The organism is Variovorax sp. UC122_21 (assembly GCF_044056785.1).
Classification (GTDB): domain Bacteria; phylum Pseudomonadota; class Gammaproteobacteria; order Burkholderiales; family Burkholderiaceae_C; genus Variovorax.
Window position 1 is genome coordinate 1 of sequence record NZ_CP172004.1, and the last position, 54,826, is coordinate 54,826.

Genomic DNA, 54,826 nt, shown 5'->3' on the forward strand with positions numbered 1-54,826 from the left:
TGTACAGCGTCCACAAATTATGCAAAACAAAATGGACGGTGTCCACATCAATTTGCAAGAAGACGCTTCCGGCCCCCGGCGGCTCGCCCCGATGCCCGCGCGCACCGTGCGTCGATGGGTGGCGCCATGGCGCGCAGCGTGCATCATGGCCGGCTCATGGAAATCGAATTCAAGTTCCACATCCCCGCCGACCGCCTGAAGGCCGTCGACGCCGCGCTGCGTCGCGGTGCCGTGGTGCGCACGCGGCTGCAGGCGCGCTATTTCGACACCGCCGACGAGCGGCTGGCCGCGCAGGGCATCGTGCTGCGGCTGCGCAAGGAGGGCCGGCGCTGGGTGCAGACGGTGAAGGCCACGGGCGACAACGCGCTGCACCGGCTCGAACACAACGTCGGCCTCGGCACCGCGGGCGCCTCGCCCGACATCGATCCGCGGCGCCACGAGGGCACGCCGGTCGGCGAGCGGCTGGCGCGGGCGCTCGCGGGCGAGGATGGGCAGCTCCTGGCGCTGGTCGAGCGCCAGTCCACCGACATCGTGCGGCTCACGCGCGACGTGCGCAGCACCGGGCCGGGCGGCGTCGTGGCCGAGCTGGCGCTCGATGTCGGCAAGGTGGTGGCGCATGCCGGCACGCCCGAACAGCGCGCATCGCCGGTCTGCGAACTCGAGCTCGAACTCAAGCGCGGCAGCGTGCCGGGCCTGGTCGCGCTGGCGCAGCGCTGGTCGCAGCAGCACGGGCTGTGGTTCAGCACCATCTCGAAGGCCGAGCGCGGCGCGCGCCTGCTCGCGGGGCTCGAGGTGGTGCCCGCCGTCAAGGCCGAGCCGCCGCGCTTCGCGAGCGCGCCCGATGGCCGCGCGATCCAGCGCGCCGTGGTCGCGAACTGCCTTGCGCAGATCCTGCCGAATGCCACCGAAGTGGCGGCGGGCAGCGACGACGAGGAGCAGGTCCATCAACTGCGCATCGGCATCCGGCGGCTGCGCACTGCCCTGCGCGAACTCGAAGGGCTCGATCCCACGGGCGCCTTCGACCGCGCGGGCTGGGAGCCGGCGCTGGTCGACTGCTTCCGCGCGCTCGGCGCGCTGCGCGACCGCGAGCAGGTGGCGAAGATCGCGCAGCCGAAGCTGCGCGAGGCCGGGGCGCCCGAGGTGGATCCGCTGGCCGGCGATGCGGCTGGTGCGGGCGCCTCCCAGCCTTCACCCGGCGAGGCCGTGCGCGCGCCGGCATTCCAGGCGGTGCTGGTGGCCCTGATCGGCTTCACCGCCACCGAGGCCCCGGCGCCCGAACCGGCCGCGGAGGGCGCGCCGCCCGTCACGCCGCTGGACTCCGACGACGCCCGTCGCTTCCTGCGCAAGCGCCTGCAACGCCTGCACGAGCAGGCCCTGCGCGACGGCGGCCGCTTCGAATCGCTGGACACCGACAGCCAGCACCGCGTGCGCAAGCGCCTCAAGCGCCTGCGCTACCTCGCCGAATTCGCGGCGCCGCTGTTCGAGGCCAAGGACGACAAGAAGGGCGACGACAAGAGCGCCGCCGAACGCTACCTGAAGCGCCTGCGTCCCGCGCAGGACGCATTGGGCGAATACAACGACGAGGCCGTCGCGATGGCCCTGTACCGCGAAGCCACCGCGCACGATGCGCGCGCCTGGTTCGCGGTGGGCTGGTTCAGCGCGCGGCACGCGGCGGGCGCGGCGGCCTGTCGGGAGGCGCTGGAAAGGATCGAGGGGGCGCCGCGGTTCTGGAAGAAGGGCCGCGGCAAGTCATGACGCGGGGCGCGCGAGCGAGCGCGTCCGATGTCAGTGGTGGTGGCCGTGCGCCCCATGCACATGCCGATGCTCGATCTCCACCGGCAGCGCCTCGCGCACGTCCGTCACGGTCAGGCTGAAGCGCAGCGCCTTGCCGGCCCACGGATGGTTGCCGTCGAGCAGCACGACCGGGCCCTTGATCTTCATCACGGTGAACACGTGCTCGCGGCCGTCGTCGAGGCGACCCTGCAGCTGGCCGCCCACCTTCACGCCCGGCGGAAAGTCGGTCTTGGGAATGCTGCGCACCAGCGTCTCGTCGCGCTGGCCGAAGGCATCCTCGGGCGCGAGGTTCAGGGTGGTCTGGTAGCCCTTCTCCTGGCCGTCGAGCGCTTCCTCGATCTTGGGCAGCGTGTTCTCGTAGCCGCCATGCAGGTAGGCCATGGGCTCGGGGCTGGCTTCGATCAGCTTGCCCTGGGCGTCGGCGACTTTGTACTTGAGGGTGACGACGGTGTCTTTTGCGATTTTCATCGGGCCATTTTCCGTGCAAACCGATGGGCCGTCGCAGCTAGGTCTTCCACGAACGGAAGGCCTCCGGAAGGGTTTCCTCGGTGCTCAGCTTCTCCATCACCATCGCGATGAAGGCCGACACCGCGAGCGGCAGGTGCTTGCGGCTCGGGTACAGCACGGTCAGCCCCTGCCCCGTGCGCTGGTAGCGCGGCAGCACCGGCACCAGCCGGCCGGCCGCCACGTCGAGCCGGCCCATCGAGGGCGGCAGCAGCGCGATGCCCAGGCCGGCCACGGCCGCCCGGCGCAGCGCCTGCGCGGTGTTGCCGCTGAAGCGGCCGGCGACCTGCACCTCCTCCTCGCCGTCCGGCCCGGTCAGCCGCCAGGTCGCGCGGCCGCTGGGATGCGGCGCGGTCACGCAGTCGTGCTGCGCCAGGTCCTGCAGCGTGGCTGGGGCGCCGTGCGCGGCGATGTAGGCGGGGCTCGCCACCAGGCCGTCGGTGCGCGGGCCCAGCAGCTTGCGGCCGACGTAGCCCGAATCGGGCTGCGCGCCGCCACGGAAGGCGACGTCGATCTGCTCGGCGATCAGGTCGGCCCGGGCGTCGCTCAGCACGAAGTCGACCCGTACCCGTGGATGCGCGGCCAGGAAGTCGGCGACCCATTCCATCGGGAAGAAGTCGAAGAAGTCGGCGGTCGCCGCCACGCGCACGAGGCCGCTGGGCTCGCGGCTGCCGGTGACCAGTTCCTGCCCGGCCTCGACCAGCCCGTCGACCGCGCCCGCGCAGCGCTCGTGGAAGGCCCGGCCCGCGCTGGTCAGCGTCAGCTTGCGGGTCGAGCGCTGCATCAGCCGCGTGCCCAACTGCGCCTCGAGCTGCTGGATGCGCCGGCTCACGGTGTTGGGCGGCATCCCGAGGCGCCGGGCGGCTTCCGCAAAGCTGCCATGGCGCACCACCTGCACGAACATGGCGATGTCGTTGAGGTCGAGCATGGGATTCGATTCCTTCCAAAAATGGACGAGTGCAATCCGACTCTACCGTCTAGTCAATCAATGGGTGGCGCCCTAACCTTCGATCCATCGGGCCAGCCGGCCCGTCCGTCCATCCATCGACCCCGAATCCCAGGAGCTTTCATGTCCACCACCCAACCCCTCATCGGCATCGTCATCGGCTCGACCCGCAAAGGCCGCTTCGGCGAGAAGCCCGCGCACTGGATCCACGAGATCGCGAAGCAGCGCACCGACCTCGCCTTCGAGCTGGTCGACCTGCGCGACCATCCGCTGCCCTTCTTCGACGAAGCCGGCGCGCCGGCCTGGGGCCCGGTGAAGAACGAGGCCGCGCAGCGCTGGCAGGCGAAGCTGGCCACCTTCGACGGCCTCGTCGTGGTCACGCCCGAGTACAACCACGGCCCGAGCGCGGTGCTGAAGAACGCGATCGACTGGGCCTACAAGGAGTTCGTGCGCAAGCCGATCGGCTTCGTGGGCTACGGCGGCGTGGGCGCGGCGCGCGCGATCGAGCAGCTGCGGCTGATCGCGGTCGAGATGCAGATGGCGCCGGTGCGCAACGCGGTGCACATCGGCATGGTCGAGTTCCTCGGCATCTGGCAGCAGGGCAAGAACTTCGAGGACTTCCCGCACCTCGCGCAGGCCGCGGGCGGCATGCTCGACGACCTGGCCTGGTGGACCAAGGCGCTGAAGACCGCGAGGGAGGCCGCATGAGCACCGACGTCGCGACCAGGACCCGCGCCATCGTCTATCGCACGCGCGGCATGAAGCACGGCCCGATCGCACGGCTCGTGAGCCCGGGCGACCTCGGCGAATTCCTCAAGCCCTTCGTCTTCCTCGACCTGTTCGGCTTCGACACCGAAGGCGGCCACCGCGGATTCGGCATGCATCCGCACTCGGGCATCGCCACGCTGACCTGGCTGATCGAGGGCGATACGCTCTACGAGGACACGACCGGCGAACAGGGCGTGCTGCGCGGCGGCGGCGTCGAGTGGATGCGCGCGGGCAATGGCGTGTGGCACACGGGCGCGCCGGCGCCGGGCGTGCAGCGCGTGCGCGGCTTCCAGCTCTGGGTGGCGCTGCCCGCATCGGAAGAGAACGCGCCCGCGCAGAGCATCTACCTCGCGCCCTCGCAGGTGCCGCGCGAAGGCCCGGCGCGCGTGCTGCTCGGCAGCCACGGCGCGGCGCGCAGCGCGATCCCGGCGCCCGCGCCGATCAACTACCTCGCGGTGCAACTGAAGGACGGCGAGCACTGGCGCTACACGCCGCCGGCCGGCCACACGGTGGGCTGGCTCGCGGTGGAGAGCGGCCGGCTCGACGCGGGCGACCAAGCCGGCGGCCCGATCGGCGACGGCGAACTCGCGGTCTTCGAGGAATCGGGCGAGGCCATCGAGCTGGTGGCGCAGGGCGACACCTCCTTCGTGCTGGGCTCGGCGGTCAAGCATCCGCACGAGCTGGTGATGGGCCACTACTCGGTGCACACCAGCCGCGCGACGCTGGACCAGGGCGAGGCCGAGATCCGGCGCATCGGCGCGAAGCTGCGGCAGGAGGGGCGGCTCGGCCGAGCCGCGTAGCGCAGGAAGTGCGGCTCGGCCGAGCCGCATAGAGCCTCGTAATCGAGCATGCGCGCGGCGGGTGGCTGCGCCAGAATCGTTCGCTTCCAGAACGATTCAGCCAGCCGCCCCCCATGAACATCGTCGATTCCTTCGCCGACGTCGCCCGCTTCGTCGACATCCGGCGCGACATCCACGCCCATCCCGAACTCGGCTTCGAGGAACACCGCACCTCCGAGAAAGTGGCCGGCCTGCTCGCCGAATGGGGCATCGAGGTGCACCGCGGCATCGCGGGCACCGGCCTGGTCGGCGTGCTGCGCAAGGGCACGGGCGCGCGCACCATCGGCCTGCGCGCCGACATGGATGCGCTGCCGCTGCACGAGGCCAACGAGTTCGCCCACAAGTCGCGCCACGCGGGCCGCATGCATGCCTGCGGCCACGACGGCCACACCACCATGCTGCTGGCCGCCGCCTGGCACCTGTCGCAACAGGGCCCGGACGACTTCGACGGCACGGTGCACTTCATCTTCCAGCCCGCGGAGGAGATGGGCAAGGCCGGTGCCAAGAAGATGATCGACGAGGGCCTGTTCGAGCGCTTCCCGTGCGACGCGGTGTTCGGCCTGCACAACTTCCCCGTCGGCGACGTGGGCCGCTTCGCGCTCAACGAGGGCGCGCTCATGGCCTCGAGCAACACCTACCGCATCACGCTGCACGGGCGCGGCACGCATGCCTCGATGCCGCACACCGGCATCGACCCGGTGGCGGCGGTGGTCAACCTCGCGCAGCAGCTGCAGACCATCGTCGCGCGCACCATCCCGAGCACCGAGCGCGCGCTGCTCGCGGTCACGCAACTGCGCGGCTCGGACGCGCCCAACATCATTCCCGACGAAGCCACGGTCGGCGGCACCATCCGCACCTTCTCGATCGAGGCCATCGACCTGCTCGAAGCCCGGCTGCGCGAGGTGGCCGCGGGCGTGGCGGCGGCGCACGGCTGCACGGCCGAGGTGTTCTTCAACCGCTCCTCGCCACCGACGGTGAACCATCCGGCCGAGGCGCGCTTCGCGGCCGGCGTGATGCGCGAGGTGGTGGGCGACGACATGGTCACCACCGATTTCCCGGCGGTGATGGGCGCCGAGGACTTCGCCCACATGCTGCTGGCGCGGCCCGGCTGCTATGCCTTCCTCGGCAATGGCGATGGCGACCACCGGCTCGACGGCCACGGGCCCGGGCCTTGCATCATCCACAACAGCTCGTTCGACTTCAACGACGAGATCATCCCGATCGGCGCGAGCTACTTCGTGCGGCTGGCGCAGCGCTGGCTCGCGCCGGGGCGCTGAAGCGACCCCGCGGATTTCTTCTTTTCTCCAACCCGACGAAAGCGGCCCCACCGATGACCACCCCGTTCGCCCGACGCTCGCTCCTGGCCCTTGCTTTCGCGGCTGTCGCGCTGCCCGCGATGGCGCAGCAGCGCGTGATCCACATCGTCGTGCCCTTCGGCACCGGCGCGGTGCAGGACACCGTGGCGCGCGCCTTCAACAACGAGCTCGGCGCGGCGCTCAATGCCAGCGCCATCGTCGAGAACCGCGCGGGCGCGGGCGGCACCGTGGGCGCGGCGATCGCGGCCAAGGCGCCGGCCGACGGCAACACGCTGGTGCTCGCGGCCGCGAGCCACAACATCGCGGGCTTCCTCTACAGCAAGCTGCCCTACGACCCGCTCAAGGACTTCGTGGGCGTGGCCAACATCGGCAACGCGGGCTACGTGCTCGCGGTGGCCAGCGGCATGAACGTGTCGACCACGGCCGACTTCATCAAGGAGGTCAAGGCCAACCCCGGCAAATACAACTACGCCTCGGCCGGCAACGGCAGCGCCACGCACCTCGCGATGGCCTCGTTCCTCGCCAAGGCCGGGCTGCAGATGACGCACATCCCGACCAAGTCCACCGGCGAGGCGGTCAACGAGGTGCTCGCGGGCCGGGTGCAGGCGGTGATCTCGTCGAGCATCGGCGTGATGGGCTTCCAGAGCGATCCGCGCATGAAGCTGCTGGCCTCGACCGGCCAGTCGCGCAGCCCCTTCCTGCCGAAGCTGCCGACCGTGGCCGAGAGCGGCCTGCCCGGCTATGCCTTCGATTCGTGGATCGGCCTGCTCGCGCCGGCCGCCACGCCCAAGGCCGAGGTCGAGCGGCTCAACGCGGCCGTCAACAAGGTGATCGCCGACCCGGCGATCCAGGAACGCTTCACGCGGCTGGGCGTGGAGCCGCGCAGCCAGAGCGCCGAGGAATTCCAGAAGCTGCTGCGCGCCGACTGGGATGCGATGGGGGCGGTGGTGAAGGCCTCGGGAGCGAAGGTCGATTGAGGTCGAATACAAGCTTTGGCAGATAAAAGGTAAATACAAGCCAAAACCTGTAAATTGACAAAACAAGGGAGGGCCTTTATCTTGAAGACAAGATGGACTACCCCCTTCGTTTTGCCGACCAGCTCCGGGCGCACCTCCAGGCGCTGCGGAAGAAACGCGGCCTGACGCAGGCGCAGGCCGGCGCCCTCGTCGGCGTCAGCCAGGCCCGGATCGCCGAGATCGAGGCGAATCCGGGGGCCGTCGGCTTCGAACAGTTGATGAAATTGCTGGCGGCGCTGGGCGCGTCGATCTCGCTGCGCGACGAGGACGAGGTTCCGGCGAATGCGGAACTTCCCGATGGCGACCCGCGCCCGAACGACCGCAACGCGCCGCGCGCCTATGGCCGGGTGCCGTCGCCGGCCGCACCGGTCGTCCAGGAAAAAGGCATGGAACCGCCGGCCGCCCCGTCGCCCCCCGAACCGCAAGCGCCGCGCCCCCGCCGCGGCTGGCCCCGTGCCCGCCGCCCGCGAGCGCTTCGCCGCCGCGCCGAGGAAGGGCTCCTGGTGAGGCGCGCGCTCAAGGCCTGGATGAACGGCGAGCTCGTCGGCACCTGGTCGGTCGATCGCGAATCCCACACCTTCCGCTACGAGCCCGCGTGGCTCGCGTCGCCGCGGCGCCGCTCGCTGTCGCTCTCGCTGCCGATCACCACGGCGCTCGAAGTCCAGGGCGAGGCGGTGCGCAACTACTTCGACAACCTGCTGCCCGACAACGAGCGCATCCGCATGCGCCTGGGCCAGCGCTTCGGGCTCAGGAGCACGAAGGTCTTCGACCTGCTCGAAGCCATCGGCCGCGACTGCGTGGGTGCGGTGCAGCTGCTGCCCGATGGCGCGATGCCCGAGGGCTGGGACCGCGTGGACTGCGAGCCGCTCGCCGACGAGCAGGTGGCCGAGCTGCTGCGCGCCGTGCCGACCGAATCGACGCCCGAGCGGCTGCGCGACCGCGACCTGTTCCGGATCTCGCTGGCCGGCGCGCAGGAAAAGACTGCGCTGACCCGCGTCGACGGCCGCTGGTGCCGCCCGCACGGCGCCACGCCGACCACCCACATCCTCAAGCTGCCGCTGGGGCTGATCGGTGGCTCGCGGCGCGTCGATGCCTCGGACTCGATCCACAACGAATGGCTCTGCGCGCGGATCGTCGGCGCGCTGGGCCTGCCGGTCGCGCCGACCGCCATCGAGACCTTCGGCGACCAGCAGGTGCTGGCGGTCGAGCGCTTCGACCGCGAGTGGATGGCGGGTGCGAACGGCGAGCGCTGGATCGCGCGCCTGCCGCAGGAAGACTTCTGCCAGGCGATGGCGCTGCCGCCCGAGCGCAAGTACGAGCAGCACGGCGGCCCCGGCATGACCCGCTGCCTGCAACTGCTGCAGGGCAGCCGCAACCGGGACGACGGCACGCTGTTCCTGCTCGCGCAGCTCGCCTTCTTCCTGCTGGCGGCCACCGACGGGCATGCCAAGAACTTCTCGCTCCACCTGCAGCGCGGCGATGCCTACGAGATGACGCCGCTCTACGACGTGCTGTCGATGTGGCCCTACTTCGGCAACGGCGCGAGCCAGTTCCAGCCGCGCCGGGCCGAGCTGGCGATGGCCGTGCGCTCGAAGAACGCGCACTACGCGCTGCACACCATCCAGGCCCGCCACTGGTGGGGGCTCGCGATGCGCAACGGCGGCGACCACACCTGGCGCGCGATGCTCGCGATGGTCGAAACGCTCGACGAGGCGCTGGCCGAGGTCGAGGCCGCGCTGCCCGCGGACTTTCCCGCGCGGACCTGGGAGGCGGTTTCGCGCCGGCATGCGCGCCGAGGCGCGGCGCTTCCTCTCGGGCGTGGCGCCCGCCGCGACGCCCTGACCGGGTGTCGTCCTCCAGCCGGATGCGCTCGCCGCGTGCCGGCGTGTAGGACGCCCGTGCATTGACTTCGGCCTTGCCCGGGCGATGCTGGGAACGGGTTCCGGCTCGTAGGCCGGACCGCAGGAAGGAAGGCTTTCATGGAACAGACAACGACAACAGGCATGCCCTCGCGCCAGGGCGGAACGCACAAGCTCTGGGTGGCGATCGGCGTGCTCGCGGTGGCGGTGGCCGCGCTCGGCGGCGCGCTGTGGCAGAAGCATCAGGGCGGCACGGCGGCGGCACCGCCCGTGGCCCTGGCCACGGGCCCGGCGCCCGACGACTTCAAGCCCGATGCGGCGCCGCCGGCGCTTCAGCCCTTGCCGTCCGGCCCGACCGTCAACGCGACGGCGCCCGCGCCAGCCATGAGCGCCGCGCCGCAACCCGTGCCCGCCGCGGGCCCCGCGCCGATGGCCGCCGCGCCCGAACCCGTGGCCGCCCCGCCCTGCGCGGTCTGCGGCCATGTGGAGACGGTGCGTGCCGTGCAGCGCACCCAGCGCCCGAGCGGCGTCGGCATGGTGGCCGGCGGCGTGGTCGGCGGGCTGGTGGGCAACCAGATCGGCCATGGCGGCGGCCGCACGGCCGCGACCGTGCTTGGCGCCGTCGGCGGCGGCTACGCCGGCAACGAGATCGAGAAGCGCACCCACACGGTCACCGTCTACCAGGTCGGCGTGCGCATGGACAACGGCACCCTGCGCAGCGTCGAGACGCGCAGCGCGCCGCCGATCGGCAAGGCCGTGAGGCTCAAGGGCCACACGCTGAGCCCGGCCGACGGCCACAAGTAAGCGTTCCTCACCCAACCCGCACCGCGCCCGGCAGGCCCTGCCGGGCACATGCTCGTTTACGAGAATATTGACGGTATATCCTTAATATATTTAAATCCGCTCCGTCCCAGCCCCGCCCATCCGGGCCCATCCAAGGAGCGAATTCGTGAGCAACCCCCGCTGGCAAGGCATCTTTCCCGCCGTCACCACCAAGTTCCATGCCGACGAGCGCATCGATGCCGAAGGCACCGCGCGCCACATCGATTTCCAGATCCGCAACGGCATCCACGGCCTCGTCACCTGCGGCTCGCTCGGCGAAGCCAGCACGCTGTCGCTCGAGGAGAAGCTGCAGGTCGCGCAGATCGCGCTCGAGGCCGCCGACGGCCGCATCCCGGTGCTGGCCAACGTGTCCGAGACCAGCACCCGCGACGCGCTGCGCTACGTCGAGGGCGGCAACAAGCTCGGCGTGGCCGGCTACATGGTCATGCCCTCGGTGATCTACGTGGCCGACGCGCGCGAAGCCATGCTCAACGTGCGCACCATCGCCAACGCGGCGCAGAAGCCGGTGATGGTCTACGACAACCCGGTGGCCTACCGCGTCGACCTCAAGCCCGAGCACATGGTCGAGCTGGCCGACTGCGAATGGATCGCGGCCATCAAGGAGAGCACCGACAACATCCGCCGCATCACCGACCTGCGCAACACGGTCGGTGACCGCTACCAGCTGTTCCTCGGCGTGGACGATCTCGCCTACGAGGGCCTGGCGCTGGGCTGCGACGGCCTGCTGGCCGGCGTGGGCTGCGCGTTCCCGCGCGAGACCGTGGCGCTGTACGACCTGATGAAGGCCGGCCAGTTCGCCGAGGCGCTCAAGCTCTACCAGTGGATGACGCCGATGCTGCACCTCGACGTCTCGACCAAGCTGGTCCAGAACCTCAAGCTCATCGACCACCTCGTGGGCGTGGGCACCGAGCACGTGCGCCGTCCGCGCCTGCCGCTGGTGGGCGCCGAGCGCGAGGCCATCGAGGCCATCGTGAAGAAGGCGCTCGCGACCCGCCCGGCCAAGTACCAGTCGGTCGCCTAAGCCCTTCGTTTGCTGCGTTTCCCCCGAGGGCGGCGCCCTCGTTTCCCTCGTACCCTCCGTGTCCCCTTATCCAGGAAGAAGCATGAAGACACCATCGAAGATGATTCCGCTGCTCGGCCTCGTGGCGCTGGCCCTCGCAACCCAGGCGAAGGCGCAGGAGCAGGTGGTCAAGATCGGCCATACCGGGCCGCTCTCCGGCCCCAATGCGTTCGCGGGCAAGGACAACGAGAACGGCGTGCGCCTCGCGATCGAGGAGCTCAACGCCAAGAAACTCGTGGTCGGCGGCAAGACGCTCAAGTTCGAACTGAAGTCGGAGGACGATGCCTGCGACGCCAAGAGCGGCGTGGCCGTGGCGCAGAAGTTCGTCGACGACAACGTCAAGTTCGTCATGGGCCCGTACTGCTCGGGCGTGGCCATCCCGGCCTCGCGCGTCTACAGCGACGGCGGCGTGCTGCTGTCGACCGTGGGCACCAACCCGAAGGTCACGCAGGGCGGCTACAAGAACCTCTACCGCATCATCGCGAGCGACAACCAGATCGGCGGCAGCATGGCCGTCTACGCGGCCAAGGTGCTCAAGGTCACCAAGGTCGGCGTGATCGACGACCGCACCGCCTTCGGCCAGGGGCTCGCCGAGGAGTTCACCAAGGAAGCGACGAAGCAGGGTCTCACCGTGGTCGGCCAGGAGTTCACCACCGACAAGGCGGTCGACTTCACCGCCATCCTGACCAACATGAAGGCCAAGCAGCCCGAGGCGATCTTTTTCGGCGGCTACGCACCGCAGGGCGCGCCGATGACGCGGCAGATGAAGCAGCTCGGCATCAACGCCAAGCTGCTCGGCGGCGACACGTTGTGCAGCCCCGCGATGGGCAAGCTCGGCGGCGACGCGGTCAACGACGCGGTGTTCTGCGCCCAGGGCGGCTCGATCCTCGAGAAAGCGGTCAGCGGTCCGGCCTTCAAGGAGAAGTTCAAGAAGCGCTTCGGCGCCGACGCCGATGCCTACGCGGCTTCGTACTACGACCAGGTGATGTTCATCGGCGAGTCGATGGCCAAGGCCAACTCGATCGATCCCGACAAGGTCGGCGCCGAGCTCTACAAGACCACCTACAAGGGCGTGGCCGCGACCTATGCCTACGACGACAAGGGCAACATGAAGCAGGCACCGATCACGGTGTTCACCTTCAAGAACGCCGCGCCGACGGCGCTCGCGAGCTACTGAGTCGCGTCTCCCCGGGAAGGGGCCGCGGCCCCTTCCTCCCCTCTTCCTTCAACGCATCGCCGTCTTCACGCAAGGCGATGCGCCACCCCCATGCACCGCATTCAGATCATCGACTCGCACACCGGCGGCGAGCCCCACCCGCCTCGTGACCGGCGGCTTTCCCGACCTCGGCCGCGGCAGCATAGCCGAGCGCCGCGCGCTGCTGGTCGAACGGCACGACCCCTGGCGCGCCGCCACCGTGCTCGAACCGCGCGGCAGCGACGTCGTGGTCGGCGCGCTGCTGTGCGAACCGGTCGCGCCCGATGCCGCGGCCGGCGTGATCTTCTTCAACAACGCGGGCTACCTCGGCATGTGCGGCCACGGCACCATCGGCCTGGTCGCGAGCCTCGCGCACATGGGCCGCATCGGCCCCGGCGAGCACCGCATCGAAACGCCCGTGGGCACCGTCACCACCACGCTGCACGCGGACGGCGCGGTCAGCGTGCGCAACGTGCCCGCGTACCGGCATCTGCACCAGGTGGCCGTCGAACTGCCGGGCCACGGCACGGTGCGCGGCGACGTGGCCTGGGGCGGCAACTGGTTCTTCCTCGTGAGCGAGGCCGCGCACGGCCAGCGCGTGGCGAGCGACAACCTCGCCGCGCTCACCGACTACACGGCCGCGCTGCGGCGCGCGCTCGCGGCGCAGGGCATCAGCGGCGCCGAGGGCGCGGAGATCGACCACATCGAACTGTTCGCCGACGACGCGGACGGCGCCGACAGCCGCAACTTCGTGCTGTGCCCCGGCAATGCCTACGACCGCTCGCCCTGCGGCACCGGCACCAGCGCCAAGATCGCCTGCCTCGCGGCCGACGGCAAGCTCGCGCCCGGCCAGGTGTGGACGCAGGCCAGCGTGATCGGCAGTCGCTTCGAGGCCAGCTACGAGCCCGCCGACGACGGCCGCGTCATCCCCACCCTGCGCGGCCGCGCCCACATCAGCGCCGAAGCCACCCTGCTGATCGACGAGGCCGATCCCTTCGGCTGGGGCATCCGGCTCTGACACGGCAGATGGCCGATGCGGACGCGATCGTCATCGGCGCCGGCATCGTCGGCGCCGCCTGCGCGCATGCGCTCGCGCGCGCGGGCCGCCGCGTGCGCGTGATCGACGCGCGCCTGGGCGGCGCCACCGGCGCCGGCATGGGCCATCTCGTGGCGATGGACGACAACCGTGCCGAGCTCGAACTCAGCAGCCGCTCGATCGACCTGTGGCGCGCGCTTGCGCCGCGCCTGCCGGCCGATTGCGCGCACAGCGCCTGCGGCACGCTCTGGATCGCCGCCGACGACGCGGAGATGGCCGAGGCCGAACGCAAGCGCGAGCGGCTCGCCGCGCTGGGCATCGCGAGCCGGTTGCTCGACGCGAAGGCATTGGCCATGGCCGAACCGGCATTGCGCGCCGGCCTCGCGGGCGCGCTCGAGGTGCCGGGCGACGGCATCCTCTATGCGCCCAACGCGGCGCGCTGGCTGCTCGCGGACGCGGGCGCCGCGATCGATTCGAGCAGGCCCAGGTCGCGGCCATCGAGGACGATGGAACGCTGCTTCTGGCCGACGGCGGTCGGCGCCGCGCCGCGCAGGTCGTGCTGGCCGCCGGCCTCGAGGCGGCCGCGCTGTGCCCCGAACTGCCGCTGCGGCCCAAGAAGGGCCATCTGCTGATCACCGACCGCTATCCGGGCACCGTGCGGCACCAATTGGTCGAGCTCGGCTACGTCACCAGCGCGCACCATGCCGAGGGCGACTCGGTCGCCTTCAACGTGCAGCCGCGGCCCACGGGGCAGCTGCTGGTCGGTTCCTCGCGGCAGTTCGACACCACCGATCCCGCGGTCGAGCCCGCGATGCTCGCGCGCATGCTGCGGCGCGCGATCGACTACCTGCCGGGCCTCGGCGAACTCAACGCCATCCGCGGCTGGACCGGCCTGCGCGCCGCCACGCCCGACGGCCTGCCGCTGCTGGGCGCGCATCCGTGGCGCGAGAGCTGTGGCTCGCGCTCGGCCACGAAGGCCTGGGCGTGACCACCGCGCCGGGCAGCGCCGAACTGCTCGTGGCGCTGATGACGGGCACCGCGCCGCCGTTCGATGCGCGGCCCTTCGCGCCCGGGCGGCTGCTGGAGACGGTGGCATGAACGCCGCGCCGCAGGTCTCACTGCAGATCGACGGCCGCGAGGTGCGCGTCGCGGCCGGCAGCTCGGTCGCCGCCGCGCTGCGCATCGCCGACACGACCCCGGCCATGGGCGTGGCGCGCGTCTCCGTCACGGGCCAGCCGCGCGCGCCCTTCTGCGGCATGGGCATCTGCCAGGAATGCCGCGTCGCCGTCGACGGCCGCCGCCGACTCGCCTGTCAGACCGTCTGCGGCGAAGGCATGCGCGTGGAGACCCTGCGATGAGCACCGACGCCATCGGCCTCGAACACTGCGACCTGCTGATCGTCGGCGCCGGCCCCGCGGGCATGGCCGCCGCGCTGGCGGCCGCGCCCAGCGGCGCGTCCATCGTCGTGATCGACGACAACCCCGCACCCGGCGGCCAGATCTGGCGCGACGGCCCCGGCGCCAGCCTGCCGCCGGCCGCGCGCCGGTTGCGCGAGGCGCTGGCTGCCCGCGCCAACGTGCGCATGCACAGCGGCACGCGCGTGGTGGCCGCCAGCGCGCCGCGCGAGCTGCTGCTCGAGGAGGCGGAGCGCGCCTGGCGCCTGCGCTGGGGCAGGCTCGTGCTGTGCACCGGCGCACGCGAACGCCTGCTGCCCTTCCCGGGCTGGGCCCTGCCCGGCGTGACCGGCGCGGGCGGCCTGCAGGCGCTGATCAAGGCCGGCCTGCCGGTGGCGGGCGAGCGCATCGTCGTCGCCGGCACCGGCCCGCTGCTGCTGGCGGCCGCGGCCACCGCGCGCCAGGCCGGCGCGAAGGTGCTGTGCATCGCCGAGCAGGCGGCCTTCGGCGCGGTCGCGGGCTTCGCGCTGGGGCTCGCGCGCTGGCCCGGCAAGGCAGTGCAGGCGCTGACGCTGGCCGATGCGGCCTACCGCACCGGCTCGCACGTGGTCGAGGCACTGGGCACGACGCAGCTCGAATCGGTGCGCCTGAACCAGGGCGGCCGCCTGCAGGAGATGGCCTGCGAGCGCCTGGCCTGCGGCTTCGGCCTGGTGCCCAACACCCAGCTCGGCCAGATGCTCGGCTGCGCGCTCGCGCCCTTCGGCGACAGCGGCACGCTCGCGCTGGCCGTCGACGCGCGGCAGGCCACCAGCCTGGACGACGTCTACGCGGCCGGCGAATGCACGGGCTTCGGCGGCAGCGAACGCGCGCTCGCGCAGGGCGCCATCGCGGGCCATGCGGCCGTCGGCGACGACAAGGCCGCACGCTTGCAATACGCCGAACGTGCGCGCTGGAACGCTTTCGCCACGCGGTTGCACCGCAGCTTCGCGCCCGGCCCCGCGATCCGCGCGCTGGCCCGGCCCGACACGCTGGTGTGCCGCTGCGAGGATGTGCCCCTCGCGGCGCTCGCCGGCTGCGGCGGCTGGACCGACGCCAAGCTGCACCAGCGCTGCGGCATGGGGCCGTGCCAGGGGCGCGTGTGCGGCGACGCCGCGCAGTTCCTGTTTGGCTGGACGCCGCCCGCGCCGCGGCCGCCGCTGTCGCCCGTGCGCATCGCGACGCTGGCCGGCCTGGGCGCGCGCGACCCGGACTGATCCACACTACGCAGATCCGCGTTCCCCGAACCTCCATGGCTGCTCCGATCACCGTCCCTGCCCCCGCGTCCGCCCCCAAGCGCCGCGCCGCCGACATGGCCTACGACGCCATCGAGACCCTGCTGTCCACGCTGCAGCTCGAGCCCGGCAGCCAGATCGTCGAAGCCGAGCTGGCCGAGCGCACCGGCCTGGGCCGCACGCCGGTGCGCGAGGCGCTGATGCGCATGGTGTCGATCGGCCTGGTCGTGCAGCAGGCGCGCCGCGGCCTGCTGGTGTCGACCATCGACCTCGCCGACCACCTCGACGTGGTGCAGACGCGCCGCGTGCTCGAGCAGCTGATCGCCACCTGCTCCGCGCGCCGCGCCACCGCGCCGCAGCGCAAGGAGATCGTGCGCTGCGCCGAGCAGATGGTGGAGGCGGCCGCGCGCGGCGACCTCGACGGCTACATGCGCGCCGACCATGCGCTCGACCTGGTGAACCACCAGGCCAGCCACAACGACTCGGCCGTCAAGGCCGTCACGCCGCTGATCGTGCAGTGCCGCCGCTTCTGGTACGCCTACCAGCACCAGGGCGAGATCGTCGAGGGCGCCAACGCCCACCTCGAACTGGCGCAGGGCATCGCCACCGGCGACGAGGCCGCCGCCACCGCGGGCGCCGACCGGCTGATGGACTACCTCGAGCGCTTCGCGCGCAAGATCATCGACCGCTAGGAGGCTGCGCCCTGGCGCCGCTGCCGCAGCACCGTCGCGCTCTCGCCGCCCTGGCCCCAGTTGTCGGGATCGATCTCGTCGATCAGCACCGTCACGTCCTCGGGGCGCTTGCCGAGCACCTCCTGCAGCAGCCGGGTGGCGCCGGCGATCAGCGCGGCTTTCTGTTCGCGCGTGGCCGGTGTTTCGCGGCGCGCGAGGCGGATGGTCACGAGGGGCATGGTGGGTGTCCTTCAGGTCGAGGAGCGCCGATTCTCGCCAGCCGGCCCCGGGGAATTCCGCGTGCGCCGCGCCAACCCGCGGCGCATACTGGCCCGATGGCCGCCGCACCCCGAGCCCGTCCCGAGGATTTCTTCAGCACCGACGAATGGCAGGCGCTGACCGCGCGCTCGTCGTGGAAGGGGCTGTGGCTGGTCGCGCACTGCTGGGGCGTCATCGGCCTCGCGATGCTGGTGGGCATCGTCTGGCCGTGGACCCTTCCGTTGATGGTGCCGATCGTCGGCGCGCGCCAGCTCGGCCTGTTCATCCTGATGCACGACGCGGCCCATGCCGGGCTGCACCGCAACCGGCGCGTCAACGACTGGGTCGGCCACTGGCTGTGCTCGTCGACCCTGCGCGACTACCGGCCCTACCACCTGCAGCACCACCGCTTCGTGCAGCAGACTGAGGACCCCGACCTCGTGCTGTCGGCGCCGTTCCCGATCTCGCGCGCCTCGATGTGGCGCAAGGTGGTGCGCGACCTCAGCGGCCAGACCTTCTACAAGCAGCGCTTCGGTCATATCGCCGAAGGCATTCGCCGGCGCGCGCCGGGCGAATCGGCGTTCAAGGCGTTCGGCCGCGAACTCGCGAAGGACCGGCGCTTCTTTCTCGCCAACGGCCTCGGGCTGCTGGCCTTCGCGCTGGCCGGCTACGGGTGGGCCTGGGTCCTGATGTGGCTGCTGCCCATGGCGACCTGGCTGCCGCTCGTGAGCCGGGTGCGCAACATCGCCGAGCATGCGCTGGTGGCGCAGAACGAGGCCGATCCGCTGCGCCAGGCGCGCACCACGCATGCCAACCTGGCCGAGCGCATCTTCATCGCGCCCTACTGGGTCAACTATCACTGCGAGCACCACATGTTCACCAGCCTGCCGTGCTGGAGCCTGCCGCGGGCGCACCGGTTGCTGCAGCGCGGCGGCACCACCGCGCGCATGGAGGTGCAGCCCGGCTACCTGAGCCTGCTGAGGCAGGCCACGGCCGCCTGAAGCTTCAGCGCGTAGCCGGCCGCGCCGCCGTGGGCAGCGCGCCGCGCTGCGCATGCTGGCTCAGCCAGATGCTCGCGATCACGATGGCGATGCCCGCCACCTGCAGCGGCGACAGCCGCTGGCCCAGCAGCACCCAGCCGAGGATCACGGCCGTCACCGGGCTCAGGAAGGCCAGCGAGGCGATGGCGGCCGGCTCCAGCCGCGCCACGCCACGGAACCACAGGATGTAGGTCAGCGCGGCGCCCACCAGCCCGAGCCAGCCGAAGCCCAGCCAGTTGGTGGCCGTGAGCGGCGGCAGCGCCGGTTCGAGCCACAGCGCCACCGGCAGCAGCAGCAGGCCGCCCGCGGTGAGCTGCCAGGCGGTGAAGGTCAGCGCCGAGACCGGCGGCTGCCAGCGCCGCGCCAGCACGGTGCCGAAGGCCATCGACACCGCGCCCGCGAGCGCCGCTGCGATGCCCACCGCGTCGAGCCTGGCCTGCGGCGTGAGCACCAGCAGCGCCACGCCGCCGAAGCCCACCGCGGCCGCCACCACCGACAGCGCGCGCACCCGCGTGCCGAGCAGCGCGCTCGCGAGGAACACCACCATCAGCGGCTGCAGCGAGGTGATCGTGGCCGCCACCCCGCCCGGCAGCCGGTACGCCGCGATGAACAGCATCGCCCACAGCAGCGAGAAATTGAGCGCGCCCAGCACCAGGATGCGGCCCCACCAGGCGCGTTCGGGCAGCTGCCGCACGATGGCCAGCAGCAGCAGGCCCGCGGGCAGCGCGCGCAGCATGGCCACCGTGAGCGGGTAGTTCGCGGGCAGCAGCTCGGTGGTGACGATGTAGGTGCTGCCCCAGATCGCGGGCGCGGCGGCGGTCAGCAGGATGTCGGCGCCCCGGCGGGAGGGCGGGCGCTGCGGTCGGTGATGTCGGTCATGGAGGCTTGAATCTATTCAATTGACCGTTGGTTGTGAATGTCTGAATAATGAATTGATTCATTACCAATGGTTGTGAATCATGGACCATCTCACCGCCCTCAAGGTCTTCCGCACCGCCGCCGCCAGCGGCAGCTTCGCCGGCGCGGCGCGCCAGCTCGGGCTGTCGGCCGCCGCGGTCAGCAAGAACATCGCCGAGCTCGAGGCGCACCTGAAGGTGCGGCTCATCAACCGCACCACGCGCAGCATGAGCCTCACCGAGGCCGGCGCCGCCTACCACCAGCGGCTCTCGCGCATCCTCGACGACCTGAGCGAGGCCGACGCCGCGCTCGCGCCCATGGGCAGCAGCCCCTCGGGCGTGCTGCGGGTCAGCGCGCCGCTGACCTTCGCGCTGACCTGCATCTCGCCCGGCATCCCGGCCTTCATGGAGCGCCATCCGAACCTCAGGCTCGAGCTCGACCTGCAGGACGCGCGCACCGACCTGATCGGCGGCGGATACGACCTCGCGATCCGCGGCAGCGACCGGCTCGAGGACTCGAGCCTGGTGGCGCGCGAGCTCACGACCATGACCCACGTGCTGTGCGGCGCGCCGGCCTATTTCGCCGCCCGCGGCCGGCCCGCGCGGCCCGAGGACCTGAAGGCCTTCGACTGCGTGCAGTTCACGCTCTCGGGCCATGCCCACAAGTGGACCTTTCGCCGTGCCGGCCGCAGCGTGGCGGTGCCGGTCGACGGGCGCTACAAGGTCAGCTCCAGCCTCGCGGTGCGCGACGCGCTGCTCGCGGGCTTCGGCCTGAGCCTGATCCCGCGCATCTACGTCGCGCACGAGCTGGCCGCGGGCCGGCTCGAGGCGGTGCTCGAGGACTGGGAGGCCGACCGCACGCCGGTCTATGCCGTCTATCCCTCGCGTCACCTGGCCGCGAAGACGCGCGCCTTCGTCGACTTCCTGCTCGAGCGCTTCGCCTCGGGCTGACCGTTGAGCAGCCGGCCGATGGGCGTGCGGCGCGCCAGCAGCTCGTAGCTCGCGAGCGCGGCGAGCGAGGTGGCCGCGATGTTCAGGCCCATCTTCGCGAGCGCACCGAGCGGCGCATGGAACAGCAGCACGCCGAAGCCGACGGTGCCGAGCATGTGGACCAGGTAGACCCAGTACGAGCTGCGCGAGAGGTAGTCGAGCACGCCGTTGCGCCGCGGCAGCCAGCGCACGAAGGCGCCGATCAGCGCCAGGCTCCAGAGCCAGGCGGCGGTGCCGTAGGCGAAGGCGATCCAGAACGCGGCATGCGGCAAGGGCGCCGTGCCGCGCGCGGCGCCCAGCAGCACGAGCGTCGCGCCGAAGAAGCCCAGGCCCGCGAGCGCCAGGAGCTGGCAGCGCGCCGCGAAACGCGCGAGCAGTTCCTGCCGCCCGTGCAGGCACAGGCCGAACACGAAGAACAGGCCGCTGTGCACCCATTCGCCCCAGGGCGGCAGGAAGGAGCCGCTCTGCGGCGCCAGGCCCGTGGGATGGAAGGACCCGGCCACGGCCAGCGGCAGCGCCAGCACCAGGACGCCCCAGGGTTGGCGCGCCAGCAGCCCGAAGCCGCGCTCGAAGCCCGCGCGCAGCCGCGCCGGCACGAAGCGACCGAGCTTCGCGCCGGCCCAGGCCAGCATGCAGAACCAGAACAGCTGGTAGATGAACCACAGGTGCAGCGTGTTGAACGGCGAGCCGCCCGGCGGGCGCGGCGGCGCCAGCGCCGCATCGAGCCCTGGCACGCCGCGCACCGTGAGGTGGATGTAGACCATCGCGAGCAGCGTGGTCAGCACGAACAGCGGCGGCCAGAACAGCGCGAAGGGCAGGGCGAGCCGCAGCGCGCGATTGCGCAGCATGGCGCCGGCGCCGCGCCGCTCGACCAGCAGCGAGACGAAGAAGCCCGCGAGCACGAAGAACACCGGCATGCGGAAGCTGTGGATGAACAGCAGCAGCAGGTCGGCGACGCGCGAGGTCTGCGGGTCGCGCCAGGGCAGCGGCGAGGCGACGGTGAGGTGGTTGAGGGCCACGTGCAGCACGATGCCCAGCCACATCATGAGGGCGCGCAGGTTGTCGAGCGCGTGCAGCCGTTGAGGGGCGGAAGGAGGGGTGTTGGCGTTGTTCATGCGGCCACTGTTGGGCCTCACGCAACGTCAGGGTCAAGCGGGGGCGAGCGTGTTTTTCAGGCCGCGCGCAGCGTCGCCATGGCGCGCAGCAGCAGCTCGCGCACCGGCGGCGGCGTCACCGCCGCGGCCTGCAGCACGGGCTCGGTGGCCATGGCCTGCATCAGCCGGCCCGCGATGCCCGGGTCGTGGTCGCAGAAGGCATTAAACAGCGCGGCCCATTCGCGCGCGATCGCCTGCACGGCCGGGTCGCCGGGCGCCGCGCCCCGGGCCTGCAGGGCCTCGAGTTCGCCCGAGAGCCGGCGCCAGGCCGCGTCGGGCGGCGTGCCCAGGCGCGCGAAGTCCTCGGCGTCGAGGTGGCGCAGCAGCGCGGCCATGCGCAGGCCGATGGCCTGCTCGATGTAGCCGATCAGCGCGGCCGAGGGGCCGTCGTCGCGCCGCGCCACCGGCTCGCTGCGGTACATCTCGCCCCAGCGCTCGATCAAGTCGTAGTTGCCGTCCATCCACTGGCCCATCAGCGTCATCCAGCGCGCGGCCAGCGGCTGCAGCTCGAGCGCATCGGCCGGCACGCCGCGCGCCATGCGCTCGCTCAGCTCGGCGATCAGCGGCGGCCACTGGTCGGCCACGGCCTTCCAGTTCGCCATCAGCGCGCGGATCTCCTCGGGGCTGAAGTAGCGGCCGTAGGTGCTCATCTGCTCGAGCGTCGCGAGCCAGTCGACGGTGTCGGGCCGGCCGCCCTCGGCCAGCCGCTGTTCGAGCAGCGCGAGCCGCTCGCGCAGCGCCGTGGCCTGCGCGATCTGCCGGTCGAGCGCGGCGATCTGGCGCGCGACGATCGCGGGCAGCGATTCGCCGCCCGCGCCCAGCAGCCCGCCGATCTCGGCCAGCGGCAGCCCGAGCAGCCGCAGCGCCTGGATCGCATGCAGTCGCGCGATGTCGTCCGGGCCGTAGAGCCGGTAGCCGGCCTCCGAGCGCGCCGACGGCGCGAGCAGGCCGATCGCGTCGTAGTGATGGAGCGTGCGCACCGTGAGCCCGGTGCGCCGCGCGAGTTCGCCGACCTGGAGCAGCATGGCGGCGCCGCCGGGGTTCAGTCTTCGGACGGCACCGGTTCGGGCCCGGGCCAGCCCAGCAGCTCGGCCAGCCGCTGCACCACCCAGTCGGCCTCGGCCGGCTGCAGGCCCGCCTCGGGCACGGCCAGGCCGGCGCGGATGCGCGCCAGGATCTCGCTCTCGACCGGCACCTCGGTGTGGTGCTGGATCTGCGCATGGCCCACCAGGTGGCTGGCCAGGTCCTCGCAGATCTCGTAGCGCTCGCGCACCACGCCGATGGGTTCGCGCAGCCGCTGCCGCGCGTCGGTGTAGACGGCGAAGAACGAGGGCGGGATCAGGATCTGGTTGTCGTCGGACATCGAAGCCTCATAGCCGCGGCAGGGGCCCCATCGACGACGAAACGCGCCCGCGGGCGCGTTTGTCGGGGTTTCGCGCCACCGGCCCGGCGGGCCGTGGCGGCGAAGGCCGGATCAGCCGCCCTTCTTGGCGCGCTTGCCGGGGTTCTTCTTGCTGCGCGTCGCGGTGCCGCGCTCGAGGCTGACCTTCTGGCCGCCACCGTTGCGCGGCAGGGTGAAGCCGGGCAGGGGCACGGGCTTCGGGCTGGCGAGACGGTCGGCTTCGGTACGGATTTTCTTGGGCATGGAAAGCTCGGGTAAAAGTGAAGTTCGAAGGCGTAATTAGGCCACAGCGAGGATTTTGCATGCCAGAAAGCGCGATGGGGGGAGCATGGCCCGGCCGAGGTTCGTCACGGGCTCGCTGCTGCGGCATGTCTGCGTGATGGCGGGCACCGGCGCCATCGGCCTGATCGCGGTGTTCGCGGTCGACCTGATCAACCTGTTCTACATCTCGCTGCTCGGCGAGAAAGCCATCGCCGCGGCCGTGGGTTTCGCGGGCGTGGTCGGCTTCTTCCACACCTCGCTGTGCATCGGGCTGATGATCGGCATCGCGGCCGTGGTCTCGCGCACCGTGGGCGCGGGCCGCGCGCACGACGCGCGCCGCATCGCCACCGCGAGCCTGGTGCTGATGGCGGCGATCTCGCTGGTGGCGGGCAGCGGCACCGCCTTCTTCCTCGGCCCGGCCGTGCATGCGCTGGGTGCCGAGGGCGAGACCGCGCGCTTCGCGCAGCGCTACCTCGCGATCACCGTGCACACGATGCCGCTGCTCGGGTTGGGCATGGCCTGCTCGGCCCTGTTGCGCGCGGTCGGCGATGCGCGGCGCGCGATGATGGTCACGCTGGTCGGCGCCTTCGTCACCGCGGTGCTCGACCCGATCCTGATCTTCGGCTTCGGCATGGGGCTCGACGGCGCCGCCGTGAGCGCCGTGTTCTCGCGGCTGGCGCTGGCCGCGGTCGGGCTGCACGGCGTGGCGGTGCGGCACCGCATGCTGGGCCGCTTCGAGCCGAAGCAGCTGGGCGCCGACGCCCGCGCGATGGCCGCGGTGGCCGGGCCGGCGGTGCTCACCAATCTCGCGACGCCGGTGAGCGCCGCCTTCGTCACCCACAGCATCGCGCAGTTCGGGCCCGCGGCCGTGGCCGGCGCCGCCACCATCGACCGCGTGAGCCCGGTGGCCTTCGGGCTGGTCTATGCGCTGAGCGGCGCGGTCGGGCCCATCCTGGCGCAGAACCTCGGCGCCGGGCAGTACCGGCGCGTGCGCCAGGGGCTGCGCGACAGCCTGCTGGTCATGGGCGTGTCGGTGGCGGTGGCCTGGGCGGTGCTGGCGCTGGGGCAGGACGTCCTGATCCGCGCCTTCTCGGCCGACGGCGTCTCGGCCGAGCTGATCGCGCTGTTCTGCAGCTGGCTGGCGGCCAGCTTCTTCTTCGCGGGCGGCCTGTTCGTGGCCAATGCCTCGTTCAACAACCTCGGCCATCCGCTGCTGTCGACGGTCTTCAACTGGGGCCGCGCGACCGTGGGCACGGTGCCCTTCGTCTGGTGGGGTGCGCAGTACGGCGCGGCGGGCGTGCTGATCGGGCAGGCGGTGGGCGCCTCGATCTTCGGAGTGCTCGCGGTGACGGTGGCGTTCCGGCTTGCGAACCGGCTGGCGCTGCGCGAAGACCTTGCGCCGGCGCCGCCCGAAGGCGCGGTGCCGGTGCTCGACGCACCGGTCGCGCCGACCTCGGCCGCCGGCGGCGCGGCGGCGCTCGCGGGCGACCTCAGAGATCCAGCAGCCGGACCTTGACGCTCTTGCCCTTGATGCGGCCGTCGTTGAGCTTGCGCGCCGCCTCGGCGGCGATGCCGCGATCGACCGCGACGTAGGTCGAGTACTCGTTGACGTTGATCTTGCCGACCTGCTCCTTCGCATAGCCGCAGTCGCCGGTCAGCGCGCCCAGCACGTCGCCGGCGCGGATCTTCTCCTTGCGCCCGCCCACGATCTGCAGCGTGGCCATCGCCGGCGCGAGCGGCGCGCCCTTGCCGGGCGTGAGCTCGGCCAGTTCGTGCCATTCGGACTCGCGGCCCTGCAGCTGCTCGATCTTTCCGACGAAGCCCATCTCGTCCATGCTCGCGAGGTTCAGCGCCAGACCCTCGGCGCCGCCCTGCTGGCCGACGCGGCCGGTGCGGCCGATGCGGTGCACGTGCACCTCGGCATCGGGCGTCACGTCGACGTTGATCACGGCCTCGAGCTGCGCGATGTCCAGCCCGCGCGCCGCCACGTCGGTGGCCACCAGCACCGAGCAGCTGCGGTTGGCGAACTGCACCAGCACCTGGTCGCGCTCGCGCTGCTCGAGTTCGCCGAACAGCGCGAGCGCGCTGAAGCCCTGCGCCTTGAGCACCTCGACCAGGTCGCGGCACTGCTGCTTGGTGTTGCAGAAGGCCAGCGTGCTGGCCGGACGGAAGTGGTCGAGCAGCCGGCTCACGGTGTGCAGCCGCTCGTTGTCCTTGACCTGGTACCAGCGCTGGCGGATCGCGCTGCCCGTGTGCTGGGCCTGCACCGCGATCTGCTGCGGGTCCTTCATGAACTGCTGCGCGAGCTTGGCGATGCCTTCGGGGTAGGTGGCCGAGAACAGCAGCGTCTGGCGCTCCTTCGGGCACTGGCGCGCCACGGTGACGATGTCGTCGAAGAAGCCCATGTCGAGCATGCGGTCGGCCTCGTCGAGCACCAGCGTGTTGAGCGCGTCGAGCACGAGGTTCTCGCGCTCGAGGTGGTCCATGATCCGCCCCGGCGTGCCCACCACCACGTGGGCGCCGTGCTCCAGGCTCGCGGTCTGCCCGCGCAGCGCGACGCCGCCGCACAGCGTGACCACCTTGATGTTCTCTTCCGCGCGCGCCAGCCGGCGGATCTCGGTCGTGACCTGGTCGGCCAGTTCGCGCGTCGGGCACAGCACCATCGCCTGCACCGCGAAGCGGCGCGGATTGAGGTTGGCCAGCAGCGCCAGCGCGAAGGCGGCGGTCTTGCCGCTGCCGGTCTTGGCCTGGGCGATCAGGTCCTTGCCGAGCAGCGCGACCGGCAGGCTCGCGGCCTGGATCGGCGTCATGCGCGCATAGCCGAGCTGCGCGAGGTTGGCCAGCATCTGCGGTGCGAGCGGCAGGGTGGCGAAATCGTCGGGGGAGGTGGTGGTCATGGCATGGCCGCCAGCAGGCCCGGCGGAAGCTTGGAGGAGAGTCGGAGGAGCAAAAAATCAGGGCCTTGCAGCCCGCCGCCAGGGCGACAGTGCTGCAAGGCCCTCGGGGGCTGCGACGGTCGGCGCTTGCCGGTCGTTCAGCGGCGCTGGGCGCCGTTGTTGCCGCCGGGACCCGACGGCGGAGGACCGCGGCGTTCCAGGTGGCGGAACGTGATGCGGCCCTTGGTCAGGTCGTAGGGCGAGAGTTCCAGCGACACCTTGTCGCCCGCCAGGATGCGGATGTGGTGCTTGCGCATCTTGCCGCCGCTGTAGGCGATCAGCTGGTGACCGTTGTCGAGCGTGACGCGGTAGCGCGAATCGGGCAGGACTTCGGTCACTGCGCCGTTCATTTCGATCAGTTCTTCCTTCGGCATGCTTTACCTCGAATCTTCGTTGTCTGTTGGATATGAATGAAATCCGTCGTGTTTGGTTTCAGGCGCGACGGCCGGCCGACACACACGGCGCAGCGGGGACGCGCTCTGCTCGCTTCAACATGAACGAAGACCGTGGTGGCGATCATGGGCGCCGGAACTGGCGCTCCAACACACGGCAAGAACCGGCGTGCCTGGCGGGGGAGGTGCGGAACCCGGGGATTTCAAATCGGGTTCAGGGGGCCTCGGTGCCAATCGGCCAACCGGTGGGGTGACGAGAAAAGACTTCGTCGTAGTATCGAAACGAACCCGGCATTCTAACCGGACTGGCATGACTGTTGCTCAGGTTTCGGCCGGGACTGGCGCGAACGCGCGACAAAATCGATCGATATTGCTATCAAAAGGGTAGCTGAAAGCCCTCAGGCCGCCGCGGGCTCCCCGACCCGCGCGACCGTGCCGCCGCCGCGTCGGCGGCCATGGGCCAGCAGCAGCACGCCGGCCAGCTGGCAGGCCGCGCCCACCCAGCCGACGGTGCTCACGCCGAACCACGCGATCGCCACGCCGCCGAACAGCGAGCCGGCCGCGATCCCGAGGTAGATCGCCGAGGCGTTGAGCGACAGTGTCATCGGCGCGCGCTCGGGCGCCAGCCGGATCAGCCGCACCGCCTGCGCCGGCCCGAAGCCCCAGCCCGCGAAACCCCACAGCGCCGCCAGGCCCACCACCGTCGGCAGCGCCAGGCCGCCCGGCAGCGCCTGGGCCGCGAGCGACAACCCGCCGAGGACCGCCACCAGCAGCAGCGCGAAGCCGCGTGCCACCCGGTCGGCGCCGAAACGGTCGGTGGCCCAGCCGCCGGCCGCGGTGCCGAGCGCCGCCGCCACGCCGATGGCGACGAAGACCGCGCCGATGCCTTCGGGGCCGATGCCCACCGTGCGCGAGAGGAAGAGGGCGATGTAGGTGTAGAAGCTGAAGCCGCCCGTGGTCCAGAGCACGCTGACGCCGAGTCCGGCCAGCACGCCCGGCGCGCGCAGCACGGCGAAGGCCGCGCCGCCCGACGAGGCCGGCGCCGCCACCGCGAGCCGGCGCGGCAATCCGGCCGCGAGCCCCAGGGTCGCGACCAGCCCCAGTGCGGCGATCAGCAGGTAGGCCGTGCGCCAGCCGCCCCAGCCCGCGATCCAGGCGCCCAGCGGCACGCCGAGCGCCACCGCCAGCGTGCCGCCGCCGGTCACGATCGCCAGCGCCCGGCCGCGCAGCACGGGCGACACCAGCGAAGCCGCCACCGCGCTCGCGGTCGGCACGAACACGCCCGCCACCAGGCCCAGCGCGAGACGCGCCAGCGCGAGCTGGCCGAAGCCCTGCGCCATCGACGCCAGCAGCGTCAGGCCGCTGAAGGCCGCGAGGCTCGCGACCAGCAGCGGCCGGCGGCCGAAGCGCGCGCAGGCCGCGGCCATCAGCGGCGAGCCGATCGCATAGCTGAGCGCGAACAGCAGCACGAGCTGGCCCGCATGCGTGGGGCTGATCCGCAGGTCGGCCGCGAGCACGGGCAGCAGGCCCGCGACGATGAAGCTCTCGGTGCCGATCGCGAAGGCGCCGAGCGCGAGCCAGGCGAGGCTCGGCGGCAGGCGCTCGGGCGCGGCGGAAGAAGAGGGGGCGGGGTCGTGGTGCATGGCGTTTCTCCATCGAGCATTCGATGGGGTCCAGCGTAGGCTTGCGATTCGGTTCCCAAAAAGAACCACAATCCGCCAATTCCATGGAGCCACTTTTCGAGCTGTCCCTGCAGCTGCCCGCAGCCGGCTCGCGCGAACTGCTGCGCGAGCTGCACCGGCAGCTGCACGCCGCCATCCTCGACGGCCGGCTGCGGCCCGGCGCCCGCCTGCCCGCCACGCGCGCGCTCGCGCAGCGCCTGGGCGTGTCGCGCAACACCATGCTGGCGGCCTACGACCTGCTGCTCAGCGAGGGCTATCTGGTCGCCCGCCCCGGGGCCGGCACCTACGTGGCCGACACCCTGCCGGCCTCGCGTCGCGGCCGGTCGCCGCGCACCGCCGCGCCCACCGAGGCCGCCGCACCGCGCCGCGATCCACGCCTGGTCCCGCCGCGTGTCCCCGGCGCCGACCTGCCGCCCACGCTGCAGCAGCGCCCGGCGCGCGACGATTTCCGCGTCGGCCTGCCCGATGCGAGCGCGCTGCCCTTCGACATCTGGCGCCGGCTGTCCGACCGCGCGCTGCGCCGCATCGCGCGCGGCGGCGGCGAAGCGGCGCAGTACGCCGACCCGCGCGGCCAGCCGGCGCTGCGCGAGGCGATCGCGCGCCACGTGTCGTTCACGCGCGCGGTTGGCTGCGGTGCCGACGACATCGTCGTCACCGCCGGCGCGCAGCAGGCCTTCGGGCTGCTCGCGCGCATCCTCGTGGTGCCGGGGCGCACGGTGGTGGCGGTCGAGCAGCTGTCCTATCCCTCGCTGCGCGAGGCCCTGGCGGCCGCGGGCGCGAAGGTGGTGCCCGTGCCCACCGACGCCGAGGGCCTGTGCGTCGACCGGCTGCCGGCCGAGGCGCGCGTGATCTGCGTGACGCCCTCGCACCAGTTCCCCACCGGCGTCGCCATGTCGACGCCGCGGCGCGCCGCGCTGCTGGCCTTCGCGCGCGAGCGCCAAGCGGTGGTGATCGAGGACGACTACGACAGCGAATTCCGCTTCGCCGGCCGCCCGCTCGACGCGCTGCAGACGCTGGACCGTGCCGACTCGGTCTGCTACGTGGGCACCTTCTCGAAGAGCCTCTTTCCCGCGCTGCGCCTGGGCTTCGTGGTGGCGCCGCCGTGGGCGCGCGCGGCGCTGGTGCGCATGCGCGAGCTGGCCGACTGGCACAGCCCGGTGCTGGGCCAGGACGCGCTGGCCGACTTCATCGCCGAGGGCCACCTGGCGCGCCACATCCGCAGGATGCGCAAGGTCTACGGGGAGCGCCGCCGCGCGCTGCTCGAGGCGCTGGTGCGCCATGGCGCGGACCTGTTCGAGGCCATTCCCTCGCAGGCCGGCCTGCACCTGTCGGCCTGGCTGCATGCGCCGCTGCGCGCCGAGGCGCTGGCGCGGCGCGCGGCCGAGGCCGGCATCGCGCTGGCGCCGCTGTCGCGCTATGCCTTCGACCCGCGCGTGGCCGACGCGCCCGAGGGCCTGGCCTTCGGCTACGGGCTGATCGAGGCCGCGCGCATCGACGACGCGATCCGGCGCGTGGCGCAACTCGCGCGCGCCGGCTGACGCGGCCCGCCGTGCAGGCGGTCGAGCGCAGCCACGGGAGCCGACGGCCTACATCGCGCGCCGGTCGCACCGCGCTCAATGGTTCGGCCCAGGATGCCCAAGGAGCCCCGACCATGAACCAAACCGCTACGCCCACGCCAACGCTCGCCCCCGTGCGCTTCGACCCCGCCGTGGAGACCGAGCGCGAGGACGAGGCCCAGACCCAGATCGAACTGGTCGCCACCTTGCGCGACATGGCGCAGACCGTGGCCGAGCATGCCGGCCACGCCATGCGCGCCGTGCACGCCAAGAGCCATGGCCTGCTGCAGGCCGAACTCGTCGTGCCCGAGGGCCTGCCGCCCGCCTACGCACAGGGCCTGTTCGCCACGCCGGGTCGCCATCGCGCGGCGATGCGGCTGTCGACGCCGCCGGCCGAGGTGCTCGACGACCGCATCTCGCTGCCGCGCGGCATGGCGCTCAAGGTGTTCGACGTCGAGGGCGAGCGCGTCGAGGGCTCCGAGGACCAGACCACGCAGGACTTCCTGTTCGTCGACGGCCCGGTGTTCGTCGCGCCCGATGCGCGCGGCTTCCTGCGCAGCCTCAAGCTGCTCGCGGCCACCACCGACCGCGCGCCCACCGGCAAGCTGCTGCTGTCGGGCGTATTGCAGAGCATCGAGAAGCTGATCGAGGTGGCGGGCGGCTCGAGCCCGAAGCTGGTCGCGCTGGGCGCGCATCCGCTGACCCATCCGCTGGGCGCCACCTTCTTCACCCAGGTGCCGATCCGCTTCGGCGATCACATCGCCAAGCTGCAGCTCGCGCCGGTGTCCGAGGCGCTGGTTGCGCTCGAGAACGCGGAACTGCATCTGGACGGCAAGCCCGACGGCACGCGCGAGGCGGTGATGGACTTCCTGCGAGATCACGGCGGCGAGTGGGAACTGCGGGCCCAGCTGTGCGTCGACCTCGAGCGCATGCCGGTCGAGGACGCCTCGGTCGAATGGCCGCAGGAACTCAGTCCCTACGTGACGATCGCGCGCGTGCTGGCGCCGCCGCAGGCGGGCTGGAGCGCGGAGCTGTCGCGCGAGATGGACGACGGCATGGCTTTCAGTCCCTGGCATGCGCTCGCGGCGCACCGGCCGCTGGGCGGCGTGATGCGTGCGCGCAAGGCGGCCTATGCGGCCTCGTCGGAATTTCGCGGTGAGCGCAACGGCTGCCCGTTGCACCGCTGAGCGGCGGCCTCAGTCGAGCCCGAGCACGCGCCGGTTGGCGGCCACGTCCACACCGCCGGCCGCGAAGTCGTCGAAGGCCCGGTCGGCCACGCGGATGATGTGGTCGGCGATGAACTTCGCGCCCTCGCGCGCGCCGTCCTCGGGATGCTTGATGCAGCACTCCCACTCGAGCACCGCCCAGCCCGGGAAGTCGTACTGCGCCATCTTCGAGAAGATGGCCTTGAAGTCGACCTGCCCGTCACCCAGCGAGCGGAAGCGCCCGGCGCGGTCGATCCATTTCTGGAAGCCGCCGTACACGCCCTGCTTGCCGGTCGGATTGAACTCGGCGTCCTTCACGTGAAAGATCTTGATGCGCTCGTGGAAGTGGTCGATGTAGGCCAGGTAGTCGAGCTGCTGCAGCACGAAGTGGCTCGGGTCGTAGAGCAGGCAGGCGCGCGGATGGTTGTTCACGCGCTCGAGGAACATCTCGTAGCTCACGCCGTCGTGCAGGTCCTCGCCCGGATGGATCTCGTAGCCCACGTCCACGCCCACCGCGTCGAAGGCATCGAGGATCGGGCGCCAGCGCCGTGCGAGCTCGTCGAAGGCTTCCTCGATCAGTCCCGGCGGGCGCGGCGGCCACGAGTACAGGTAGGGCCAGGCCAGCGCGCCCGAGAAGGTCGCGTGCGCCGTGAGGCCGAGGTTGGCCGAGGCCTTCGCCGCGTAGTGCAGCTGCTGCACCGCCCATTGCTGGCGCGCCGACGGATTGCCGCGCACCTCGGGCGCCGCGAAGCCGTCGAAGCCCGCGTCGTAGGCCGGGTGCACCGCGACGAGTTGACCCTGCAGATGGGTCGATAGCTCGGTGATCGACAGGCCGTGCGCGGCCAGCGTGCCCTGGATCTCCTCGCAGTAGGTCCTGCTCTCGGCGGCCTTCTTCAGGTCGATCAGACGCGCGTCCCAGCTCGGGATCTGCACGCCCTTGTAGCCCAGGCCCGCGGCCCAGCCCGCGATCGCGTCGAGCGAGTTGAAGGGCGCGGTATCGCCCGCGAACTGGGCCAGGAAGATGGCGGGCCCCTTGATCGTCTGCATGCGGTGTCTCCTTGTGGGCCCGACAGGATACTTCGCGGGTTCGGCTGACACACGACCGAAGTTCGGTGGGCGCAGAATGAATTTCGCTCACAGGGAACCCATCGAGATGCCCCAGCCCGTCTCCGCCCGACTCAAGATCGGTTTGTCCGCCTGCTTCTCGCACGCCGATCCGGCGCGCTCGCTGTTCACCAACAAGACCCTGCAGTACGTCGAGCAGTCGATCGCCCACTGGCTGATGTCGGCCGGCGCGATGGTGGTGATGGTGCCCTGCCCCACGGGCGAGACCGCGCGCGGCGACACCAAGCTGTCGCACTACGCCGAGTGGCTCGACGGCGTGGTGATGCACGGCGGGGCCGACGTCTGGCCCGGCAGCTACGGCGAGGTGCCGCTGAAGGACGCCTGGATCGGCGACCGCCTGCGCGACCTCTACGACCTCGCGCTGGTCGAGGCCTTCGAGCAGGCCGGCAAGCCGATCTTCGGCGTGTGCCGCGGGCTGCAGCTCATCAACGTGGCCTTCGGCGGCACGCTCTACCAGGACATCGAGGAGCAGCACGGCCATCCCGAGACGCTGCGCCACCGCGACCCGGTGACCTACGACCAGAACTTCCACCAGATCGGCATCGTGCCCGGCACGCGGCTCGCGAAGCTCTATCCCGAGGTGCAGACCGCGCGCGTCAACAGCATCCATCACCAGGGCGTGAAGGACCTCGCGCCGGGTTTCGAGGTCGAGGCCTGGAGCCTGCCCGACCGGGTGGCCGAGGCGATCCGCCGCCGGCCCGAGCGCGGCCGCAGCTACATCGCGGCCACGCAGTGGCATCCCGAATTCCACAAGTACGGCAGCACCGAGACCGTGGACGACACGCCGATCCTGCACGACTTCCTGTGGGCCTGCGCCACCGCCAAGGTGGCGCCGAAGACCACGCTGCGCGGCGCGCCCGGCAAGATCCGCGACCGCGCGGCGCGCGTGCTGCAGCAGGCGCTGCTGCGGCGTCGCCGCTGAGCGCCGCGCCGGTTCAGCGGCGCTCGGACTTGGTCGAGTAGCCGCTGACGCCGGCGTCGATGGTGCCGAACACCGTCACGCCGCTGCCCGACGACGCGGTGCCGCCGGCATCGGCGGTGCGCGAGGACGAGGCACAGCCCGCGAGCGAGAAGCCCATGGCGAGGGCGAAGGCGGTGGCAATCAATGACTTCATGGAATCTGTCCCAGGGGTGGATCGAACGACTATAGGCCGCGCATCATGGCGCGCATGTAACAAGACCCCGCGCGCGGGGTCTTGTCGTTGGTGCCGCGGCGGCAAGCCGGGTTCCCGCCGCGCGCGATCTTGAAGAAAAACTGCAAGCCGCTTCGCTCGCCGGGCGGCTTATCAAAGGCGCAAGCCGGGCGCACATTCAGGGCACACAACACCCAGAGAACACCGCCATGACATCCGCTCCCGCTTCTTCTTCACCGCAGCGCACCTGGTTCATCACCGGCGTGAGCACCGGCTTCGGCCGCGCGCTCGCGCAGGAGGCGCTGGCCGCCGGCCACCGCGTGATCGGCACCCTGCGCGATGAGACCGCGCGCGCCGCCTTCGACGCGCTGCAACCCGGCCGCTCCTTCGGCCGCCTGCTCGACGTGACGCGCCACGACGAGGTCGAGCGCGTGGTGGCCGAGGTCGAGGCCGGCATCGGCGCCATCGACGTGCTGGTCAACAACGCCGGCTACGGCCACGAAGGCACGCTCGAGGAATCCTCGCTCGACGAGGTGCGCCGGCAGTTCGAGGTCAACGTGTTCGGCGCGGTGGCCGTCGCCCGGGCCGTGCTGCCCTTCATGCGCGCGCGCCGCCGCGGCCACATCCTCAACATCACCTCGATGGGCGGCATCGTCACCTTCCCGGGGCTCGGCATCTACCACGGCAGCAAGTTCGCGCTCGAGGGCCTCTCCGAGGCGCTCGGCAAGGAAGTGGCGGGCTTCGGCATCCATGTCACGGCAGTGGAGCCTGGCGGCTTTCGCACCGACTGGGCCGGCCGCTCGATGGTGCGCGCGCCGCAGACCATCGCCGACTATGAACCCGTGCTGGGCCCGGTGCGCGCGGCGCGGCTGGCGCGCAGCGGCAAGCAGGCGGGCGATCCGGTGAAGGCCGCGCGCGCCATGCTGCGCATCGTCGAGGCGCCGAAGCCGCCCGCGCACCTGCTGCTGGGCAGCGACGCGGTGAAGGCGGTGCACGAGAAGCTGGCCGCGCTGCAGGCGGAGCTGCGCGCGTGGGAGTCGCTGTCGCTGTCGACCGACTTCACGCCGGCCTGATCGCGCCGCAGCCTATTCGGGCTTCGCGCCCGAGGCCTTGACGGCCGCGCCCCAGAGTCCGATCTCGCTCGCGACGAAGCGGTCGAACTCGGGCCCGGTCGTGGGCGCCGGCTCCGAGCCGCGCTCGCGCATGAAGCGCGCCATCTGCTCGCTCTTGAGGATCTCGGTCACTTCGCGGTTCAGGCGTGCCAGCACCTCGGGTGGCGTGCCGCGCGGCGCCATCAGGCCGAGCCAGCCCACGGCCTCGAAGTCGCGCGTGCCGGCCACGCCGCTCTCGCGCACGGTGGGCACATCGGGCAGCTGCGAGGAGCGCGTGGCCGAGGTCACGGCCAGCGGGATCGCCTTGCCGGCCTTGATGTGCGGCAGCGCGGCGGTCACCGAATCGATCATCAGCGGCACCTGGTTGCCGAGGAAGTCGGCCTGCGCGGGCCCGCTGCCCCGGTACGGAATGTGCGTGATGAACACATGCGCCGCCGACTTGTACATCTCGCCCGACAGATGCTGCGTGCCGCCGATGCCGGCGCTCGCGTAGCTGAGCCGGCCGGGCTCGGCCTTGGCGCGCGCCGTGAGTTCGCCCAGCGTGCGGATGCCGCTCTCGGGCGTGGCGAGGAACACCAGCGGCACCTTCGCGATCAGCGAGATGCCCACGAGGTCGCGGCGCGGGTCGAAGCCGGGCTTGGCGTAGAGCGTCTGGTTGACCGCCATCGCGCTGCCGGCCACCACCAGCGTGTACCCGTCGGGCGCGGAACGCACCACGAACTCGGTGCCGATGTTGCTGCCGGCGCCGGCCTTGTTGTCGACGATCACCGGCTGGCCCAGCCGGCGGCCGAGCTGCTCGGCGAGCGCGCGCGCGAAGATGTCGGTGGCCTGCCCGGGCGGGAAGGGCACCACCAGCTTGACGGGCTTGTCGGGCCAGTCGGCGGCCTGGGCCGGGACCCAGGCGGACAGCAGTGCCAGCGCGAGGCCGGCGGCCGTGCCTGCGAAGCGTCTGCGCCGCATGACTCAGAGCGCCGTGAGGTGCTTGCCCACGATGCCGGCGAGTTCGAACATCGTCACCTGGTCCTTGCCGAACACCGGCTTGAGCTTGGCGTCGGCATTGATCGAGCGCTTGTCCTTCGCATCCTGCAGGCCGTTGGCCTTGATGTAGTCCCAGAGCTTCTTGACCACCTCGGTGCGCGCCACCGGCTCGTTGCCGATCACCGCGGCGAGCGCGTCGCTGGGCTTGAGGCCGGCGCCGGTCTTGCGCGGCGCCTTCTTCTCGGCCGGAGCCTTCTTGGCCGCGGGCGCCTTCTTCGCCGCCACCTTCTTGGCGGCCGCGGTCTTGCCGGCCGGCGCGGCCTTGCCGAAGGTCTTGCGCGGCGGGAATTTGCTGCCGCCCTCGCGTGGCGCGAACTCGAAGGTCACCTTGCCTTCTTCCGCATTCCAGGTCAGGAAGGCCTTGAAGGCGCGGCGCGTGCGCATCGAGACGAACTTGTCGAGCAGGTCGGTCTTGCCGGTGGCCAGCAGCTTCTCCATCTGCGCGCGCTCCACCGGCTGCTGCAGGATGATCTTGCCGGTCTTGAAGGTGCAGCTCGGCGTGGGCTGGGCCTGGGTCGGCACCGACTTCTCGCAGACGTAGTTGCTGCCGTGCTCGAACACCGGCGCGCCGCAGATCGGGCAGGGGCCGACCGTGTCCTGCTCGCTGAAGTCGATGATCTCGCCGCTGTCCTCGTTCTTGTCGTCGCCGAAGTCGAACTCCAGCTTCCAGTTCTTCGCCTCCTCGTCGTACTTGAGGATGATCTCGGAGGTGAAGGGCCAGCCGGCCTTGGAGCGGAAGCCCTCGAGCGGGCCGATGTGCTTGTCGCGCAGGAGCGCCTCGGCCTCGGCGACCTCGAAGGTGCGCCCGGCCGGCGACTTGCCGAACGAGAAGCCGCAGGCGTCCTCGCCGGTGCCGCTCTTGCCGGTGCAGCCGTAGCGGCGGTAGTTCTCCTTCACCACGCCGCCGCAGTTGGGGCAGGGCGTGGCCAGGGTCGTGTAGTCGCCGGGCACGGTGTCGCGGTCGTACTCCTTGGCCTTCTTGACGATGTGCTCGGTCATCGCCGCGATCTCGCGCATGAAGGCGTCGCGGCTCAGCGACCCCTTCTCCATCTGCGCGAGCTTGTATTCCCATTCGCCGGTGAGCTCGGCCTTGGAGAGTTCCTCCACGCCGAGGCCGCGCAGCAGCGTCATGAGCTGGAAGGCCTTGGCGGTCGGGATCAGCTCGCGACCCTCGCGCAGCATGTACTTCTCGGCGATCAGGCCTTCGATGGTGGCCGCGCGCGTGGCTGGCGTGCCCAGGCCCTTCTCCTGCATGGCCTCGCGCAGTTCCTCGTCGTCGATGGTCTTGCCCGCGCCTTCCATGGCGCCGAGCAGCGTGGCTTCGGAGTAGCGCGCCGGCGGGCGCGTCTTCAGGCCCTTGGTGTCGACCGTCTCGGCCAGCACCATCTCGCCGGGCTTCACCGGCACCAGGTTCTTGCCGTCCTTCTCGTCGTCGTCGCTGACGGCTTCCTTGCCGTAGATCGCGAGCCAGCCCGGCTTGACCAGCACCTTACCGTCGGAGCGGAAGGCGTAGTTCTTGCCAGCTTGCGCCACCGTGCTGACGCGGGTCGTGACCTGGTATTCGGCGCTCGGGAAGAACACCGACAGGAAGCGGCGCACCACGAAGTCGTACAGGCGCTGCTCGGCTTCCGACAGGCCGCTGGGCGCCTGCAGGGTCGGGATGATCGCGAAGTGATCCGACACCTTCGCGTTGTCGAAGATGCGCTTGCTCGGCTTCACGTAGTTCTGGTCGATCGCCTGCTGCGCGAACGGCGCGAGGTGGCGCATGCCGCTGGTGGCGAGCATGCCCATGGTCTGCTTGACCACCGGCAGGTAGTCCTCGGGCAGGGCGCGCGAGTCGGTCCGCGGGTAGGTCAGTGCCTTGTGACGTTCGTACAGGCTCTGGGCCAGCGCCAGCGTGGTCTTGGCCGAGAAGCCGAAGCGGCTGTTGGCCTCGCGCTGCAGCGAGGTCAGGTCGAACAGCTGGGGCGAGGCCTGGGTGGTGGGCTTGCTTTCTTCCGTGACGCTGGCGGGCTTGCCGCGCGCGGCCTGCGCGATGGCGAGCGCGTCGCGCTCGTTCCAGATCCGGTCGGCGCGTTGCTCGGGGTCGGGCTCGCCGCTGGGCAGCAGCGGGGCGCTGGCCTTCTTCCAGGCCGGGTCGAACCACTTGCCCGGATAGTGGCCGGCTTCGGCCAGGAAGCTGGCGTGCACTTCCCAGTAGTCGCGCGAGACGAACTTGCGGATCTGCTCCTCGCGCTCGACCACCACCGACAGCGTGGGCGTCTGCACCCGGCCCACGGTGGTGAGGAAGAAGCCGCCGTCGCGCGAGTTGAAGGCCGTCATCGCGCGCGTGCCGTTGATGCCCACGAGCCAGTCGGCCTCGGAGCGCGAGCGCGCGGCATCGGCCAGGCCCTGCATCTGCTTCTCGGTGCGCAGCGAGTCGAAGCCGTCGCGGATCGCCTGCGGCGTCATCGACTGCAGCCACAACCGGCGCACCGGCTTGTTCAGGCCCGTCTTGCCGCCGGCGTACTGCTCGATCAGGCGGAAGATCAGTTCGCCCTCGCGGCCCGCGTCGCAGGCGTTCACGAGCTGGGTCACGTCCTTGCGCTTGGCCTGCTTGACCACCGCGTTGAGGCGGGTCTTGGTCTTGTCCACCGGCTTGAGGTCGAAGTGCGGCGGGATCACCGGCAGGTTGGCGAAGCTCCACTTGCCGCGCTTGACGTCGAACTCCTCGGGCGCCTGGATTTCCACCAGGTGGCCGACGGCACTGGTCACGACGTACTGGTCGTTCTCGAAGTGCTCGTCGTGCTTGTCGAACTTGCCGGCCACCGGCGTGAGCGCACGCACGATGTCCTGCGCCACCGACGGTTTTTCTGCAATAACCAATGTCTTCGTCATCTGTGCTCTCTCAACTGTTTCGCCAAGCCGGCTCGCGGGCCATGCGCGCAGTGCCATGGGCTCTCTCTATACTCGGCGGCTTCTCGCGTGCGCACACGCGCACGCGCATGTGTGCATATTCAAACTAACAGACTTCGGCGATGCCTTCCAAATCCCCACTTTCCAACGCCCGCCGAATCCAGACGCGGCGTTCCTCCGTTCACGGGAACGGCGTGTTCGCGGTGCAGGACCTGGCCGAAGGTGAGCGGATCATCGAATACAAGGGCGAGATCATCACGTGGAAGGAGGCGCTGCGCCGCCATCCGCACGATCCGGCCCAGCCGAATCACACTTTCTACTTCCATATCGACGACGGGCGCGTGATCGACGGCAACGTCGACGGCAATGCGGCCCGCTGGATCAATCACTCGTGCGAGCCGAACTGCGAGGCCGACGAGGTCGATGGGCGCGTTTATATCAAGGCGCTGCGCAACATCGCGGCCGGCGAGGAACTCAACTACGACTACGGCCTGATCATCGACGAGCCGTACACCGAGAAGCTGCTGTCCGAGTTCCCGTGCTACTGCGGCTCCGAGCAATGCCGCGGCACGCTGCTCACGCCGAAGGACGACGAGGAAGAGGACAAGAAGAAAAAGAAGAAGGCGAAGAAGAAGGAAGCGAAGAAGGCCGAGAAGAAAAAGGCCGACAAGAAGGCCGACAAGAAGTCCGAGAAGAAATCCGGGAAGAAGTCGGAAAAGAAAGCGGACAAGAAGGACGGCAAAAAGAAGGACAAGCCGAAGAAGGCCGAGGCTGCCGCCGAAACCGCTCCCGCGGCCGGCAACGGCGGGCTCTGAACATGGCCGCCGGCGGCAGCGCCTTGCAGTGGCACGAGGAGCGGATCGCCGCGGCGCTCGCCCCTCTGCTGCCGGGCTTCGCGGCCGAGGTGGTCGGCGAGATCGACTCCACCAACACCGAACTCATGCCGGCGCGCGCGCGCCGGGCGGACCGAGCCCGTGCTGCTCGTGGCCGAGCGCCAGACCGCAGGCCGCGGCCGACTCGGCCGGCCCTGGCAGAGCGCGCAGCAGCCCGGCGACGATGTCGCGCCGTCGCTGACCTTCTCGCTGGGCCTGCCGCTCGCGCCGGCCGACTGGTCGGGGCTCTCGCTCGCGGTCGGCGTCAGCCTGGCCGAGAACCTCGATCCCACGGGCGCGGCGAAGCTCGGGCTCAAGTGGCCCAACGACCTCTGGGTCGACGAGCGCAAGCTCGTGGGCATCCTGATCGAGACCGCGCTGCCGCATGGCGGTGGTGCATCGTCGCCGCGCTACGTGGTCATCGGCATCGGCGTGAACATCGGCGCGCGCGATGCCGAGGGCATGCGCACGCCACCCGCCTGGGTGCGCCAATGGCGCCCCGACGCCACCTCGCCCGCGGTGCTGGCCGAACTGATCCCGCCGCTGGTGCGCGACGTGCTCGCGTTCGGCGCGCGTGGCTTCGCGCCGTTCGCCGAGCGCTTCGCCGCGCGCGACGTGCTGCGCGGGCGCGAGGTGGTGCTCAGCGACGGCCGCTCGGGCCTGTGCGAGGGCGTCTCGTGGACCGGCGAGCTGCAGGTGCGCACGGCCGAGGGCCTGCAGGCCATCGTCAGCGACGAGGTCAGCGTGCGGCCGCGCGGCATGGCCCTCTGAGACCGGACGCCGCGATGCCGCTGCGCCTGGTCGTGATCGCCCTGCTGGTCCTCAACGGCGGCTACTGGCTGTGGTCGCGTGGCGACCTCGCGGGCTTCGGCCTCGTGCCGGCGGGGCTCGACGAGCGCGATCCGCAGCGCCTCGCGCGGCAGATCCATCCCGAATATCTGCAGATCCGCGCCGAGCCGTCGAAGGCTGGTGCCTCGAGTTCCAACGCGCGATAGATCGACGGTTCAGGCCGGCGCGCTCTCGAAGCGCACCGTGAAGCGCGCGCCCGGCGGCTGCCGCTCGGGATGCGCGTCCTCGAGCGTCACCTGCGCATGGTGCTGGTTCGCGATCTCGCGCACGATCGGCAGCCCCAGGCCCGAGCCGTCGGCCTCGTTGCCCAGCACGCGGTAGAAGGGCTCGAACACGAGCTCGCGGTCGGCCTCCGAAATGCCCGGCCCGTTGTCCTCCACCTGCAGCAGCAGCACCCGGCCGAAGGGATCGGCCAGCACCCGCGCGGTGATCACGCCGGTGCGTTCGGGCCGCGAGGGCGTGTAGTTGATCGCGTTGTCGACCAGGTTGCGCACCAGCTCCTTGAGCAGCGTCGGGTTGCCCTCGAGCACCACGCCGCGCGAGCCGGGATCGAGGCCGTCGTAGCCGAGGTCGATGCGCTTCTCGATCGCGCGCGGCACCGCCTCGCGCACCACCTCGATCGTGAGCCGCGCCAGGTCGCAGGGCTGGCGATGGGCGCCGGCGCTGTTGCCCTCGGCGCGCGCCAGCGACAGCAGCTGGTTCACCGTGTGGGTGGCGCGCACGCTGGCGCGGCCGATCTGCTTGAGCGACTGCTTGAGCTCATCGGCGTTGGCGTTCTCGCGCTGCGCCAGGTCGGCCTGCATGCGCAGGCCCGCGAGCGGCGTCTTGAGCTGGTGCGCCGCGTCGGCCAGGAAGCGCTTCTGCGTGTCGATGGAATCGTTGAGCTTGTCGAGCAGCTCGTTGACCGAGGACACCAGCGGCACCACCTCGAGCGGCACCGAGGACTCGTCGAGCGGGCTCAGGTCGCCGGGGCGGCGCTCGCGGATGCGCGCCTCCACCACCGACAGCGGCTTGATGCCGCGCACCAGCGCCAGCCAGATCAGCAGCACCGCGAGCGGCAGGATCGCGAACTGCGGCAGCAGCACGCCCTTGATGATGTCGGCCGCCAGCAGCGACTGCTTCTGGCGCGTCTCGGCCACCTGCAGCAGCGCGGGCGGCGCATCGGGCGCGTCGCCGGCCAGCCAGACCCAGGCCACGCGCACCGACTTGCCGTTCATCTCGCCGTCGCGCAGCTGGACCTGGCCGAGGGCCGGCGGTTCGTCGAGGCTGGGATGCGGCACGTCGTGCTCGCCGCTGAGCAGCGCGCCGTGGCTGTCGAGCAGCTGGTAGTACACGCGATCGGTGTCGTCGCCGCGCAGGATCTCGCGCGTCGGCTGCGGCAGCACGAAGCGCGGGCTGTCCTTCTGCAGCGAGACCGTGCGTGCCAGCGTCTCGATGTTGTGCGTGAGCACGCGGTCGAAGGAGGCGCTCGCGATGCCCTGCGCCACCAGCCAGGTCACGCCGATGCTGACCGGCACCAGCAGCAGCAGCGGCGTGAGCATCCAGTCGAGGATCTCGCCGAACAGGGAGCGCTGCGCGCGCTGGAAGAGTTTCATCGGACCGGACCCGCCGCGCCCAGCGGCCGCGCGCGCGTCACTGGATCTTTTCGAGGCAGTAGCCGAGCCCGCGCACGGTGGCGATGCGCACCGGGCCCTTCTCGATCTTCTTGCGCAGGCGGTGGATGTAGACCTCGATCGCGTTGAGGCTGACTTCCTCGCCCCATTCGCACAGGCGCTCCACCAGCTGGTCCTTGCTGACCAGCCGGCCCGCGCGCTGCAGCAGCACCTCGAGCAGGCCCAGTTCGCGCGCCGACAGCTCGACCATCTTGCCGTCGAGCGTGGCGACGCGGCCGGCCTGGTCGTAGATCAGCGGGCCGTGCCGGATCGCGTTGCTGGTGGTGCCCATGCCGCGGCGCGTGAGGGCGCGCACGCGCGCCTCGAGCTCCTGCAGGCTGAAGGGCTTGGCCATGTAGTCGTCGGCGCCGTTGTCCAGGCCCTTGACGCGCTCCTCCACGCTGTCGGCCGCGGTCAGCACCAGCACCGGCAGCTGCGAACCGCGCGCGCGCAGCCGCTTGAGGATCTCGATGCCGTGCAGGCTGGGCAGGCCGAGGTCGAGGATCAGCAGGTCGAACTCGCTGTGCGTCATGAGCGCGGTGTCGGCCTCGGAGCCGTTGGCCACGTGATCGACGGCGGCCCCCGAGGTACGCAGGCTGCGCAGCAGTGCATCGGCCAGCACCTTGTCGTCCTCGGCAATCAGTATCCGCATAGCCACCTCCAGCCCGGTTCGCGCCGTGGGCGGCGCCTTTGCACGTTGTCTCCGCTGGGGCTGGAGTCTAGCCCGCCGTATAGGCTTCCAGACCGATGGTTACCACGGTGGCGACCTCGTCGCCCACGCTGGCGCGGAACTCGCGCTCGGCCTGCGTCACCGCCTGGCGGAAGGCCTCGAGCCAGGCCAGGCCGTCGGCCGTGAACAACACGCGTCGCGCGCGCGCATCGAGCGGATCGGGCCCGCGCGTGACCAGCCCCCAGGCCTCGCACTGGTCGACCAGCGCGCCCATGGCCTGCTTGGTCATGCCGGCGCGCTCGGCGAGCTCGGTCAGGCGCGAGCCCTCGCGCGCGAGATGGCGCGTGATGTGGACGTGGGCCGCGCTCACCTGCGCGCGCGCCGCGAGGTTCGACAGCGCCAGCGGCACGTCGACGTCGTGCGCCATCAGCGCGAGCACGCGCTCGTCGAAGCGCCGCATCGCATGGCCGAGCAGCCGGCCCAGGTGGGTCTGGCGCCAGGCATCGGGATCGAGGGGAAAGGGGGTGTCGCTCACGGCGCCGAATGGTAAAGCAAACTGACCAAAAAATGGGTTCACTCGAATCCATCCGCCCCTACACTACTGTTCAAGCATCCAGGCTGTGGTTAAAAGCAGATGGATCCGACAGTACACAACCCGTTGATCTTCAAGGAGTTTTTCACATGGACGCAGTCGTCAAGGGCTCGAGCATCGCAGGCGCCAACACCGAAAAGGCCAAGGCCCTCCAGGCCGCGCTGGCCCAGATCGAGAAGCAGTTCGGCAAGGGCACGATCATGCGGCTCGGCGAAGGCGAGGCGCTCGAGGACATCCAGGTGGTCTCCACCGGCTCGCTGGGCCTCGACATCGCACTGGGCGTCGGCGGTCTGCCGCGCGGCCGGGTGGTCGAGATCTACGGTCCCGAATCCTCGGGCAAGACCACGCTCACGCTGCAGGTCATCGCCGCCATGCAGAAGCAGGCCGGCACCTGCGCCTTCGTCGACGCCGAACACGCGCTCGACGTGCAGTACGCCCAGAAGCTCGGCGTGAACCTGTCCGACCTGCTGATCAGCCAGCCCGACACCGGCGAGCAGGCGCTCGAGATCGTCGACTCGCTGGTGCGCTCGGGCGCCGTCGACCTGATCGTGGTCGACTCGGTCGCCGCGCTCACGCCCAAGGCCGAAATCGAAGGCGAGATGGGCGACTCGCTGCCCGGCCTGCAGGCCCGCCTGATGAGCCAGGCGCTGCGCAAGCTCACGGCCACGATCAAGAAGACCAACTGCATGGTCATCTTCATCAACCAGATCCGCATGAAGATCGGCGTGATGTTCGGCTCGCCCGAAACCACCACCGGCGGCAACGCGCTGAAGTTCTACGCCTCGGTGCGCCTGGACATCCGCCGCATCGGCACCATCAAGAAGGGCGACGAGGCCATCGGCAACGAAACCAAGGTCAAGGTGGTGAAGAACAAGGTCTCGCCCCCGTTCAAGACGGCCGAGTTCGACATCCTGTTCGGCGAGGGCATCAGCCGCGAGGGCGAGATCATCGACATGGGCGTGACCGCCAAGATCATCGACAAGTCGGGCGCCTGGTACGCCTACAACGGCGAGAAGATCGGCCAGGGCCGCGACAACGCGCGCGAGTTCCTGCGCGAGAACCCCGAGCTGTCGCGCGAAATCGAGAACAAGGTGCGCGAATCGCTGGGCATCCCGCTGCTGGCGGCGGACGCGACCGGCGCGGCCGAATAACCGGCCGATGCACGCGAGCGGGGCGCCTGCGGTCGCCCCGTTTTCCTTTTCCGCTCCCGCATTTCCGATGGCATTCGATGCTCCCTCCCTCAAGGGCCGCGCGCTGCGCCTGCTGAGCCAGCGCGAGCATTCGCGCAGCGAACTCGAGCGCAAGCTGGCGCGCTACGAGGAAGAGCCGGGCACGCTCAAGGCCGCGCTCGACGAACTCGCGGCCAAGGACTTCATCAGCGAGGAGCGCGTGGTCGCCTCGTTGCTGCATCAGCGCGCGGGCCGGCTCGGCGCGGCGCGCGTGCGGCAGGAGCTGCAGGCCAAGGGCATCGGCGCCGAAGCGATCTCGCAGGCGGTGGCCGGGCTGCAGGGCAGCGAGCTCGAACGCGCGGCCGCGCTCTGGCGCCGCCGCTTCGACGCCCCGCCCGCCGATCCCAAGGAGCGCGCCCGCCAGGCCCGCTTCCTGATGGCGCGGGGTTTTTCGGCCGCGGTGGCGGCCAAGGTGCTGAGGAGCGACATCGATGAACTCGAATGAACTGTCCCGCGTGATCACGCAGCGCGTGGCCTGCGACTGGCGCACGGCCTATGCGCTCGCGGCCGATCCCGCGCGGCTGCCCGAATGGGCCAGCGGCCTGGCCGATGGCGCGCTGGCGCGCGAGGGCGAGGGCGAGGGCGAGCGTTGGGTCGCGACCACGCCCGGCGGCCGCGCGGTGCTGCGCTTCGCGCCGCCCAACGAGTTCGGCGTGCTCGACCACTGGGTGGCGCCCGCGGGCGTGCCCGAGGTCTACATGCCGTTCCGCGTCATAAGCGTGGCGCCCGGTGTTTGCGAGCTGCAGCTCACGCTGCTGCGCCAGCCGCACATGGACGACGCGGCCTTCGCGCACGACGCCGAATGGATCGCGCGCGACCTGCGCGCGCTGCAGGCGCTGCTCGAGGCGCCGGCCGGCTGAGCGGCCGATCGGGCGGGCCCGCGGCTAGCCGATGGCATGATCCGCGACTTCATACAACGAGGAGGAGTCGCAGATGTCTTCGGAACCCACCGGATCCCCGTCACTGGTGCGCACCGGCGCCCGCGCTGGCGCCGCCTTCGTCGGCTCGGTCGCCAAAGGCGTCTTCTTCGGCGCGCTGCTCGGGGGCGGCGCCTTCTTCTATTACGTGAGCCAGTTGAGCGGCCCCGGCATGCCCGGCGCCCGCGCGGGCGGCGCCGGCGCGCTGCTGGCGCTGCTGTTCTCGCCGCCGCTGCTGGTGGCCGTGCTGCTGGCGCTGTTCATGGGCGTGTACGTGATCCTCGGTGTGTCGCAGGGCCGCACGCGCGCGATGCGGCACCTGGTGGCCGCGCGCGGCGAGGCCGTGGCGCAGCGCCTGGGCGATGCCATCGCCGGGCGCATCGAATCGATGCCGCGCACCCACGGTGCGCTGCGGCGCGCGAGCGACTGGCTCTCGGTCGATGCGCTGAGCGCGCAGCTCGCGCCGGTGCTCGGCGACGGCAAGGCGGTGCGGGCGGTGATCGCCTTCGTGCTGAACCGGCTGCCGCTCAACGAGATGCTGGCCGAGTGGCAGCAGGGCCGCGCCGCGCAGGGCGAGCCGCAGCTGCCCGTGGCGCAGGGCGGCGCGGCGCCCGCGCAGGACCCGGCCTTGCGCGCGCTGATCACGCGGCGCATCCACGAGACGCTGCAAGAGATGTCGACGCCCTCGCGCAAGCCGTTCTGGATCGTGCTCGCGCTGCATGCCGCGCTGTTCGGCACGGGGCTCTGGCTGGTGAGCTGAAACGAAAAAGGCGCCGGGGAGCCGGCGCCTTTTCAGCGAAAGAGGCAGCGCCTCAGAGCGACAGCATCAGCTGGAGGTTCTGCACCGCGGCGCCGCTCGCGCCCTTGCCGAGGTTGTCGAGGCGCGCGATCACCACGGCATGGCGATGGTCCTCGTTCGGGAACACGCGGATCTCGAGCTGGTTGGTGTCGTTGAGCGCCAGCGCGTCAAGCTTGCCGTCGGCGGTGGGCGGCAGCACCTTCACGAACTGCTCGGGCGTGTTGCTCTTCGCATAGTGCGCGGCCAGTGCCTCGTGCAGGTCGCCGGCCTTCGGTTTGCCGGGCAGCAGGTCGAGGTGCAGCGGCAGCTGGACCAGCATGCCCTGCTTGAAATTGCCGACCGAGGGGATGAACACCGGGCGCTGCGTCAGGCCGGTGTACTTCATGATTTCGGGGATGTGCTTGTGCGTGAGGCCCAGCGCGTAGGTCTCGAACAGCGGGGCTTCGCCCTTCTCGTAGGCCTCGATCATGGTCCGGCCGCCGCCCGAGTAGCCGCTGACCGAAGGCAGCGCGATCGGGAAGTCGGCCGGCAGCAGGCCCGCGTCGACCAGCGGACGCACCATGGCGATCGCGCCGGTGGCGTAGCAGCCGGGGTTGCCCACGCGGTCGGCCCGGGCCACGGCCTGCCAGTGGCCTTCGACCAGTTCAGGGAAGCCGAACACCCAGCCCGGCGCCACGCGGTGGGCGGTCGAGGCGTCGATGATCTTCGGGCTTCTTGCCCGACAGCTGGTCGATCAGCGCGACCGACTCGCGTGCCGCGTCGTCGTGCAGGCACAGCACGACGAGGTCGACGCCGGCCATGAGTTCACGCTTGGCATTCACGTCCTTGCGCAGCTCGGGCGCGATGCTCACGAGCTCGATCTGCGGCATGTTCTGCAGCCGCTCGCGGATCTGCAGACCGGTGGTGCCGGCTTCGCCGTCGATAAAGACCTTGGCCATGGTGGGGTTGCCTGATAGAGAGGGCCTAGAAGAAAGTACGTATTGACCGCACACGCCCGTCAGTATTGATGCGGCGCACCATGATACAGTCCGCGATTGTCCGCCGCCCCCAGCCGTCAGGCTGCCGTCGCCTGTGGACAACAGAGCCAACACCAGCCTGCCTAGATCTCCCGTTTTTCAACCTCCTCCTTCCGAGAGACATCCCTCATGAAGATTCACGAGTACCAAGGCAAGGAAATCCTTGCCAAGTTCGGCGTGCCGGTGCCGCGCGGCATTCCGGCCTACACGGTTCAGGAGGCGGTCGAAGCCGCCCAGAAGCTCGGCGGCCCGGTCTGGGTCGTCAAGGCCCAGATCCATGCGGGTGGCCGCGGCAAGGGCGGCGGCGTGAAGGTCGCGAAGACCATCGAGGACGTGAAGAAGCTGGCTGGCGAGATCCTCGGCATGCAGCTCAAGACGCACCAGACCGGCCCCGAAGGCCAGAAGGTCCGCCGCCTCTACATCGAAGACGGCGCCGACATCCAGAAGGAATACTACGTTTCGGCCGTGACCGACCGCGCCACCCAGAAGGTGGCCTTCATCGCTTCGAGCGAAGGCGGCATGGACATCGAGGAAGTGGCCCACTCCTCGCCCGAGAAGATCATCACGGTGTTCGCCGACCCGCAGGCCGGCCTGACCGACGAGCAGGCCAAGCAGATCGCCGACGGCATCGGCATCCCGGCCGATTCGACCGCGCAAGCCGTCGACATCTTCAAGAAGCTCTACACCTGCTACATGGAGACGGACGCCTCGCTGGTCGAGATCAACCCGCTCAACCGTGACAGCAAGGGCAACATCGTCGCCCTGGACGCCAAGTTCAACTTCGACAGCAACGCGCTGTTCCGCCACCCCGAGATCGTCGCGCTGCGCGACCTCGACGAGGAAGATCCGGCCGAAGTCGAAGCCTCGAAGTTCGACCTCGCCTACATCTCGCTCGACGGCAACATCGGCTGCCTGGTGAACGGCGCCGGCCTCGCGATGGCCACGATGGACACCATCAAGCTGTTCGGCGGCGAGCCGGCCAACTTCCTCGACGTGGGCGGCGGCGCCACCCCCGAGAAGGTCACCGAAGCCTTCAAGATCATGCTGAAGAACAAGAACGTCGAGGCCATCCTCGTCAACATCTTCGGCGGCATCATGAAGTGCGACACCATCGCCACCGGCGTGATCGCGGCCTGCAAGGCCGTGAACCTGCAAGTGCCGCTGGTCGTGCGCATGAAGGGCACCAACGAAGCCGAAGGCAAGAAGCTGCTGGCCGAATCGGGCCTGCCGATCATCAGCGCCGACACCATGGCGGAAGCGGCCCAGAAGGTCGTGGCAGCAGTCAAGAAGGCCTAAGGAACAGAGTCATGTCGATCTACATCAACAAAGACACCAAAGTCATCACCCAAGGCATCACCGGCAAGACGGGCCAGTTCCACACCGAGAAGTGCCAGGAATACGCGAACGGCAAGAACGCCTTCGTGGCCGGCGTGAACCCGAAGAAGGCCGGCGAGTCGATCTTCAACATCCCGATCTTCGGTTCGGTGAAGGAAGCCGCCACGCAGACCGGCGCCACCGTGTCGGTGATCTACGTGCCGCCGGCAGGCGCCGCGGCCGCGATCTGGGAAGCCGTCGAAGCCGACCTGGACATGGCGATCTGCATCACCGAGGGCATTCCGGTTCGCGACATGCTCGAAGTGCGCAACAAGATGAAGGCCAAGGAAGCCGCCGGTGGCAAGAAGACGCTGCTGCTCGGCCCGAACTGCCCCGGCCTGATCACGCCCGACGAGATCAAGATCGGCATCATGCCCGGCCACATCCACCGCAAGGGCCGCATCGGCGTCGTGAGCCGCTCGGGCACGCTGACCTATGAAGCCGTGGCGCAACTGACCGAGATCGGCCTGGGCCAATCGTCGGCAGTGGGCATCGGCGGCGACCCGATCAACGGCCTCAAGCACATCGACGTGATGAAGGCCTTCAACGACGATCCCGACACCGACGCCGTGATCATGATCGGCGAAATCGGCGGTCCCGACGAAGCCGACGCCGCCCGCTGGTGCAAGGACAACATGAAGAAGCCGGTCGTCGGCTTCATCGCCGGCGTGACCGCGCCTCCCGGCAAGCGCATGGGCCATGCCGGCGCGCTGATCTCGGGCGGCGCCGACACGGCCGAAGCCAGAGCTCTCCATCATGGAAGAGTGCGGCTTCACCGTGACGCGCAACTTCTCGGAACTGGCCAAGCTGCTCAAGGGCAAGCTGTAAGCCACGGCGTTCGCGCCCGGCAAGGTCCGTAAAGAGACCTCACACGCGCAAGAAAGAACAAGACGCCCGCAATCCGATTGCGGGCGTTTTTTTCACAAAAACAATGCGGGATCAGAGACATGGAACTTCTTCAAAGCACGGACTTCTGGATCGGCCTGATCAAGATCGTCTGGATCAACATCATCCTGTCGGGCGACAACGCCGTGGTGATCGCCATGGCGGCGCGTTCGCTGCCGCCCGAGCAGCAGAAAAAAGCGGTGCTCTTCGGCTCCGGCGCGGCCGTCGTGCTGCGGATCGTGCTGACGGTGGTGGCGGCCAAGCTGCTGGCGCTGCCGTACCTGCAGATCGTCGGCGGCCTGCTGCTGCTGTGGATCGGCCTGCAGCTGCTCGGCGGTGAAGACGAGGGCGACGGCGACTCCAAGGAGTACGGCAGCATGATGGCGGCCGTGCGCACCATCCTGCTGGCCGACCTCGTGATGAGCCTGGACAACGTGATCGCCGTGGCGGCCGCCGCGCAGGGCAGCATGGTGCTGCTGGTGCTGGGCCTGGCGATCAGCATTCCGCTGGTGATCTTCGGCAGCACGCTGATGATCAAGCTGATGGAGCGCTTCCCCATCATCGTGATGCTGGGTGCGGCGCTGATCGGCTGGGTCGGCGGCGAGACCATCGTGAGCGACGTGTCGCTGCGCGAGGTGCTGGCGGCCAACCCCTGGCTGCACTACGCCGCCGCGGCGGCCGGTGCGCTGCTCGTGGTGGCGGTGGGCAAGCTGCTCCAGCGGCGCGCCCACGCGGCCGCGGCGCAGCACTGACGGCGGAAGCCACCACCGGGCTGCCGCTTCGCCGACACTTGCGACCATGGTAGGTGTCGGCACGTCCCTCTTCTCGACCCGTCCGCCGCTCTCGTGGGAGTTCGCGGCGCTGACCGACGTCGGCCGCGTGCGCGCCCACAACGAGGACGCGGTCCACGTCGACCCGGTCCTCGGGCTGGCGGTGCTGGCCGACGGCATGGGCGGCTACAAGGGCGGCGAGGTCGCCAGCGCGATGGCGGTGTCGCTGGTGCATGCGAACTTCCGGCGCTGGTACGTGCAGGCCGGTCCGCAGGCGCCGGCCCGCGTCGTGCGGCGCGCGCTGCAGGCCGCGACCGACGAGGCCGATGCCGCCATCCTCGATGGCAGCCTGACCAATCCCAACCTGCAGGGCATGGGGACCACGCTGGTCCTGGCCGCCTTCGGGCCGCACCGCGTGATGGTGGGCCACATCGGCGATTCGCGCTGCTACCGGCTGCGCAACGACAAGCTCGAGCAGCTCACGCGCGACCACTCGCTGCGCCAGCAGCAGCTGGATGCCGGCGCCATCACGGCCGAGGAAGCGCTGTCCTCGCCCAACCGGAATCTCGTCACCCGCGCCGTCGGCGTCGAGGCCCAAGTCTTGCTGGAAATGCACGAACACACGGCCAGGCCCGACGATCTCTATATGCTGTGCTCCGACGGGCTCAGCGAAATGGTCCCGGACGCCCAGCTTTTCACGCTTCTGACGAGACAAGACGGTGGTATTGAGTCCAAGGTATCACTTTTGGCAAACATCGCCAACGAAAATGGCGGCCGGGATAACATTTCTGTCATCCTGGCCCGGGCCAGCCTGCCACGCGCGGCGACCTGACGCAGGCGATGGAGCGGCGGAAGCATCCGCTGCGTCGTCGCGGGCCTCGCGACAATTGCAACCAGGGAGTCGGCAGTGCCGAGAATGAGTATCTCGATCGATGGTGTCGTCATCCGGGAGGTGACGCTCGCGAAGGACCGTACCACCCTCGGACGGCGCGCCTACAACGACATCGTGGTCGACAATCTCGCGGTGAGCGGCGAGCATGCCGTTCTGACCCTGCGCGGCGGCGATGTCCAGATTGAAGACCTCAACAGCACCAACGGCACCTACGTCAACGCGGTGGCCGTGCAGAAGCGGACGCTCAAGGACAACGATGTCATCGAGGTCGGCGGCTGCCGCATCCACTACCGCGCGCGCAGCGTCGCGCCCGCGCCCGGCGTGCCGGTCCAGGTCATCATCGGCAACGAGCAGCCTTCCACCCCCATTCCCCTGTCGGCCGCGCCCACCGAATCGGGCGCACTGGTCGAGCTCGGCGTGCCGGTGCTGCGCGTGCTGGCCGGCGAGAACGCCGGCCACGACCTGCCGCTGCAGAAGGTCGTCACCACGGTCGGCAAGCCCGGCGTCGCTGTCGCTGTCATCACGCGCCGCCGCCAGGGCTACGTGGCCGCGAGCGTCATGGGCGCCGTCCTGCTCAATGGCCAGCCGCTCGGCGTCGAGGCCGTCGCGCTGCACGAGCGCGACCTGCTCGAGCTCGGCACCCTGCGCCTGCAGTTCCAGCGGGTCTGAGCCGCGGGTCGTCCGTCGGCGAACCGGCCTCGATCCCGTTCCCGGCTCCGGTCGACCATGAGTGCATTGCGGCGCCACTGGGCGCGCATCGCCGTCACCCTGCTGCCCGTGCTGCTGGCACTGGCGCATGCCACCGGGCTCTGGCACGCCGGCATGCTCGAGCGTCTCGACCACCTGATCTACGACGTGCGCCTGCGCGCGACCATGCCGGGCACCTTCGATCCGCGCATCGTGATCGTCGACGTCGACGACGCGAGCCTCGCACGTCAGGGCCAATGGCCCTGGTCGCGCGACAAGGTGGCGCGGCTCGCGAGCGAGCTGCTGTCGCACCAGCAGGCCAGGGTCGTGGGCTTCGACGTCATGTTCGTCGAGCCCGACCGCAGCTCGGGCATCGACCGCCTGCGCGCGCTGGCGGACGGCCCGCTGCGCGGCATCCCGGAACTCGCCGGCGAGGTCGAGAAACTCGCGCCCTCGCTCGACAACGATGCCATGCTGGCGCGCACGCTCGCGGGCCAGCCCGTGGCGCTGGGCTACTACTTCACCCAGGCCGAGACGCCGCGCGCCCGCGGCGCCCTGCCCGCCGCGCCGCTGTGGCCCGCCGACGCGCTGCCCGCGAAGGAGGGCTACACCACGCACTGGAACGGCTTCGGCGCCAGCCTGCCGGTGCTCGCGCAGGCCGCGCCCAGCGGCGGCTTCCTCAACACCCTGGTCGGCGAGAGCGACGACGGTGTGATCCGCAGCGTGCCGCTGATCGCACGCTACGACGGCGACCAGGCCCGGCCCGGCTACTACGAGTCGCTCGCGCTGGCCGTCTACCGGCTCGCCAGCGGCTCGCCGCCGGTGCTGCCCGCGCTGGTGCCCGGCAGCCCCGGTCGCGCAGCTCGAGTCGCTGCGCATCGGCGAACTGCGCGTGCCGGTCGACCGCAACGCCAGCGTGCAGGTGCCGTTCCGCGGCCCGGGCGGCAGCCGCGGCGGCTCGTTCCGCTACGTGGCGGCCGCCGACGTCCTCGAGGGCCGGCTCGCGCCCGAGGAGCTCAAGGACAAGATCGTGCTCGTCGGCGCCACCGCGCCCGGCCTGCAGGACCTGCGCGCCACGCCCGCGGCGCCGTCCTTCGCCGGCGTCGAGGTGCATGCCAACATCGTCTCGGCGCTGCTCGACGATCGCCTGCTCGCCGTGCCAGACTACGCGCCCGGCTACGAGGTGCTGAGCGTGTTCGTCGCCGGCATCGCGCTGGCCATCGGCCTGTCGCTGCTGCCCGCGCTGCGCGCCGTGGCCTTCATGCTGACCGTGGCCGCGGCGCTGGTCGGGCTCAACACTTGGCTCTATGTCGCGCACGGCCTGGTGCTGCCGCTGGCCTCGGCGCTGGCCATGGTCGCGCTCGCCTTCCTGCTCAACATGAGCTGGGGCTACCTGGTCGAATCGCGCGCGCGCCGCGGTCTGGTGCAACTGTTCGGCACCTACGTGCCGCCGCAGCTGGTCGACGAGATGCTGGAGCGCCCCGGCCGCTACAGCATGCGCGCCGAGAGCAAGACCATGACCGTCATGTTCTGCGACATGCGCGACTTCACGCGCTTCTCGGAGCAGATGTCGCCTTCCGAGCTGCAGGCCTTCCTCAACACCGTGTTCAGCCGCCTCACCGACGTCATCACCGCGCACCGCGGCACCGTCGACAAGTACATGGGCGATTGCGTCATGGCCTTCTCGGGGCGCGCCGCTCGAGACGCCCGAGCACGCCAGCCTCGCCGTCAATGCCGCGCTCGACATGGCCGACGCGGTGCACGACCTCAACCGCATCCACCGGGTCCCTGGGGCCGGCCCGAGATCAGCATCGGCATCGGCATCAACAGCGGCGTCATGAGCGTGGGCGACATGGGCTCGGCCGCGCGGCGCAGCTACACCGTGGTCGGCGACGCGGTCAACCTGGCCTCGCGTCTCGAGGGGCTCAGCGGCCACTACGGCGTCGAGATCGTCGCCAGCGGCGCCACGCGCGAGCTCGCGCCGGCCTATGTCTGGCAGGAGCTCGACAGCGTGTTCGTCAAGGGCCGGGCCCAGGCCGTCGCCGTGTTCACGCCGCTGGCCGTCGCCTGGGACGAGGCGGCCGTCATCGCCGTGCGCGAGGCGCACCGGCTCGAGCGCTGGGCCGAGGTGCTGGCCGCCTACCGGCGCCAGGACTGGGCCTTGGGCCGAAACTTGCTGGACCCCCCTCCTCGTGGCCGATGCCAAAAAAGTCCTTTACCAGCTCTACGCGCAGAGATTAGCCTCGATGGCCTTGCGCCCGCACGATCCATCGTGGGACGGTGCGACCCGGTTCGAAACCAAATGACAGACACAGACAAGGGGTCTCTCACAATGCAGGTTCGCGTGCTGGGTTGTTCGGGCGCCATCGCCAAAGACTGCCGCACCACCTCTTTCCTGGTCGATACCGACCTGCTCGTCGATGCCGGCACCGGCGTCGGCGACCTCACCCTCGAAGAAATGGCCGGTGTCGACGACATGGTGCTCACGCACTGCCATCTCGACCACATCGCCGCCCTGCCCCTGATGCTCGACGCCGTCGGCGGACGCCGAACCCGGCCGCTGCGCGTGCATGCGCTGCGCGCCACGATCGAGGCGCTGCGCGCCCATGTTTTCAACAACATCATCTGGCCCGACTTCGAGAGCATCCCGAGTCCCGAGGCCCCCTTCGTCACCTTCCACGACATCGCCGTCGGCCAGACCCTGCTGCTCGGCAGCGCCACGCCCAAGCGCATCGAGGTGCTGCCGGCCGTCCAGTACCGTGCCCGCCTGCGGCTTCGCCGTGAGCCGCGCCGATGGGGGTGCGCATTGGGTCTTCAGCGGCGATACCGAGCGCAATGCGCCGTTCTGGGACCGCGTCAACGCCCTGGAGGTCGCGATGCTTGTGATCGAGACGGCGTTCAGCAACCGGGAGCAGGCGCTGGCGGAGCGCAGCCTGCATCTGTCGCCGACCATGTTGGCCGACGAACTGGCTCATATCGGGCCGGGCAAGGACTACCCGATCTACATCACGCACACCAAGCCGGCGGAAACCGAGGAAATCATGAGTCAGATCGAATCGCTGGCCGGCCGGCAGGTGCCGGGGCTGGCGCAGCGGGACATCCGCTGGCTCAAGGCGGACGGCATCCTGACCTTTTGAGCCCGGTCGTGCGGCACGGATGGCATGACAAATTTGTCACCATGTGTCGCATCTTGATACATCTTCTGTCACGTGCAGTAACACCAATGTGGTCTGGAGTGACGCGTTAGGTCGCTGACGGGGTGCCGAAACGGGTGGCACGGATGCTGCGGAAGGTTCTTCGCTCCGGGGGGAGGACTCCCGGGAGTGAATACCAACCCAACCAACCTGGAGTTAGTGAAATGAACCGTCGCACTCTCGCCCGCCGCGCTCAGGCCGGCTTTACCCTTATCGAACTGATGATCGTTGTGGCGATCATTGGTATTTTGGCGGCTGTGGCTCTGCCAGCTTACAAAGACTACACCGTCAAGGCTCGCATGTCTGAAGTGGTGCTAGCTGCATCGCAGTGCCGCACGACCATCAGCGAAACGGTCCAAAGCATGGATCCGGCGAAGACGTTCGGCGCGACTGAAGAAAATGTCTACGGCTGCGATGCGGTAAACCCGACCAAGATGGTTGCTTCGATCACGACCACTGCTCCAACTGGCGTAATCACCGTCATCCCGCACGCAACTAATTTGGGTCAAGCGACGGCATTTGATCCCGCCGAAGACAAGATCATCCTGACCCCTTATCGCAATACCGCGGCAGCCGGCGCCGCCCCCGCTGCAGGCGCCTACGCTTTGGCAACTGCCACCACCGGCGGACAAGGCACTCAAGTTTATGAGTGGAAGTGCACCTCGACCGGCGCCGCCTCGAAGTACGCACCGGGTTCATGCCGCTAGTCAGCGTAGCTTCGAAAATCTCACCGCAAAGGGCCGCCTTCGGGCCAATGCCAGTCAGTTAGAACTGACTGGCATTTTTTTCGTCGGGAATTTGTGGGCCAGTTCTTGACGACCCTGGGGAAGTAGCGCCCGGT

The 54,826-nt window shown here is 70.4% G+C and carries 48 protein-coding genes and 10 pseudogenes (1 of these 58 cut by a window edge); 38 read left to right on the forward strand and 20 right to left on the reverse strand.

Translation table 11 applies throughout. The annotated features are described in order from the left end of the window. The first annotated feature begins 156 nt into the window (after positions 1 to 156). Positions 157 to 1,755: a CHAD domain-containing protein gene (locus ACHMXE_RS12165; RefSeq protein WP_395349599.1), complete on the forward strand. Its 1,599-nt coding sequence runs from the start codon at positions 157 to 159 to the stop codon at positions 1,753 to 1,755. Positions 1,756 to 1,785: 30 nt separating this feature from the next. On the opposite strand, the gene ACHMXE_RS12170 is transcribed toward ACHMXE_RS12165, so the two are convergent. Next, positions 1,786 to 2,262 (reverse strand): peptidylprolyl isomerase, encoded by a 477-nt coding sequence (locus ACHMXE_RS12170; protein WP_093351617.1) that lies wholly within the window; start codon positions 2,260 to 2,262, stop codon positions 1,786 to 1,788. Between the two features lie 37 nt (positions 2,263 to 2,299). After that, a complete protein-coding gene (locus ACHMXE_RS12175; protein ID WP_395349600.1) occupies positions 2,300 to 3,226 on the reverse strand; it encodes a LysR family transcriptional regulator in 927 nt (308 codons plus the stop codon). A gap of 141 nt (positions 3,227 to 3,367) precedes the next feature. Between ACHMXE_RS12175 and ACHMXE_RS12180 the strand changes: the two genes are divergently transcribed. From ACHMXE_RS12180 to ACHMXE_RS12245, 14 genes and pseudogenes are all read left to right on the forward strand, one after another. Beyond that, a complete protein-coding gene (locus tag ACHMXE_RS12180; protein ID WP_395349601.1) occupies positions 3,368 to 3,952 on the forward strand; it encodes an NADPH-dependent FMN reductase in 585 nt (194 codons plus the stop codon). Then, positions 3,949 to 4,812, forward strand: a complete 864-nt coding sequence (locus ACHMXE_RS12185) for a pirin family protein (RefSeq protein ID WP_395349602.1) — start codon at positions 3,949 to 3,951, stop codon at positions 4,810 to 4,812. Before ACHMXE_RS12180 ends, ACHMXE_RS12185 begins: the two co-directional genes overlap by 4 nt. Positions 4,813 to 4,925: 113 nt before the next feature. Continuing rightward, positions 4,926 to 6,128 (forward strand): M20 aminoacylase family protein, encoded by a 1,203-nt coding sequence (locus ACHMXE_RS12190; RefSeq protein WP_093351605.1) that lies wholly within the window; start codon positions 4,926 to 4,928, stop codon positions 6,126 to 6,128. 53 nt (positions 6,129 to 6,181) lie between these two features. Continuing rightward, on the forward strand, positions 6,182 to 7,144 hold the full coding sequence (locus ACHMXE_RS12195; RefSeq protein WP_395349603.1) for a tripartite tricarboxylate transporter substrate-binding protein: 963 nt from the start codon (positions 6,182 to 6,184) through the stop codon (positions 7,142 to 7,144). A gap of 92 nt (positions 7,145 to 7,236) precedes the next feature. Further along, a pseudogene (locus tag ACHMXE_RS12200) lies at positions 7,237 to 7,437 on the forward strand (helix-turn-helix domain-containing protein); the annotation flags it as partial. 246 nt (positions 7,438 to 7,683) lie between these two features. Next, positions 7,684 to 9,025: pseudogene (locus tag ACHMXE_RS12205) on the forward strand (HipA domain-containing protein). A gap of 137 nt (positions 9,026 to 9,162) precedes the next feature. Then, positions 9,163 to 9,846 (forward strand): glycine zipper 2TM domain-containing protein, encoded by a 684-nt coding sequence (locus tag ACHMXE_RS12210; protein WP_395349604.1) that lies wholly within the window; start codon positions 9,163 to 9,165, stop codon positions 9,844 to 9,846. A 145-nt stretch (positions 9,847 to 9,991) separates the two neighbouring features. Beyond that, a complete protein-coding gene (locus ACHMXE_RS12215) occupies positions 9,992 to 10,906 on the forward strand; it encodes a dihydrodipicolinate synthase family protein (protein ID WP_395349605.1) in 915 nt (304 codons plus the stop codon). An 82-nt stretch (positions 10,907 to 10,988) separates the two neighbouring features. After that, entirely contained in the window at positions 10,989 to 12,122 is a 1,134-nt protein-coding gene (locus ACHMXE_RS12220; RefSeq protein ID WP_395349606.1) for a branched-chain amino acid ABC transporter substrate-binding protein, read from the forward strand. A gap of 90 nt (positions 12,123 to 12,212) precedes the next feature. Further along, positions 12,213 to 13,158: pseudogene (locus ACHMXE_RS12225) on the forward strand (4-hydroxyproline epimerase). A gap of 8 nt (positions 13,159 to 13,166) precedes the next feature. After that, positions 13,167 to 14,274 (forward strand): annotated as a pseudogene (locus ACHMXE_RS12230) (NAD(P)/FAD-dependent oxidoreductase). Then, positions 14,271 to 14,534 (forward strand): 2Fe-2S iron-sulfur cluster-binding protein, encoded by a 264-nt coding sequence (locus tag ACHMXE_RS12235; RefSeq protein ID WP_395349607.1) that lies wholly within the window; start codon positions 14,271 to 14,273, stop codon positions 14,532 to 14,534. The pseudogene ACHMXE_RS12230 and the gene ACHMXE_RS12235 overlap by 4 nt, the downstream one beginning before the upstream one ends. Continuing rightward, positions 14,531 to 15,823, forward strand: a complete 1,293-nt coding sequence (locus ACHMXE_RS12240; protein WP_395349608.1) for an FAD-dependent oxidoreductase — start codon at positions 14,531 to 14,533, stop codon at positions 15,821 to 15,823. Before ACHMXE_RS12235 ends, ACHMXE_RS12240 begins: the two co-directional genes overlap by 4 nt. Before the next feature lie 35 nt (positions 15,824 to 15,858). Continuing rightward, complete coding sequence (locus ACHMXE_RS12245; RefSeq protein ID WP_209540158.1) at positions 15,859 to 16,533, forward strand: GntR family transcriptional regulator; 675 nt, start codon at positions 15,859 to 15,861, stop codon at positions 16,531 to 16,533. On the opposite strand, the gene ACHMXE_RS12250 is transcribed toward ACHMXE_RS12245, so the two are convergent. Continuing rightward, positions 16,530 to 16,751, reverse strand: coding sequence for a 4-oxalocrotonate tautomerase family protein (locus ACHMXE_RS12250; RefSeq protein ID WP_203203414.1), 222 nt, complete (start codon positions 16,749 to 16,751; stop codon positions 16,530 to 16,532). The genes ACHMXE_RS12245 and ACHMXE_RS12250 overlap by 4 nt on opposite strands. 96 nt (positions 16,752 to 16,847) lie before the next feature. On the opposite strand from ACHMXE_RS12250, the gene ACHMXE_RS12255 reads away from it, so the two are divergent. Further along, entirely contained in the window at positions 16,848 to 17,771 is a 924-nt protein-coding gene (locus ACHMXE_RS12255; protein ID WP_395349610.1) for a fatty acid desaturase family protein, read from the forward strand. Positions 17,772 to 17,775: 4 nt separating this feature from the next. Here the strand turns inward: ACHMXE_RS12255 and ACHMXE_RS12260 are convergent, their stop codons facing one another. Further along, positions 17,776 to 18,639, reverse strand: a complete 864-nt coding sequence (locus tag ACHMXE_RS12260) for an EamA family transporter (protein ID WP_057597912.1) — start codon at positions 18,637 to 18,639, stop codon at positions 17,776 to 17,778. A 130-nt stretch (positions 18,640 to 18,769) separates the two neighbouring features. Here ACHMXE_RS12260 and ACHMXE_RS12265 point away from each other — a divergent pair, with 130 nt between their 5' ends. Further along, positions 18,770 to 19,657 (forward strand): LysR family transcriptional regulator, encoded by an 888-nt coding sequence (locus ACHMXE_RS12265; protein WP_209540155.1) that lies wholly within the window; start codon positions 18,770 to 18,772, stop codon positions 19,655 to 19,657. Here the strand turns inward: ACHMXE_RS12265 and ACHMXE_RS12270 are convergent. The 4 genes from ACHMXE_RS12270 to ACHMXE_RS12285 form a co-directional block, all read right to left on the reverse strand. Continuing rightward, complete coding sequence (locus ACHMXE_RS12270) at positions 19,594 to 20,811, reverse strand: acyltransferase family protein (RefSeq protein ID WP_395349611.1); 1,218 nt, start codon at positions 20,809 to 20,811, stop codon at positions 19,594 to 19,596. The genes ACHMXE_RS12265 and ACHMXE_RS12270 overlap by 64 nt on opposite strands. A 56-nt stretch (positions 20,812 to 20,867) precedes the next feature. Beyond that, positions 20,868 to 21,875, reverse strand: coding sequence for a MerR family transcriptional regulator (locus ACHMXE_RS12275; RefSeq protein WP_395349612.1), 1,008 nt, complete (start codon positions 21,873 to 21,875; stop codon positions 20,868 to 20,870). Positions 21,876 to 21,892: 17 nt separating this feature from the next. Beyond that, on the reverse strand, positions 21,893 to 22,213 hold the full coding sequence (locus tag ACHMXE_RS12280; RefSeq protein ID WP_209540152.1) for a hypothetical protein: 321 nt from the start codon (positions 22,211 to 22,213) through the stop codon (positions 21,893 to 21,895). A gap of 111 nt (positions 22,214 to 22,324) precedes the next feature. Then, positions 22,325 to 22,495: a hypothetical protein gene (locus ACHMXE_RS12285; protein WP_172705803.1), complete on the reverse strand. Its 171-nt coding sequence runs from the start codon at positions 22,493 to 22,495 to the stop codon at positions 22,325 to 22,327. 85 nt (positions 22,496 to 22,580) lie between these two features. Between ACHMXE_RS12285 and ACHMXE_RS12290 the strand changes: the two genes are divergently transcribed. Further along, positions 22,581 to 24,029, forward strand: coding sequence for an MATE family efflux transporter (locus ACHMXE_RS12290; protein WP_395349613.1), 1,449 nt, complete (start codon positions 22,581 to 22,583; stop codon positions 24,027 to 24,029). Here the strand turns inward: ACHMXE_RS12290 and dbpA are convergent. The 3 genes from dbpA to ACHMXE_RS12305 all read right to left on the reverse strand — a co-directional run bounded on the left by dbpA (position 24,004) and on the right by ACHMXE_RS12305 (position 27,484). Then, positions 24,004 to 25,410 (reverse strand): ATP-dependent RNA helicase DbpA, encoded by a 1,407-nt coding sequence (gene dbpA / locus ACHMXE_RS12295; RefSeq protein WP_395349614.1) that lies wholly within the window; start codon positions 25,408 to 25,410, stop codon positions 24,004 to 24,006. The genes ACHMXE_RS12290 and dbpA overlap by 26 nt on opposite strands. A gap of 137 nt (positions 25,411 to 25,547) precedes the next feature. Next, positions 25,548 to 25,823: a translation initiation factor IF-1 gene (gene infA / locus ACHMXE_RS12300; protein ID WP_093351558.1), complete on the reverse strand. Its 276-nt coding sequence runs from the start codon at positions 25,821 to 25,823 to the stop codon at positions 25,548 to 25,550. Between the two features lie 416 nt (positions 25,824 to 26,239). Continuing rightward, positions 26,240 to 27,484, reverse strand: a complete 1,245-nt coding sequence (locus ACHMXE_RS12305; protein ID WP_395349615.1) for an MFS transporter — start codon at positions 27,482 to 27,484, stop codon at positions 26,240 to 26,242. Between the two features lie 83 nt (positions 27,485 to 27,567). Between ACHMXE_RS12305 and ACHMXE_RS12310 the strand changes: the two genes are divergently transcribed. Both ACHMXE_RS12310 and ACHMXE_RS12315 read left to right on the forward strand, forming a co-directional pair. Beyond that, positions 27,568 to 29,061 (forward strand): PLP-dependent aminotransferase family protein, encoded by a 1,494-nt coding sequence (locus tag ACHMXE_RS12310; protein WP_395349616.1) that lies wholly within the window; start codon positions 27,568 to 27,570, stop codon positions 29,059 to 29,061. A 113-nt stretch (positions 29,062 to 29,174) separates the two neighbouring features. After that, a complete protein-coding gene (locus tag ACHMXE_RS12315; RefSeq protein ID WP_395349617.1) occupies positions 29,175 to 30,266 on the forward strand; it encodes a catalase family protein in 1,092 nt (363 codons plus the stop codon). 9 nt (positions 30,267 to 30,275) lie between these two features. Here ACHMXE_RS12315 and ACHMXE_RS12320 read toward each other — a convergent pair whose 3' ends face one another. Continuing rightward, positions 30,276 to 31,331 (reverse strand): sugar phosphate isomerase/epimerase, encoded by a 1,056-nt coding sequence (locus ACHMXE_RS12320; RefSeq protein WP_203203403.1) that lies wholly within the window; start codon positions 31,329 to 31,331, stop codon positions 30,276 to 30,278. 106 nt (positions 31,332 to 31,437) lie between these two features. Between ACHMXE_RS12320 and ACHMXE_RS12325 the strand changes: the two genes are divergently transcribed. Beyond that, entirely contained in the window at positions 31,438 to 32,331 is an 894-nt protein-coding gene (locus tag ACHMXE_RS12325; RefSeq protein WP_203203402.1) for a gamma-glutamyl-gamma-aminobutyrate hydrolase family protein, read from the forward strand. 13 nt (positions 32,332 to 32,344) lie between these two features. Here ACHMXE_RS12325 and ACHMXE_RS12330 read toward each other — a convergent pair whose 3' ends face one another. Then, complete coding sequence (locus tag ACHMXE_RS12330) at positions 32,345 to 32,524, reverse strand: hypothetical protein (protein ID WP_057593714.1); 180 nt, start codon at positions 32,522 to 32,524, stop codon at positions 32,345 to 32,347. A gap of 227 nt (positions 32,525 to 32,751) precedes the next feature. Between ACHMXE_RS12330 and ACHMXE_RS12335 the strand changes: the two genes are divergently transcribed. Further along, a complete protein-coding gene (locus tag ACHMXE_RS12335; RefSeq protein ID WP_203203401.1) occupies positions 32,752 to 33,615 on the forward strand; it encodes an oxidoreductase in 864 nt (287 codons plus the stop codon). Positions 33,616 to 33,627: 12 nt separating this feature from the next. Here the strand turns inward: ACHMXE_RS12335 and ACHMXE_RS12340 are convergent, their stop codons facing one another. Then, positions 33,628 to 34,614, reverse strand: a complete 987-nt coding sequence (locus ACHMXE_RS12340) for a tripartite tricarboxylate transporter substrate binding protein (protein WP_203203400.1) — start codon at positions 34,612 to 34,614, stop codon at positions 33,628 to 33,630. 3 nt (positions 34,615 to 34,617) lie between these two features. Then, entirely contained in the window at positions 34,618 to 37,569 is a 2,952-nt protein-coding gene (locus ACHMXE_RS12345) for a DNA topoisomerase III (protein WP_203203399.1), read from the reverse strand. A 140-nt stretch (positions 37,570 to 37,709) separates the two neighbouring features. On the opposite strand from ACHMXE_RS12345, the gene ACHMXE_RS12350 reads away from it, so the two are divergent. From ACHMXE_RS12350 to ACHMXE_RS12360, 3 genes and pseudogenes are all read left to right on the forward strand, one after another. Beyond that, the gene (locus tag ACHMXE_RS12350; RefSeq protein WP_203203398.1) at positions 37,710 to 38,402 is read left to right on the forward strand and encodes an SET domain-containing protein; all 693 of its coding nucleotides are present in this window, start codon (positions 37,710 to 37,712) and stop codon (positions 38,400 to 38,402) included. A 2-nt stretch (positions 38,403 to 38,404) separates the two neighbouring features. Beyond that, positions 38,405 to 39,230 (forward strand): annotated as a pseudogene (locus ACHMXE_RS12355) (biotin--[acetyl-CoA-carboxylase] ligase). A gap of 14 nt (positions 39,231 to 39,244) precedes the next feature. Beyond that, entirely contained in the window at positions 39,245 to 39,454 is a 210-nt protein-coding gene (locus ACHMXE_RS12360) for a sporulation protein (RefSeq protein ID WP_395349618.1), read from the forward strand. 9 nt (positions 39,455 to 39,463) lie between these two features. Here the strand turns inward: ACHMXE_RS12360 and ACHMXE_RS12365 are convergent, their stop codons facing one another. The 3 genes from ACHMXE_RS12365 to ACHMXE_RS12375 all read right to left on the reverse strand — a co-directional run bounded on the left by ACHMXE_RS12365 (position 39,464) and on the right by ACHMXE_RS12375 (position 42,165). After that, on the reverse strand, positions 39,464 to 40,903 hold the full coding sequence (locus tag ACHMXE_RS12365) for a sensor histidine kinase (RefSeq protein WP_203203395.1): 1,440 nt from the start codon (positions 40,901 to 40,903) through the stop codon (positions 39,464 to 39,466). A 37-nt stretch (positions 40,904 to 40,940) separates the two neighbouring features. Next, entirely contained in the window at positions 40,941 to 41,612 is a 672-nt protein-coding gene (locus tag ACHMXE_RS12370; protein ID WP_203203394.1) for a response regulator transcription factor, read from the reverse strand. 67 nt (positions 41,613 to 41,679) lie between these two features. Further along, positions 41,680 to 42,165, reverse strand: a complete 486-nt coding sequence (locus ACHMXE_RS12375; RefSeq protein ID WP_057593706.1) for a MarR family winged helix-turn-helix transcriptional regulator — start codon at positions 42,163 to 42,165, stop codon at positions 41,680 to 41,682. Between the two features lie 146 nt (positions 42,166 to 42,311). On the opposite strand from ACHMXE_RS12375, the gene recA reads away from it, so the two are divergent. From recA to ACHMXE_RS12395, 4 genes are all read left to right on the forward strand, one after another. Then, positions 42,312 to 43,373, forward strand: coding sequence for a recombinase RecA (gene recA, locus ACHMXE_RS12380; RefSeq protein WP_209540138.1), 1,062 nt, complete (start codon positions 42,312 to 42,314; stop codon positions 43,371 to 43,373). Between the two features lie 67 nt (positions 43,374 to 43,440). Next, positions 43,441 to 43,896, forward strand: coding sequence for a recombination regulator RecX (gene recX, locus ACHMXE_RS12385; protein WP_395349619.1), 456 nt, complete (start codon positions 43,441 to 43,443; stop codon positions 43,894 to 43,896). Next, the gene (locus ACHMXE_RS12390) at positions 43,883 to 44,311 is read left to right on the forward strand and encodes an SRPBCC family protein (RefSeq protein ID WP_395349620.1); all 429 of its coding nucleotides are present in this window, start codon (positions 43,883 to 43,885) and stop codon (positions 44,309 to 44,311) included. The genes recX and ACHMXE_RS12390 overlap by 14 nt, the downstream gene beginning before the upstream one ends. Positions 44,312 to 44,384: 73 nt before the next feature. Beyond that, positions 44,385 to 45,128 (forward strand): hypothetical protein, encoded by a 744-nt coding sequence (locus ACHMXE_RS12395; RefSeq protein ID WP_203203391.1) that lies wholly within the window; start codon positions 44,385 to 44,387, stop codon positions 45,126 to 45,128. Between the two features lie 52 nt (positions 45,129 to 45,180). On the opposite strand, the pseudogene argC reads toward ACHMXE_RS12395, so the two are convergent. Further along, positions 45,181 to 46,105, reverse strand: a pseudogene (gene argC / locus ACHMXE_RS12400) (N-acetyl-gamma-glutamyl-phosphate reductase). Between the two features lie 207 nt (positions 46,106 to 46,312). Between argC and sucC the strand changes: the two are divergent. The 9 genes and pseudogenes from sucC (at position 46,313) to ACHMXE_RS12445 (ending at position 54,692) form a co-directional block, all read left to right on the forward strand. Continuing rightward, the gene (sucC, locus tag ACHMXE_RS12405) at positions 46,313 to 47,479 is read left to right on the forward strand and encodes an ADP-forming succinate--CoA ligase subunit beta (protein WP_203203389.1); all 1,167 of its coding nucleotides are present in this window, start codon (positions 46,313 to 46,315) and stop codon (positions 47,477 to 47,479) included. A gap of 11 nt (positions 47,480 to 47,490) precedes the next feature. After that, positions 47,491 to 48,385: pseudogene (gene sucD / locus ACHMXE_RS12410) on the forward strand (succinate--CoA ligase subunit alpha). Positions 48,386 to 48,504: 119 nt separating this feature from the next. Further along, positions 48,505 to 49,194 carry a TerC family protein gene (locus ACHMXE_RS12415; protein ID WP_203203387.1) on the forward strand — a complete coding sequence of 230 codons (690 nt, stop codon included), beginning with the start codon at positions 48,505 to 48,507 and terminating at the stop codon, positions 49,192 to 49,194. A 46-nt stretch (positions 49,195 to 49,240) separates the two neighbouring features. After that, positions 49,241 to 50,044, forward strand: a complete 804-nt coding sequence (locus ACHMXE_RS12420; RefSeq protein ID WP_395349621.1) for a Stp1/IreP family PP2C-type Ser/Thr phosphatase — start codon at positions 49,241 to 49,243, stop codon at positions 50,042 to 50,044. 75 nt (positions 50,045 to 50,119) lie between these two features. Further along, positions 50,120 to 50,773 carry an FHA domain-containing protein gene (locus ACHMXE_RS12425; RefSeq protein WP_209540133.1) on the forward strand — a complete coding sequence of 218 codons (654 nt, stop codon included), beginning with the start codon at positions 50,120 to 50,122 and terminating at the stop codon, positions 50,771 to 50,773. Positions 50,774 to 50,926: 153 nt separating this feature from the next. Further along, a pseudogene (locus ACHMXE_RS12430) lies at positions 50,927 to 51,541 on the forward strand (CHASE2 domain-containing protein); the annotation flags it as partial. Positions 51,542 to 51,713: 172 nt separating this feature from the next. After that, positions 51,714 to 52,772: pseudogene (locus ACHMXE_RS12435) on the forward strand (CHASE2 domain-containing protein); the annotation flags it as partial. Between the two features lie 351 nt (positions 52,773 to 53,123). Then, positions 53,124 to 53,928: pseudogene (locus tag ACHMXE_RS12440) on the forward strand (3',5'-cyclic-nucleotide phosphodiesterase). Positions 53,929 to 54,149: 221 nt separating this feature from the next. Then, entirely contained in the window at positions 54,150 to 54,692 is a 543-nt protein-coding gene (locus ACHMXE_RS12445; RefSeq protein ID WP_395349622.1) for a pilin, read from the forward strand. A gap of 20 nt (positions 54,693 to 54,712) precedes the next feature. Here the strand turns inward: ACHMXE_RS12445 and ACHMXE_RS12450 are convergent, their stop codons facing one another. Then, positions 54,713 to 54,826, reverse strand: the 3' end of a protein-coding gene (locus tag ACHMXE_RS12450; RefSeq protein WP_395349623.1) for a transposase. Its footprint extends 339 nt past the window's final position; only the last 114 of its 453 coding nucleotides appear in the window; its start codon lies off the right edge, out of view; it ends in the stop codon at positions 54,713 to 54,715.

Bases quoted from the DNA above. Each gene is read 5' to 3' on its own strand.
- ACHMXE_RS12165 (WP_395349599.1), top strand. From the start codon at position 157: ATGGAAATCGAATTCAAGTTCCACATCCCCGCCGACCGCCTGAAGGCC.
- ACHMXE_RS12170 (WP_093351617.1), bottom strand. From the start codon at position 2,262: ATGAAAATCGCAAAAGACACCGTCGTCACCCTCAAGTACAAAGTCGCC.
- ACHMXE_RS12175 (WP_395349600.1), bottom strand. From the start codon at position 3,226: ATGCTCGACCTCAACGACATCGCCATGTTCGTGCAGGTGGTGCGCCAT.
- ACHMXE_RS12180 (WP_395349601.1), top strand. From the start codon at position 3,368: ATGTCCACCACCCAACCCCTCATCGGCATCGTCATCGGCTCGACCCGC.
- ACHMXE_RS12185 (WP_395349602.1), top strand. From the start codon at position 3,949: ATGAGCACCGACGTCGCGACCAGGACCCGCGCCATCGTCTATCGCACG.
- ACHMXE_RS12190 (WP_093351605.1), top strand. From the start codon at position 4,926: ATGAACATCGTCGATTCCTTCGCCGACGTCGCCCGCTTCGTCGACATC.
- ACHMXE_RS12195 (WP_395349603.1), top strand. From the start codon at position 6,182: ATGACCACCCCGTTCGCCCGACGCTCGCTCCTGGCCCTTGCTTTCGCG.
- ACHMXE_RS12210 (WP_395349604.1), top strand. From the start codon at position 9,163: ATGGAACAGACAACGACAACAGGCATGCCCTCGCGCCAGGGCGGAACG.
- ACHMXE_RS12220 (WP_395349606.1), top strand. From the start codon at position 10,989: ATGAAGACACCATCGAAGATGATTCCGCTGCTCGGCCTCGTGGCGCTG.
- ACHMXE_RS12235 (WP_395349607.1), top strand. From the start codon at position 14,271: ATGAACGCCGCGCCGCAGGTCTCACTGCAGATCGACGGCCGCGAGGTG.
- ACHMXE_RS12240 (WP_395349608.1), top strand. From the start codon at position 14,531: ATGAGCACCGACGCCATCGGCCTCGAACACTGCGACCTGCTGATCGTC.
- ACHMXE_RS12245 (WP_209540158.1), top strand. From the start codon at position 15,859: ATGGCTGCTCCGATCACCGTCCCTGCCCCCGCGTCCGCCCCCAAGCGC.
- ACHMXE_RS12250 (WP_203203414.1), bottom strand. From the start codon at position 16,751: ATGCCCCTCGTGACCATCCGCCTCGCGCGCCGCGAAACACCGGCCACG.
- ACHMXE_RS12255 (WP_395349610.1), top strand. From the start codon at position 16,848: ATGGCCGCCGCACCCCGAGCCCGTCCCGAGGATTTCTTCAGCACCGAC.
- ACHMXE_RS12265 (WP_209540155.1), top strand. From the start codon at position 18,770: ATGGACCATCTCACCGCCCTCAAGGTCTTCCGCACCGCCGCCGCCAGC.
- ACHMXE_RS12270 (WP_395349611.1), bottom strand. From the start codon at position 20,811: ATGAACAACGCCAACACCCCTCCTTCCGCCCCTCAACGGCTGCACGCG.
- ACHMXE_RS12275 (WP_395349612.1), bottom strand. From the start codon at position 21,875: ATGCTGCTCCAGGTCGGCGAACTCGCGCGGCGCACCGGGCTCACGGTG.
- ACHMXE_RS12280 (WP_209540152.1), bottom strand. From the start codon at position 22,213: ATGTCCGACGACAACCAGATCCTGATCCCGCCCTCGTTCTTCGCCGTC.
- ACHMXE_RS12285 (WP_172705803.1), bottom strand. From the start codon at position 22,495: ATGCCCAAGAAAATCCGTACCGAAGCCGACCGTCTCGCCAGCCCGAAG.
- ACHMXE_RS12290 (WP_395349613.1), top strand. From the start codon at position 22,581: ATGGCCCGGCCGAGGTTCGTCACGGGCTCGCTGCTGCGGCATGTCTGC.
- dbpA (WP_395349614.1), bottom strand. From the start codon at position 25,410: ATGACCACCACCTCCCCCGACGATTTCGCCACCCTGCCGCTCGCACCG.
- infA (WP_093351558.1), bottom strand. From the start codon at position 25,823: ATGCCGAAGGAAGAACTGATCGAAATGAACGGCGCAGTGACCGAAGTC.
- ACHMXE_RS12305 (WP_395349615.1), bottom strand. From the start codon at position 27,484: ATGCACCACGACCCCGCCCCCTCTTCTTCCGCCGCGCCCGAGCGCCTG.
- ACHMXE_RS12310 (WP_395349616.1), top strand. From the start codon at position 27,568: ATGGAGCCACTTTTCGAGCTGTCCCTGCAGCTGCCCGCAGCCGGCTCG.
- ACHMXE_RS12315 (WP_395349617.1), top strand. From the start codon at position 29,175: ATGAACCAAACCGCTACGCCCACGCCAACGCTCGCCCCCGTGCGCTTC.
- ACHMXE_RS12320 (WP_203203403.1), bottom strand. From the start codon at position 31,331: ATGCAGACGATCAAGGGGCCCGCCATCTTCCTGGCCCAGTTCGCGGGC.
- ACHMXE_RS12325 (WP_203203402.1), top strand. From the start codon at position 31,438: ATGCCCCAGCCCGTCTCCGCCCGACTCAAGATCGGTTTGTCCGCCTGC.
- ACHMXE_RS12330 (WP_057593714.1), bottom strand. From the start codon at position 32,524: ATGAAGTCATTGATTGCCACCGCCTTCGCCCTCGCCATGGGCTTCTCG.
- ACHMXE_RS12335 (WP_203203401.1), top strand. From the start codon at position 32,752: ATGACATCCGCTCCCGCTTCTTCTTCACCGCAGCGCACCTGGTTCATC.
- ACHMXE_RS12340 (WP_203203400.1), bottom strand. From the start codon at position 34,614: ATGCGGCGCAGACGCTTCGCAGGCACGGCCGCCGGCCTCGCGCTGGCA.
- ACHMXE_RS12345 (WP_203203399.1), bottom strand. From the start codon at position 37,569: ATGACGAAGACATTGGTTATTGCAGAAAAACCGTCGGTGGCGCAGGAC.
- ACHMXE_RS12350 (WP_203203398.1), top strand. From the start codon at position 37,710: ATGCCTTCCAAATCCCCACTTTCCAACGCCCGCCGAATCCAGACGCGG.
- ACHMXE_RS12360 (WP_395349618.1), top strand. From the start codon at position 39,245: ATGCCGCTGCGCCTGGTCGTGATCGCCCTGCTGGTCCTCAACGGCGGC.
- ACHMXE_RS12365 (WP_203203395.1), bottom strand. From the start codon at position 40,903: ATGAAACTCTTCCAGCGCGCGCAGCGCTCCCTGTTCGGCGAGATCCTC.
- ACHMXE_RS12370 (WP_203203394.1), bottom strand. From the start codon at position 41,612: ATGCGGATACTGATTGCCGAGGACGACAAGGTGCTGGCCGATGCACTG.
- recA (WP_209540138.1), top strand. From the start codon at position 42,312: ATGGACGCAGTCGTCAAGGGCTCGAGCATCGCAGGCGCCAACACCGAA.
- recX (WP_395349619.1), top strand. From the start codon at position 43,441: ATGGCATTCGATGCTCCCTCCCTCAAGGGCCGCGCGCTGCGCCTGCTG.
- ACHMXE_RS12390 (WP_395349620.1), top strand. From the start codon at position 43,883: ATGAACTCGAATGAACTGTCCCGCGTGATCACGCAGCGCGTGGCCTGC.
- ACHMXE_RS12395 (WP_203203391.1), top strand. From the start codon at position 44,385: ATGTCTTCGGAACCCACCGGATCCCCGTCACTGGTGCGCACCGGCGCC.
- sucC (WP_203203389.1), top strand. From the start codon at position 46,313: ATGAAGATTCACGAGTACCAAGGCAAGGAAATCCTTGCCAAGTTCGGC.
- ACHMXE_RS12415 (WP_203203387.1), top strand. From the start codon at position 48,505: ATGGAACTTCTTCAAAGCACGGACTTCTGGATCGGCCTGATCAAGATC.
- ACHMXE_RS12420 (WP_395349621.1), top strand. From the start codon at position 49,241: ATGGTAGGTGTCGGCACGTCCCTCTTCTCGACCCGTCCGCCGCTCTCG.
- ACHMXE_RS12445 (WP_395349622.1), top strand. From the start codon at position 54,150: ATGAACCGTCGCACTCTCGCCCGCCGCGCTCAGGCCGGCTTTACCCTT.